The sequence below is a fragment of the Pseudoalteromonas sp. NFXS53 genome, from assembly GCF_056629255.1.
On sequence record NZ_JBWVBR010000001.1, the window covers coordinates 230,685 to 288,355 of the forward strand.

Here is a 57,671-nt window from a genome sequence, read left to right on the forward strand (position 1 = left end):
TACATCAACATCAGCCATCATTAATGCTTCAAGCACCACTTCATCATCGTCGCCATCAAAGCCTAAAATAGCTAAGTGATCGAACATGTGAGCTACACAACCCGGGCTGCCGATTTTCGAATCTGTTTTTGTGAATGGCAGGCGTACATCTTTGATAGTACGATTCGGGTTATCTGTTAAACAGTCAACGATAACCATACAGTTACCAGGACCGTAACCTTCGTAACGTGCTGGAGAATAGTCTTCACCTGCACCACCCGCTGCTTTCTCAACGGCTTTGTCGATAACGTGTGCTGGTACTTGGTCTTTCTTCGCTTTTTCGATTAGACGACGTAAAGATAGGTTTGTTTCAGGATCTGCACCGCCGTTTTTAGCTACAACGTAGATTTCCTTACCGTATTTAGAGTTAACTTTGGTTTTTGCCGCCGCCGTTTTTGCCATGGCGTTTTTGCGGACTTCAAATGCTCTGCCCATCTTAATTCTCGTGTTATGAATTTAAAAAATTGCCCAGATTCTAGCAAGACTGAAGGCTTTGAGCTAGAGGGCTGCGAGAATAGCGGCATATTTTTAAAAACCAAACGTTACGGAAGGACTAATTTAGTCAATTGCGAAAAGTGCTCGATTGTATGCGTCGCTGCATCTGCGTAGTCAGGGCGCGCATCAAGAATATATAAACAACTGTCCATTTGCGCATTGTCTGCAGCCTGAATATCAAACAAAAAATCGCCAACGTAGATACACTGCGAAGGGGTTACTTGCCAATTATCAGCAACTTGCAGTAGCGCGGTTGGATCAGGTTTAGCGGGGGCATCGTCTCGGGTGAGTACAATATCGAACTCAAGACCGGTTTTCTCCAGCTTCAGTTGTGCTGCGTGTTGGCAGTTACGCGTTACTACCGCCATCTTGATATTTTGCTCTGCCAGCGCTGCAAGACACTCTACAACACCTGGCATTAACACAGCTGATTCAGCATCTTGGTATTCATGACTTAAGACAATATCCATGGCAGCTTGAGCTTCAACCTCTGGTAACTGTTCAATATAGGTCAATAAATCTATGTGTTCAGTACATCCGATTTCGGCGCGAATATGTTTAAAGTTTAAAGAAGAACTTACTAGCGTGTTGTCTAAATCAAAGATAACACCTTGGTACTTTGCATTTGCTGCAGTTTGAGTCATAAAGGAGAGTGGTCTTATTGAGCGTAATTGAAGTATATACGAAAAGATTAAAAGGTTGGATTAGGGCTGAAAGATAAGGGGCTGAAAAAAAAGCAGAGCGTGGGCTCTGCTTCTGATAAAAGTAAAAGCGGTTACTTATCAAAATGCACGGTGAGCCAGTTGTCTTCACCATCAAAATGTAAGGTTTTTACTTTGCCTTTACCTTCGAAGTTGACCATGTTGACTTGATCTGCCCAAACGTCTCTTAGTGCACCATGTTGCATTCGTAACGCTTTGAAATCTTCAGGGATCTGCGTTTCTTGATAAACCCAAAAAAACTTTCCATCAACTTCCTGACCGACCAATGAAAGCTTGAGAGGTGTCTTGTCTGCTAACTGTAAAGCCACTTTACGATTTACATATTGTGCAAATTCGGCTCTATCATCAGCGTGCTTAAACAGATCGGCGTGACCGCCTATCAAGGTCTCTACAGCGTGCTCAGTATCGTGCAGATAAAAGCGATGCATGAGCTCAAGATTACCCGTACGCTCATTGATCAATACGGTTGTCATTGCAGCTTTTAACTGGTGAGCGGCGACTTGACCGCTCAACAGTAAAAGTAAGCTGGCAGCAAGCCAAGCTCTCATGGATTAATCCTTCTTCTCTTTTTCGTCATTGTCATCTTTTTTCAACTCAGTTTTGATGTCATGCATGATATCACGACGTACTTTGGCTGAGCTCTTCTTACGCTTATACACTTCTAAGCGTGAAGGAATGATCTGACGCGGGTAATGGTTGTTCTCAATGTCGACATCGGCAGTTTCCCAGCGAGGGTCAACCACAATAGACTTTAACGGCTTGTCTTTGTCAGTGATGATTAACTTGCTCACTTTATTCGGGCTACGACGCCAAATCTCAGCCGGTAGCATACGCTCTTCAGTCGAACCGTCTTGATATGTTAGCTCTAGAATGATTGGCATCACCAAGCCACCTAGGTTGCTAAACTCCATGACATAATAGTTTTTGTCTTCTTCAACCGCTCTATCTAGGGCTTTACGCTCCCAAGGTTTAAGCTTTTTCAAGAAGCTCTGATACGCATTTCGCTCTTTGTTGGTCACCGTAAAGCGGTCATTTTCATCGTAGAAGTCTGACACGTCTTTGTTTTTATCAATCCAAAGCTCGCGGCCTTCTTCTTGGTTACGCTTGTTGAACAGTGACATAGGCTTGCTCTGTTCGAATTCACGTAAACGTGCATAGTCAATGTCTGGGTTCTTAGTATCAATACGTAATTGATAAACCTTGTCTAGCGAGATATCAACATGGTCAGTAGTATAGAACCAGCCACGCCAAAACCAGTCTAAATCGACACCTGATGCTTCTTCCATGGTTCTAAAGAAATCAGCAGGGGTTGGACGTTTGTATTTCCAACGCTGCGCATATTCTTTAAACGCAAAGTCGAACAGTTCACGGCCTAGAATCACCTCACGCAGAATATTCAGTGCCGCTGCTGGTTTAGTATATGCATTCGGACCTAGATTCAATACGCTGTCTGACTGCGTCATAATCGGCACTTGGTTTTGAGACTTCATGTAAGGCACGATGTCACGCGGCTCTACGCCCCAAGGAATGTTTGGATCCCATTCACGGCCAGCGACGCCATCTAAGAAGCTGTTAAGGCCTTCATCCATCCAAGTCCATTGACGCTCATCTGAGTTAACGATCATTGGGAAGTAAATATGACCAATTTCGTGGATAACAACGCCAATCAAGAAACGCTTTTCGGCTTGTGAGTAAGTGCGTGAGCCATCATCTCTTAGTTCTGTACGCGGACCATTGAAGGTGATCATTGGGTATTCCATACCGCCTACAGGACCGTTCACTGACTGAGCAACTGGATATGGGTAATCAAATGAGAAGCGAGAGTACACTTCCATGGTGTGGATCACAGACTCTGTTGAGTATTTTTTCCAAAGGTCGCCACCCTCTTTCGGGAAGAAAGACATCGCCATTACTAGCGGTTGCTCTTTACCGCCTTGTTGATAGCCTTTGGCATCCCACATAAACTTACGAGAGGATGCCCAAGCAAAATCGCGTACATTTTCTGCTTCGAAATGCCAAGTTTTGGTTTTGTCTGTGCCAGCTTTTTCGTTCTCAATCGCTTCTGCTTCAGTCACAACAAACACGGGACGTTTTGCAGTTTCTGCTTCTTTCAAACGCTTTAGTTGTGTTTTTGTCAGTACCTTTTTAGCGTTTTTCAGCTCACCTGTCGATGAAACAATGTGGTCTGCAGGTACGGTGATCTCTACATCATAATCACCAAACTCCAGTGTAAATTCTCCACGACCTAAAAACGCTTTGTTTGTCCAAGCTTCATAGTCAGTAAAAGCGGTAAGACGCGGGAACCACTGCGCCAGTAAGAAAATATCATTGCCATCTTCTTCGAAGTGTTCATAGCCTGAGCGCGCGCCAACGGCATCTTCTTCAACAATGTTAAAGGCAAAATCAAGGCTGAACTCTGTCGACTTGCCTGGCTTTAATGGCTCGTTTAAATCGATACGCATCATAGTATCGACAATCGTAACTTTTAGTGGTTTGCCGTCTTCGTCTTTGACATCACTGATCACAAAACCCAGCTCAGTGTCATCCATAAATTGTTGGCGACGAAGTTGGTTTAAGCTGATTTTTGCTGGTTTTGCTGCAGGATTGCTTTGCAGGCTATTTTTGAATGTAGCGCTTCGCTCAGCAAGTGAGTCTTGCTTAAAAATATTTTGGTCTAGTTGCATCCAAAGATATTTTAGCGTGTAAGGTGAGTTGTTTTTGTATTCGATACTTTGTTCAGCGGTTAAACGGCGTTGTTTTTCGTCTAATACAACGTCAATGTCGTAATCGACTTTTTGTTGCCAATAACGTTCGCCAGGCTCACCAGCTGCGTTACGGTAGACGTTTGGTGTTGGCAGTACTTCGTCTAATTGACGAAACTTATCTACAAAGTTGCCTTTGGTTTGCTCAACAGCACTGGCAACCGCTAAGCTTGATGCCATAAGCGGTATACACAGTGACAAGGCACTGGTTATTTTTTTCATTATGTTTTCCTACACTACCCAAGATGTGGTTGTTCAGCACTTATTCTATGTAAGTTTGTGAACGAGAGAATGTTTTGCATTTGCATAACAAATTGAGCGTCGCAAAAGCATAAAGAAAATGCAATTAAATTGAGATAAAGTAACACTTTATTGTCTTTTAGCTACTTTTTATGCGGTTTGTTCCACTAAAGTACAAGTTCGAAATTCTTCGATATCAACGAAAATATGAGCAGAAAACAACAGCAGCTAATTCATCTTACGTTTATTTTGGTGGTTTATGCTGAGTATTAACAAATTTGATCAAAAAACCTTAGTTTGACTGTTGATATTTACTGCGAATTGTCTTTAAATTCGCGCTCTTTGATTTTTGAGCAAATAGTTACGTTAAAAAGTTGGCGTTAGTTTTGCTCTGTATAGTGTACCCGTTTACAGTAAAATGTGGTGAGCAATATGGATTTCTACATCCTGAAAAAGCAAGACAAGCTGGTGGCTATTCCAGCTGATGAACAAAATTGCAAACAGTATTTAGAAGATGGCTACTTTTATGTTGATAAAGTTGCCGCTTGTAACGAAAAATCAGCACTAGAAGTGTTGCAAAGTAAACAAACAAAAGTGTTTAAAACACCGGTTTTGTTGTTTTTACTGGCTTTGCCTGTTATTGCCTTTATTTGGTGGCAAATTACCCGTTAAACAAATACTTAAAGCAGTGGTATAGTAGCGCTTCAATGCGAAAGGGAGCGCTACATGAAAGTATTACACACCTCTGATTGGCACTTAGGTCAACAGTTTTACGAACATCACCGAGTTCAAGAGCATCAGCATTTTCTTGATTGGTTGGTAACAACATTACAACAACAGGCGATTGACTTATTGCTTGTTGCCGGTGATATCTATCATACAGCAACCCCTCCCTCTTCTGCTGAGCAACAACTTTACCAATTTATAAAGCAAGCCAAACAGGCATGCCCTGAGTTACATATTGTTATTATTGCCGGTAACCATGATTCAGCGAATCGCATTGAGACCGCTAAACCTCTTTTAAAGCAATTTGACACCCATGTTATTGGCCGATACGACAAAGCAGACCCTGCAACTTGCTTAGTGAATATTGAAACTGAGAAGGGTCAGGCACAAGTGGTCGCAATGCCCTTTTTACGCCCTGCTGATGTCACGCTCGATACACAAAATGATAAGGCCTATCAGCAAGGTGTGGCGCAAGCTTACCAATCTGTTATTGAACTGTGTGAAGAAAACACAGCTCCAATTATTGTTATGGGACACCTGCACGCCAAAGGCGGCACCATTAGTGAAGATTCAGAGAGAAACATTAGTATCGGCGGTTTTGATGCGGTAACCGCAGAAGTGTTTACCGATAAGGCTGATTATGTTGCGCTCGGCCATCTTCACAAAGCCCAAGTGGTAGCAAAATGCGACGCAAAGCGATATTGCGGTACGCCTATGCCGATGTCATTTTCAGAAAAAAATTATCAACACCAAGTTTTGGTGTGCGAATTTAATGGCAAAACATGTGAAAGCGTAAACCCCCTTTACACACCAAGGCTTAGAGAGCTTATAGTACTTCCTGAAAAAGGCGGGGCGGATATTGATGCACTTTGCAATGAAATCGAACAGCTAGATTTAACATCGCATGCAGCAAGCCCTTATCTTCGCTTACGACTTAATGCCAGCGAGACCGATAGCCAGTTTAGGGAGAAGATTTCATTAAGCCTAAAAGATAAAGACATTTTATTTTGTGGCATTGAGCGTGTTCAAGATGTGCAAAAGCATGACGATGAAGTAATTTTCCAAGATTTAGGTCAAGTCGAAAAATTAAACCCACTCGATTTGCTAGACATGGTTTTTAAGCAGCAGGTCGATTCAGAGCAGGACTTACCCGCAAATTTAGCTGATTGTTTAGCTGAGGTATTAAATGACATGGAAGAGGAGCAAAACGCGTGAAATTACTAAAAATAACAATCACAAATTTGGCTTCTATTACTCACGCTGATATTGATTTTGAAAAAGCGCCCTTAGAGCAAGCTGGATTATTTGCCATTACTGGTGACACAGGCGCTGGTAAAAGCACCCTGTTAGATGCTATTTGTTTAGCCCTCTATGCAAAAACAGCCCGTTTAAAAAATGACTTAAAAAACACGGTGTCGTTTAATGGTGATGATATTAAATTAAACGACCCAAGAAACCTACTTCGTAGAGGTTGCGCTGAGGGCTCTGCTGAAGTGACTTTTTTAGGTCAAGATGGTGAGCGCTATTTAGCAAAATGGTCTGTTGCCCGAGCGCGTAAAAAAGTCTCTGGTAAACTCAAGACACCAGAGCACGAGATTATCCGCCTTAGTGACGAAACCTTGTTGGCCCATAAAAGCGCAGCGGTTAAAACGGTCGAGCAATTAATCGGTCTTAGCTTTGATCAATTTACCCGTACTGTATTACTTGCTCAGCATGAGTTTGCCGCATTTTTAAAAGCCAGTAGCGATGAGCGCGCACAACTTTTAGAGTGTTTGACTGCGACCGATAAATTCAGTCGTATTGGTCAGCTGATCTTTGAAAAACATAAAGAAAAAAAAGCAGAGCTAGAACGGTTAAAAGATAGCTTAAGTGCCTATGTGCTATTAACCGATGAGCAACTTGAGCAATTAACCCTTGAGGCGCAAAATCACCAACAGCAGTTAGATGAATTAAGAGCGCAGCAAGCTCAGCACAAGTCGTCATTGCAATGGCTAGCAGAGTCAGCCCAATTGCGAACTCAATTAGCGCAAACAGAGCTGGCTATTCAAGAAACAGAAGCGAAACTGACAGAAAAAGCACACATATTTAATGAAGCAGAGCAAGCACAAGCCGCTTTTGAGATTGCCGATAATCGCCAACAATGGACGACAACAAAAAACAACTTAAGTGCACTAGAATTAAAGCAAAACGAGCTCAAAGAAAAAGATTTTGCTGCGCAAATCCAGCAAGCACAAGACGCGTCGAACAAGGCGTCTGATACGCTAAAACAGACCGAGATCTATGTATCAGAGCAGCAGCAAGTACTTGTAGAGGTTAGAGAGCTTGATACGAAAATCGCGAATTCGGATTCAGTATTACAACAGGTCTTAAAGCAACAGAGTGAGGTTGAGCAACAGCAGGCTAAGCTTTCAGTAGAACAGCAAAATACCAATACGCAATTACAACAAGTTCAGCAACAAAGTAACGAATTAGAGTCGTTATTAACTGCCAGTAGCAGCTTACAAGGTACAGTTGAAAACTGGTCTCACCTCAAAGGCTTGTTAGATAATATCGTAGATAAACAATCTCAGTCTCAGCGTACGCGCGTTGCATTACAAAATGCCCAAAAGCAGCATCAAGAAAACACCCAAAAAGCTGAGCCGCTCAAGTCTGGGTTATCACAATTACAATCACAATTGATTTCGGGGAAAACGTCAATTGATGTACTCCAGCAGCAAGTTGAACAGTTAAACATCGATGATTTGCAATCGGCAAATCATCGGCTGCAACACGTGATAGCTTTGATGCAGCACATTTCAGATATCAGTGCGGAGCAGTTACAACAACAATCTTCAATGGCAAGTAACTTCCAAAAGAAACAAGCCATTGAAGTGCAAATGGCTGATACAGAGCAACAAAAAGAGCTAAGTAAGCAACGGGTACAAGTGACTCGAGATAGCCTAACGCAAGTTCAACTCCGTGCAAGCGAGAGCATTAGCGCATTACGTGCAGAACTAAAGCCAGGTCATGAATGTATGGTGTGTGGCTCAAAAGAGCATCCCTATGCGGTTGATCATATTGATAGCCATTGGGCAAACTTACTAAATGACTTTGCTACTCAACATAAACAGGCTGAGCAAGCTTACGAACAAGCGATGCAACGTAGCCAAGTTCATTTTACTGAATTTGAAAAAGTGAACGCAAGATATCAAGAAAGCAAACTGCAACATCAGCGTTTAATGAGCAAAGCATCTGACCTGCAAGGGCAACTTGAAGAATTTAGTGAATACCAAGGTTGGTCGCTGCAGCAATGTTTAGATCACCAACAAACGCTTCTACAGCAGCAACAGCACTTCACAGGTCTTCAGTCGCAATTGCAAAAAGCGTGGCACACTCAACAAGAACAGCAAAAGTTGTTTGAGCAACAACAAGCGCAGTTAAATGCCATCACACAGCAAGCCACTGACCTTTCTCATCAGATTGAACAACAGCAAAATACACTTACTCAACTTTCGCAAGAAATAAATCGTGCGCAGCAACAAGCGTGTGATTATTATGCCGATGAAACATGGTGGACGCAGTTTGAAAATGCCCCACAAGATGCTTTGGCTTCTTTAACAAAAGCGGTTGATGAGTTTAAAAATAATAAAGAGAAACTCGCTCAGCTTCAGCAGTCTCAACAAGCATTAACGCTGCAGCTGAATCATTTACAAGAATCAGCTGTGAATGTTTCAGAGCAGTTAAACGGCATTAACAGCACAGTTGAAAATGCGCGCTCAGAGAAGTTGAGCTTTGAGCAAGCAAGGTTTGAGCGTTTACCACAAGAGGTCAGCGCTGATGAATGGCAAGAAAAGTGTCAGGCACAATTAAAAACAAGGCAACATGATTTAAATGCTTGCTCTGAACAATTGAAGCAGATCTTGCAAGCTGAAAAAGATAAAGAAAAAGATCTGACCAATATAGCTGAGCAGATCGAGATTTTACTAACTCAAAAAGCCGCACTTGAGTCGCGCTTTGAACAATGGCTTAATGAAAAGTCACAGATCTATGCTGACTTGAATGAAGAGCGGGTTTCATACTTACTCACGCTTCCAAAAGCGGACATTCAACAAACCTTGTCTGAGTTTAAACAGTTGTCGCACAGTAAAGTAGAGCTATCAGGCAAGTTAAGTCATTTAAAAGAGAGCTTGCATACGAATTTAGCGAAAGCGCTGACAGAGCTAACTGAGCAACAAATTAATGAGCAGTTAGTAATTTTAGAGTCTCAGTTTCAACAAATGCAACAACACTGGCTGAGTGTGAACACGCAACTTGAACAGCATCACAAAAATGTCGAAAAACTGGCAACTGAGCAGCAAAAGCTCAATACGCTTCAGGCTAAGTATGAATATTGGCACTTGCTTGATAAATTACTCGGTGATGCCACGGGTAAAAAGCTGCGTAATATTGCGCAAACTCAAACATTAAAAATCTTACTGCAATATGCTAACCAGCACTTAGCGAGTCTATCGAAGCGCTATCGCCTGACTGTGATAGGTCACTCTTTGAATATTGCTATCATTGATAAAGATATGGCCGATGAGCAGCGCTCTGTGAATACGCTTTCTGGTGGTGAGTCTTTCTTAGTTTCTCTTGCTTTGGCGTTAGGATTAGCTTCACTTTCATCAAACAAAGTAAATATTGGTTCGCTATTCATTGATGAGGGCTTTGGCACGTTAGATCCTGAAACCTTGAGTGTGGCGCTAGATGCTTTAGATGCTCTGCAAGCACAAGGTAGAAAAGTGGGCGTGATCTCACATGTAAGCGAAATGTCAGAACGTGTTGCCACGCAAGTGCAAGTTAAAAAGCAGCCCGGCGGTTATTCGAATGTATTAATAAAAGGTGCTTAATATGCCTGACTTTAAAGGTGAGCAAGCCACACATTATGACGAAAGGATCACCCGGCTCGTGCCCGGCTACGAGCTACTACATGGCTTGACGGCCGCGCAATTAAACGTACTTTTTCCTGATGAAGCGACAATCCTAATTGTGGGAGCAGGCACGGGTAAAGAGGTTGTAGAATTAGCTAAGCTTAATTCTACATGGTCTTTTATTGTGCAAGATGTTTCTGCTGACATGCTCGCTATCGCAGATCAAAATTTTACTAACTTAGGCCTAAGTCATAGGGTAAAAATACAATGTGGTGAGTTAACGTCTCTCACTGAGCGTGTTGATTGTGCCCTATGTTTGCTAGTTCTACACTTCTTAGAAGATAACAGTGCAAAGAAAACGCTTTTAAATCATATTAATAGTGTTTTAAAACCAAGAGCGCCTTTATTTCTTGTTGACCTTATGAAGCCAGAAACTCCGTTTGAACGAGAGGCGCAGTTAGTATTTTGTCGTACTCTTGGTTTAACAGAAATTGGGCAAACACGAATGCGCCATAATCTAGAGCATGAGTTTTATCCACTTGATCGAATGCGTTTAAGCGAACTGCTCGATGAATGTGGCTTTAACGCCCCCCACCCTTTCTTTAAGGCGCTTGGTTTTACTGGGGTAAGCTGTCATAAGCGCACTTAGTTTTAAGTACTCGTGCGCTCTAATTCAGCTAAGAGTCCTACGAGCCGAGTTATCTTAATATTACTCAATTGCCTGTAGTCTAAATACGGGCAGATCACTAAATTACTAACTTTGTCGATTGCGAACTCCTCATCTAACCACACTAAAGAGTTAGTAAAAATGTGATCTCGGAGTAATTTTTTGGCATATGTTCTGCCAGCAATAACATGAAATTTATAATTTTTTTCAGAAAAATTTGGCGGGCTAAAGAGCAATGCTTCTTGGCTATGCCCTTGTAGCAGTACTTTATCTCGGTAGTCTTGCCAACGTTTAAAGTTAGTAAAATTGTGATCTGGATGCTGCCACTCAGCTAAGATTTTTGCATAAACGTTGAAAACTTTGCGCCATCCATTACCACATGCTTGGTTTATAACATCGATCTCACCTGTACTAAGTGGTTGTACTGATTGAAGATTATGGTATTCAGACATGCTGGGCGGGTTTTCAACATAGATTGCGATTAAGCCCTCTTTTGCCCCTAATCCCTGAGTTGATAATTTCATGATCTGTGGTGTGCTAGCAGGCTATCAAGGGCGTTGGCGAATGTTTGTTTATCGGTGCTGTTTAATTTGGCAGGTCCCCCTGACATTTCCACACCACTGCTGCGCATAGTATCCATAAAATCCCGCATATTAAGGATTTGTTTAATGTTGTTCTCAGTAAACTTTTCGCCTCTTGGACTCAATGCAAAAGCGCCCTCCTCTAGTACTTCTGCAGCAAGAGGGATGTCTGAAGTGATAACTAAATCGTCCTTTTTAACTCTTTTTACAATCTCATTATCAGCAATATCAAAGCCTTTGCTCACTTGGAGTAAGTTCACATATTGTGTTACAGGGACGCGCATACTATGATTTGCGACCAGTGTTGTGTGTGTTTTAGTGCGCTCAGCTGCGCGGAAAAGTATTTCTTTGATAACTGCTGGACACGCGTCCGCATCGACCCAAATATGCATAAATAAACTCTGAGTTAGTAAAAATTTGGTGTGAGTGAAGATGATACCAATAAAACCTAAATCAGCAAGTGTAAACCCCCTTTACACTTAGATTGAATATAGCTTATGAGGCTCAGTGTCATTGTATTTTCATAGAAGCTCTTAAAATAGCGAAGTATTTTTATGTCCATGAAAGGTATTGAGATCATATTTTTACTAACTAAAAAGACGTTAAGCTTAATGACACTTTATAAAGATCAGTTTTTTACTAACTGGCTTTGTGACAGATCACGATTTTACTTACTGAACTCTCTTAATTAGTTCCAAGATCATATTTTTACTAACTAAAGGTGTTTTTAATTGTTTATTTAAGACTTCAAGATCATGTTTTTACTAACTTGATAACCTATTCGTTCTCGAAAGATCATAATTTTACTAACTAGCTTAGTAAAATTATGATCCAAAAATAGTTATCAATGCCTAAATGTTAATAACTTTTTCATATAGAAGATGTTTTTTCAGAAAGTGGTAGGCGTTGTCGTATAGCTAACGCTTGAGTTGATAAAATCGTGATCTGTATGGCCCAATAAAATCGCGGATTATTATAAATGGATTAAAGTAACTTGATTGGTAAGGGAAAGAGTTGAAGGTATTTAGCAAATATCCCTTTAAAGTATATGTTTATTACTGCCATTTCATGGATCTGCGTTTTTAAAAAATTTATAGTCCTCAATTCAGATTAACTTAGTAAAATAACGATCTGAACATGAACTACTAGTATAATAATATGAATTTAATTGACCAAATTACGACGTGTCGACTTTGCGACGAAGCTCTTCCCTGTGGTGCTCGACCTGTCATTCAAGCTTCACCGGTTGCTAAAATTCTGATCTCAGGGCAAGCCCCAAGTCTGAGAGTTCATCAAACGGGTAAGTTGTTTAATGATCAAAGTGGCGAAACACTTAGAGATTGGCTGGGAGTAACCGAAGCACAGTTTTATGAGCCTGACTTATTTGCCATTGTGCCGATGGCTTTTTGTTATCCGGGTAAAGGAAAAAGTGGTGATTTACCCCCTCCGAAAATATGTGCACAAACTTGGCGACAGCCACTAAAAGATTACTTTAAACAAATACAATTACACATATTAGTTGGTCAGTATTCACAGCGCTATTATTGTAGTCATTTTAAGTCAGTGACCCAGCAGGTTCAGCAATGGCGGTCTATGCTACCAAAGCGAATTGCTTTGCCTCACCCCAGCCCAAGGAATCAGCCATGGCGAGCTAAAAATCCTTGGTTCGAACAAGCCTTAGTACCTGAGTTAAAAGCACAAATAAGAAAGTTAATCGCTGGTTAAAGTTATTTTAACGAAAAGGCGTTGTTTTTTTAGATAAGTCAATACATACTTACTTGGCATTACACATGATTACAAATATTAACAAGTACATTCTCAAGGATAGAATATGCTCAACAAGGTTACTGGCTGGTGTGCTGTTTTATTATCACTGATGGCCTTTTACCCTAGCAATATGACAGGTGGTTTGTCGTGTATTGGCTTCTATATAAGTTTGTTCGCAATGTTTATAGGGGCTTATGCAAGTAGTTCAGGCAAATATGTCTACTTCAATTTAGTATTTCTTTTTTCACTGATCAATATTTTCGTTATCAATGATGGTACGAACGTATTTTTGTTCTCACAGCAAAATGACTGGGTTTATGTGTTATCTATGTACGGTATTTTTGCAGTCGTGAGTGTTGTTTGTTTTGGTCTACTCAGAAAAGAAACACTGCTAGCGCAATTAGACGCAGTTAATTAGCCTACTTTATTAAGTTGGCTATTCAATTGGTCAACTTACTTCCCTCCCCTTTTATATATCTCTTGCCTTCTGTGCTTGGCGTTTTAGTGACTTCATGGTAATTTTTGGCAAATTTATTTTCAAAGAGATAAAAGTCATGCCTAAGGCAAGTGAAATAAAAAAACATAATGCCATTGATTACAACGGTCGCGTAATGATTGTACGTGATATCGAACGTTCAGTACCTCAAGGTCGCGCTGGCGGTAGTTTATACCGTATGCGTATGTACGATGTTGTAACAGGCGGCAAAGTTGACGAAACGTTCAAAGCTGAAGAAATGTTAAATCTGGCTGATTTAGTTCGTCGCCCGGTTATGCTGTCTTATATCGACGGTGAAGAACACGTGTTTATGGACGAAGAAGATTACACACCATATAACATCAATACGTCTTCAATTGCTGAGCAAGTACTATTTATTAACGAAGAAACAAAAGGCTTACAGGCTGTTTTAGTTGAAGGCTCGCCAGTTTCTATTGACCTACCATCAAGCGTTGAGCTAGTAATTGAAGACACATCACCTTCAATTAAAGGTGCTTCAGCAAGTGCACGTACAAAGCCTGCAACGCTAACAACAGGTTTAATTGTTCAAGTACCAGAGCATATTTCTACAGGTGATAAAATCAAAATTAACACTGATGAGAAAAAGTTCATGGGGCGTGCAGACAGCTAAGCTCTTCGGTTGCGGCTTTTATTAACCGCAACCAATAACCACTCCTTTTTGTTTTAACAAAACTTTAACCTTTGTTTCTTTCCTGATAAACTCCGTACCTATTTTGTTTTTTGTCTTTTTTAGTGACATAAAATAAATATCTTTATTCTATTTTTTGCTACGGATTAGCAAGGGTTTTTAATGAGTTATATTCCAGATACCAGTGCACAGGACTCACAAGTCGTCACGCCTAAACAAACTAAAAAGTGGGTTATTTATACCGCTTCATTATTTGCATTTTTAACGTTTTGTTATGCTTTTATTCTTCCCCTAGTTGAAGGCTGGGTTGGTGGTAAATCAGCGATTTCTCTCGATAAACTTAAGCTGGCACAAGTCACACAAGGCGATTTTATCCGAGACTTTTCAGTACAAGGTAAAGTGATAGCAGCTCGCCGCCCTGTTTTATACAGCCCCGCACAAGGTACCGTTACTTATTTAGTGGATGCGGGCGATCGTGTAGAGATGGGTCAAGTACTAGCGCAAGTAGAAAGCCCGGAGCTTCAGAGCCTGTTTGAGCAAGAAAATACTCAACTCTCAAGGCTGAGAACGCAACTAGCAAGAGAAAAAATCCAGGCTAAACATATCCAGTTGCAGCAAGAAAACCGCATTGGCCAAGCAAGAGTTGCACTTAACGCAGCGAAAAGAGAAATGCGCCGTTCGGAAGAAGCCAAAGAAAATCAAATTATCAGTGATATCGACTTTCAAAAGGCCAAAGACGATCTTGAAAATGCACTGCGCGAGTTTGAACATGTGAATAAAGAAGTCGCGCTACTAAAAGAAAGTCAGCAATTTGAAATTCAAACCTATGAATTTGAATTCAACGCACAAAAGGTAAAAGTAGCTGAATTACAAAGGCAAGTGTTAGGCCTTGAAGTACGTTCTCCGGTTGCTGGTTTGGTAGGCAATTTAAATCTAGAACAAAAAAATACAGTCAGTAAAAACCAGCCATTAATGAGTGTCGTTGACCTCAGTGAATATGAAGTCGAAGTGTTAATTCCAGAAACTTATGCCGATGATTTAGCCTTAGGCATAGAAGCCGAAATCAATTTTAACGAGCAAAGCTTCATGGGGAATCTAGTTGCCATGTCTCCTGAAATAACCAAGGGGAGTGTTCAGGGGAAAGTGAGATTCACGGGCACTGCGCCCGATAATTTAAGACAGAATCAGCGGCTCACTACACGCTTGATATTAGAGCAAAGATCACAAGTAAATTATCTGCCAAGAGGGCGATTTTTACAAAACTATGATGGTATGCACATCTATGTACTACGCGATAACGAAGCGGTAAAAGTACCAGCAAAGCTCGGTACGAAAAGTTTGTCTAAAGTCGAGGTGATTTCAGGTCTCGCACTCGGTGATACCGTGATTATTTCTGACTATCGAATTTTTGAAAAGGCTGCAAGCGTTAGAATCCTTCAATAAAATATATTTATTAAGTTTGCTTAACGGGGTAGCAACTTATCTCATCGTTTTGGAAGAATGAAAAATAAGGAAAGGAAATGTTGAAAATGACAGGGCTTGCAAAAGCCTACATAACTTCTGATATTAAAACACAGGCGCTTCAGCCATTTGATTTAACCATAGGGCAGGGAGAGTTTATTTCAGTCATCGGCCCTTCTGGTTCGGGTAAAACCACTTTTTTGAATATTGCTGGTTTACTCGAAAACCATAGCGGTGGCGTATACGAACTCGATGAGCAAGATGTTTCAAAGATGTCTGATAAGCAAAAGTCGGCTTATAGAAATGAAAAAATTGGCTTTGTTTTCCAGAGCTTTAATCTGATCCCAGAACTTAATTTATACGACAATATTGATATGCCTCTGCGCTATCGAAAATTTAATGCAAAAGAGCGTGATGAGCGCATCATGAAAGCATTAGAACAAGTAGGCCTTGCTGGTCGCAAAAACCATTATCCAACACAATTATCGGGTGGTCAGCAGCAGCGTGTTGCAATTGCCCGTGCGATTGCAGGTTCGCCAAGTGTTATTTTTGCCGATGAACCTACCGGTAATTTAGACTCAAAAATGGCGCAAGGTATTATGACATTGCTGCAAGATATTAATGCGTCAGGCACGACGATTATTATGGTGACCCATGATAATGAACAAGCACAGCTTGCGCAGCGAATTGTGCAAATAAAAGATGGTTTGCTCAGTGAAGAGTCGCCTGTTTTGACTCAAGCTATCGCTTAAGGGGTCATGATGTTTTCATATTATGTGAAATTAGCGCTGATTAGCTTTAAGCGAACGCCATTACTCAGTTTTTTAATGGTAATGCTCATAGCTATGGGTATTGGCGCAACAATGACGACCTACACCGTCAATTATATGATGAGCCAAGACCCGATACCATCAAAAAGCGATAACTTATACTCAGTGCAAATTGATAGTAGAGGTAATGGCGTAGATTATAGTTACCTCGATACTATCCCACCAGAAATGACCTATCAGGATGCAATGAACATCCTCAAGTCTGATATTCCCAAATATCAAGCTGTGATTAGTGCAATCCGTACGACCGTAAAAAATCCAGCAAAGCATGGCACTGCAGTAACAAGAGAAGTACGTACAACCAGTGCTGACTTTTTTCCTATGCTTGAAGTGCCATTCTTATATGGCAGAGGCTGGGATGAAACGGCGGATAACAATGCAGAGCAAATCGTTGTGTTAACTAAACAGGCGAATATGCGTTTTTTTGGTGGAGAAAACTCAGTTGGCCAAACACTGCAGTTAGGTGAGGATCTATATCAAGTAGTGGGCGTGCTTGATGATTGGTTAATAGTTCCTAAATTCTATGGCCAAAATAATGCTATGTACTCACAACCTTTCGATATTTTCATGCCATTTAGTACACAAGTTAGCAAAGAAATTTTTACTACCTCACTTATTAATATCGCTTGTTGGAAGCCTGCTGAAGATGAAAGTACAGCTGCTTTTCTTGCTTCTGAATGTACTTGGATCAAAATTTGGGCTGAGCTAGAAAATGATGAAAAAAAGCAGCAATTCCAACTGTTTTTAGATAACTATGCGCAACAGCAGCAAGCACAAGGGCGCTTTGCTAACCGCATTTTGAATAAACTTGTATCTGTTAAACAATATCTTAGCGAAGAAAAGATTGTCCCTGAAGATAGCAAAATAGCAGTGTGGCTTGCCGCACTCTTTTTAATTGTTTGCTTACTTAATTGCATGGGGCTGATGATGGCTAAATTCCATGGTAAAGCCGGAGAAGCAGGATTGCGCCGAGCTGTCGGGGCGAGTCGACAACATTTAATTGCACAATTTTCAGTGGAGCTAGCGGTTGTAGGCTTTATTGGGGGCGTTTTAGGTCTGCTTTTAGCACAACTAGGCTTAGTTGCTATGACGAATTTATACAGTCACTTACATAGTTCGCTGATGCAGATGAATGCCTTAATTGTGGTTATTACTTTGGCTTTAGCTGTAGTGATCAGCTGCATTTTTGGTTTGATACCGATTCTAAAAGCCAGCCGAATTCAACTTTCAAGTCAGCTAAAAAGCTTATAGGAGTTAATTATGAGAGATTTAGCCCCGATAATTAAAGCTTTATTTAGAGAGAAATTGGTACCTTTTCTTCTTATTTTGCAAATATCAGTCACTTTTATGGTGATGGTAAATGCTGTGAATATGATCAGTGAGCGTGAGAAGTTGATGTCTAGACCCACTGGTGTTGACGAAGAAAACGCTTTTTATGTTTTGACGAATTTGCAGGGACCTGCTGAGAATTATATCGCAAACTTGAGCCATGATTTGGCAAGCTTACGCGCAATAGAGGGGGTTGAAGCGGTCTCTCCTTTAAACGGTGTACCTCTAGGGTTGTGGGGTAATTATACTTCTGTTTATCCTAACTTAGATACAGAGTACCCAATTGATGTGGCAGGATATTATGGCTCTGATGAGCATATTGTTAAAAACTTAGGCCTTACATTAATTGCTGGAGACAACCTGACTTTAAGCGATACTACGATTACCGCAAATGGTGGTCATAATATTTCTTCTAATATTTTAATTACCAAAGCCTTTGCTGAGTTAGTGAGCCCCGAAGATTGGCGCCAAGCTGTAGGGCAGACTGTTTATACATCTAACACACCTCAGCGCATTAAAGGGATAGTAGAGGCTATGCAAGGTGCTTGGCCACGGTGGTATGGTGTAAATGGTTCAATTATTTATCCCGTTATCGAAGTAAATAATACAATTCGTTATTTTGTACGGGCAGAGTCAGGGCAGCTTGATAATGTAATGGAAGAAGTTAACAAAGTACTGCTAAACACACCCGGACGCGTCATTGAAAAAATGCAGACGATGGAAGAGGTGAGACTAAGGGCGTATAAAGATGATAATGCAAGTAGCAAGCTACTTATATCAGTCTGTATTGGATTGTTACTTGCGACAAGCTTAGGCATTTACGGGCAAGCACGTTTTTCGGTTAACCGTCGTAAAAGGCAGATAGGCACGCGTAGAGCATTAGGTGCAAGTAAAGGTCAGGTTATGCGATTCTTTATGCTTGAAAATGCTGTGGTCAGCCTTACAGGACTTGTTATTGGCTTTATTGCAGCATTATCTCTGAGCGAGCAATTTTCTCAACATTTTGGTTTAACACCTGTACCGTTGCCGTATTTATTATCGGGTATGGCCGCACTGTTTGTGCTAGGCCAGCTATCAGTGAGTTATCCTGCACTGCAAGCGTCAAGAGTGGAACCTGCTATCGCAACGCGAAGTGCTTAAACACTTTAGCTTAATTGAAAAAGCCAGATCATATTTTTACTAGGTAAGATTTTGATCTGGCTTTTTGTATCTGAGTAATTATTTTTTTATCAACTGCTTAATCTCTTTCACTAAGGCAATACTGGCTTCGTTATCTCCATGCACACATAAGGTATCTGCTCTTAGTGCGAGCGTGCTTCCTGAGCCCGTGGTGACTGTGCCTTGAGTCAATAACTGCTCGACTTGTGCCATCAAAGCAGGCTTGTTATGCACTGCATTCGGCTCAGTTCTTGGGGTTAAACGTCCTTCGTTGGTATATAAGCGATCCGCAAAAGCTTCAAACAACAATGGTAGGTTATATTTTTCAGCCATAGCTAAGTGCGACGCTTGCTCGTTGGTCGCCAGTAGCATTAACTTTAGCGGTTTGGCATAGCTACTCACTGCCTGCATGACAGTTTCTAAAATGCCGTTATCGGCCATCATATCGTTATACAGTGCACCATGCGGTTTTACATAACTAATTGATAAACCATGCACTTGTGCCATACCGTCAAGGGCTGCAATTTGATAGTGCAAACAATTTACTAACTCATCATGACTGAGCTTCATAGAGCGGCGACCAAAACCTTGTTTGTCGGGATAGCTTGGGTGAGCACCAATTTGCACATTATGCTGTTTAGCAAGCGTGAGGGTTTGAGCCATCACATCCGGGTCACCAGCGTGAAAACCACAAGCAATATTTGCCAAATCAATCACTTGCATAGCGTGGCTATCTAACCCCATTTGCCACGCACCAAAGCTTTCACCTAAATCGCAATTTAATAACATGTTTGCTTCCTTTAAATACTGACAGGGAGTTGGCCTTCAGGCTTTTCGAGGCCCAAAATCACTTTAGCGAGCGCAGTAAACGCAGGGCCAGAGATCACATTTTTACTAACTACATCGACATTGTAGGCATAACTTGCCAAAACCGCTTGTGCGTAAGGCACATAAGTTGGGATCTCATAGGGGGCGCGCAGGCTAATAAATAGCGTTGGCTTTTCAGCAAGTTTTGCCTGCTTAAGCAGTGCTAACAGGGCTTTGGGTTGCTCATTACGTTTGAGCTTAAAGCTGTCAAGGGCCTTTACATCATCCATGCCACCAATCTCAACTGCACTTTGTTGCGGGCTGGCATGGGCGGCTATGATCAGGTCTGAGTTAGTAATATTTTGATCTGCCTGTTTTGGATCGAACCCTTGCAAGCTACTACACGTGATATGTAACTCTTGCTTGCTTAAAGAAAGTAAGGCTTGCTCAAGAGCATGGCATTTTTGCGTATCAGGCATGACTAAATGAATGCGCTTATGTTTAGCTTGAATAGGCAATAGACCTTGGTTTTTCACTTGAGTGATGGCCGCAACAGCGAGTTCACTTTCAAGTTGTCGGTGACTTGGGTTCCCTAATGTCGCTTTAGCAATGGCGGCAGAGCGGGGCGCTTGGCTTGCTAAAAACTGTTGCTTGAGAGAAATAATACGCTGTGCTGATTGTGCTATTTCTGATTTCTTTAACTCACCCAAAGCGACCGCCGCATTCAGCGTACTCACTAGTTCATCGAGCTTTTTAATATCGTCAGGAGTTCGAATGGTAATCGGCATCAGAGCAATATCAACCCCAGCTTTAAAGGTTTCAATCACCGCGGATGTAGGGGTAAAGAAGTGGCTGATCCCCGCCATATCGAGTGCATCGGTCACCGTCACACCTTGGTAGTTCAGCTTTTCTCGTAGTAAATCGTGCATAATTTTACGCGACAATGTAGCCGGTTTAATCATGGCTTCACCTTGCTTGTTCACAAAGGTACTGTTATCGAGCACAGGGTATTGAATATGCGCCGTCATGATCATACCCGGCGCATGCTTATCAATAATGTATTTAAAAGGCGCCAGCTCAACTTGTTCAATACGTTTTAAATCGTGTTTAACAAGCGGCAAACCTGTGTGGCTATCGACCGAGGTATCACCATGGCCCGGAAAGTGTTTAAGTGCTGAAATAACATTTTGCGTTTCAAATGCTTCAACTTGTGCGGCACCCATTTTGGCAACTTCGAGTGGGTTCTCTGAGAAAGCGCGAACGTTGATCACCGGATTACCAGCGTTGTTATTCACATCAACAGTTGGCGCAAAGTTTACGTTAATGCCTAAGCTGTTAAGCTCTTTACCAATGGCGGTGGCCACTAAACTGGCATAGTGCGTCCCGTGTTTATGATAAGTGGCTCCTATGCTCATATTACCCGTGAAAGAAGTCGCCTCAGCACGGTTGATTCGAGCTACACGGCCACCTTCTTGGTCAATCGATATAAACAAGGGTTGTGGATGTTTAGCTTGCTGAGCAGCCGTTTGTAAGTCATTGGTGAGCTTTACGACTTGCGCAGTATCTGGCACGTTTTCGGCGAATAAGATCACGCCACCAATGTGGTGTTTAGCAATCAAATCTGCAAGAGCTTTAGGCAACTCGGTCATACCTTGTCTACAGGCTTTTGATTCGCCGCTATCGCAGTAATAACGAAAATCTAGCATCAACTTTTGACCAAGTTGTGCTTCTAAAGGTAGTTCAGAGGCATGATTGAGCGATTTCGCTGCACCGCTGGCACTGATTGTCATGGCGATCACCATCCCGATATTTTTTAAAAATTGCGTCACAGGCTACCTAAATTATCTGGCCTTAAACTGAATGGGCTAATTTAGCATTTGCAGCAATAGATTGATAACCCGAACGACTAAACATACAGTTTTTAACAATTTAATGTTGAGTAATTTATAAATTCTCAAGTCTATAGGAGAACATTTATACAAGGAAATAAGGATTATGTTTTGATTAGACTCACCCCTTTCTCAGCGTTTAAGCTGGCTAATATTGCTTTAATAAGTTTTACACTCACAGGTTGTGGGTCCGACGTGGCGCCAGAGGTCCCACCAATTGATAAAACCAAACTTTCAGAGCAGGTCGGTATAGGCCAAGACGGCGAGCTACAGCTGCATTTAGAGAATATAAGGTTGGCTTATAACTTGCCGGCGATCACAGCCTTAACAGTAAAAGACGGACTTGTGTTTGAAATAGCCAGTACAGGCTATCGCGATATACATACCCAAACTTTAGTAACTGATAATGATCGTTGGGCTATTGGTTCACTAACAAAGTCTATGACGGCAATGGTCGCTGCGCGATTAGTAGAGCAAGAGGTAATTTCTTTTGACAGCACTATTGCCGATATTTTTCCCGAACTTAAAGGCCAAATTAGGGCTGAGCATGAATCAATCTCGTTAAAGCAGTTATTAAATATGACATCGGGGTTAAAAACAGATATCGATATAAAAGATAGGCGCTGGTTCGATATCTCGAAGACAACACTTATGTTGCGAAGTATGTTGACAAAAGAGGTGCTTAATACCGCACCTGTGCAAAAGCGGGGGCAATATGAATATAGTAATGTAGGCTATACTATTGCCGGACATATGCTTGAGCGGGTGACAAACCAAACTTGGGAGCAACTGATAAGTGAGGAATTATTTTCACAATTAGGCATTACAAACTTTGGTTTTGGTGAGCCGAGCTTTGAACAAAGTGATCAACCCAAAGGGCATACTTATAAAAATGGAAAATGGCAAGCTATCACTGCTGGCAAAGAGATCATTCCAAAAGTATATGGCCCTGCGGGTACTGTTAATATCAGTTTGTCAGAGCTCGCCTTATATTTATCTAAGGTATTAGAGGGTATGAAAGGTGGTGACAATATACTTAGTAAAGAGAGTTATAAAACCTTACATACGATTTATAGTGAAGCTCAAGAGCCAGGAGTAGGCTATGCGATGGGTTGGTTTGCAAAGCTAGATAATACGGCATTTCGACATGATGGTTTCACAGGGTCTTTTTCTGTTAGTAGCTTTTTATATCCAAATGAAAACAGTGCTTACTTTATTGCTGTCAATGGTGATACGGAGAATGCGGCAAAAGCCCTTTTCGCAGCGTTAGAACTATTAAGAGAAAGAAACTTTAGCAACTAAACCATGAACTTTAAATTTTGTTAAAGTTAAAGCCAGCTAACAGCGCTGTAGGCTCATAGAGTTAACTTTTGTGGGTTTCGGCAATTATTTGTCGAAGCTCAAAACTGTTTGCTTGCTCCTCCTTTATGACACTTGTCATATCTATCAATGACAAACCTCACTGAAAACGTTTCACGCCTTTAGGCATACTAAACCTATCAAAGTTAATCTCGCACTGAGGAATTGGTTATGGAAAGCATCATGTGGGCAGTTTTAGGTATGGCATATAGTTTAATCGCATTCGCATTAAGCACTTATAAATACAATCGCGGTAAGCCGTTTTATAGTAAATCAAGAAACACTGAGGTGAACTATGACTAATTCAGCAGTGGTTTCGGTTAACAACTTACACCATAGCTATGGTGACAAATCCGTCCTTAAAGGTTTAGATTTCTCATTAAAAGCAGGCCGAGTTTACGGATTTTTAGGTGCCAATGGCGCAGGTAAAACAACGTTGATTAATTTGTTACTCGGGCGTTTAAAAGCGTCACAAGGTAGCGTTGAAGTACTGGGTAATAAAGCGGGTTCTGGTGCTGCGAAAGCTAAAGTAGGCGCTATGCTACAAATCGGCAGTTTACCTGCGAATTTGACTGTACTTGAACAACTCAATCTATTCGCGAGCTACTATCAGTCCCCAATGCCTGTCTCTAAAGCACTGCGTTTGAGTGACTTAAATGCCCATGAAAATACACCATTTAGCAAATTATCAGGTGGCTTGAAGCAACGTTTGCTGTTTGCCATTGCCATTATTGGCGACCCACAACTGGTATTTTTAGATGAGCCTAGCTTGGCAATGGACGTAAATGCCCGTCAACAAATGTGGCAAACCATTCGACAATTAAAAGCACAGGGCAAAACGGTGGTTTTAACCACGCATTATATGGAAGAAGCTGAAGCCCTAAGCGATGAGTTATTCATTTTAAATGAGGGAAAGATCATCGCACAGGGCTCGCCAAGTGACTTAAGTCACAATATGCAGCTAAGTGAAGTGAGCTTTGCTTGTGAACTGAATGAGTCTGAACTCTCGGCTTTATTACCTGAGTGGTCGTGGCTGGTAAATGAGGGTAAGGCTGCAACTCGATGTAAATCACCAAACATACTGTTAAAGCAAGCATTTGCAAATGGGCTTAGCTGCGACTTACTCAGCGTTAAACCTTCATCGTTAGAGCAAACCTTTATTTCACTCACAGAATCCGCTGAACATGAAAATAAAACACCAGTAAATTCAGCATCAGACAAATCAGCCAAGGAGCAAGCAGCATGAGTAGCATAAGTTTATATAGCCTCAAACAAGAAGCGTGGTGCGACTCTAAAAGTGTATTTAGAAACTTAGGCTTTGTGATCCCGACCTTAGCGTTTCCATGCGCCTTTTACTTGTTTTTTGGTGTCGCTATGGGAGATGAAAAAACCAGTAGCTATTTGCTGATAAATTACATAATTTTTGGGGTGATGGGCCCCGCTTTATTTAATTTTGGGGTCAATGTCGCAACGGATAGAGAGCAAGGCTTATTGGCGTTGAAACAACTATCGCCTATGCCAGCTAGTCAGTACTTAATGGGTAAAACTTTTACGGCTTTGTTGTTTTCGACCTTGATATTTATTCTTCTTTCTAGTTTTGCCGTTTTATTCGCAGGCGTGAGTATGTCGCTACTTAAGTGGGGTCAAGTATATGCATTAGCGCTGGTAGGCACTTTACCATTTTGCATGCTTGGCTTAGTGATGGGCTTAAGTTTTTCAGCCAAATCGGCTCCCGCGCTTGTTAATCTGATTTACTTACCCATTTCGATGCTTTCTGGTTTATGGCTACCTATTACTATGTTTCCTGAAGCACTACAGTGGTTCGCATGGGCATTGCCAAGCTATCACTTATCTCAATTAGGGCTGAGCATTTTAGAGATGCACCAAGGCTTTAATTTAGCGTGGCATTTATTGGGCGTTGCATTATTTACATCGCCGTGTGGATATCTAGCTACAAAAAAGTACAACTCCATGAAATAAAATCATATTGTAACGCCCCTTTACAGAGAGGGGCTTTACCTCAGCGCTTCATTCCTTTACTCTTAACCTGTTGTTAATTATTTCTTAAAAAACATGAAGTTTAGTTTTCAGATTTTCCAGTTCGATTGTGAACACAAAATCCTTACCCGCCACGGAAAGGTTATTAAGCTAAAAGACAGAGCTGCGAATATGCTCAAGTTCTTTATTTTGAATAACGATAGAATTCTGTCTAAAGCAGAGCTCTTAGAAACGGTTTGGCCTGATAAAACCGTGTCTGAACAAGTCGTCTTTCAGAACATCAGTCACTTACGTGCCATTTTTGGTAACGATGCCATTAAAACCTTTTCAAAAAGAGGCTATCAGTGGCAATTAGAGCTTACCGAAGTCACAGAGCAAGCAGAAGAAGTTGGAGCGGCCCCAGCGTCAGAAGCGCCTGCAAGCACAGCGCCTGTTGCAGAAGAAAGCAAAGCTGAGAGTGAGTTAAAAAATAATGAAAGCTCAGACAGTCCTCAGCAAAATGATGCGCCAGCTTCTGACAGTTCACCTGAGCAGCCTGCAAAAGAGAGCAAGTCGACAGCTTGGCTCGGCATTTTGGGCGCTGCAGCCTTAGTTGTAGCAACAGCGATTTGGATGGCCGTTAAGTCTTAATTTATTTCTCTCTTTCTTTTAATAAAGCGATGGCAAACATCGCTTTATTGCCCTCTATTTTTTATAAAAATCAAAATCTTTAAAAATCCTTTTGAACTTTTCTGTACGCATCTTGGTCAATTATTCTCATAACTACCAAGGAAGCATAATAATGAAATTATTAACAGTATTTGCAGCAAGCGTATTAATTAGCTGCTCTTTTTTTAGCCATTTTAGTTACGCCGAAGGGCGCAGTATTGAATATGGAAAAATGAATCAATATCGTGATATGGCGACTAATCAAGCAAAGTCACAATACTTTAGCTCTCTATTTAAGCTTAAAATTAACAACCCAGATATTCAACAGAGTGATGTGAAAGTTTGGTTAGAGCAAGAAGGTAAAGTGCTAGCTGAAGCGACCTTTGATGAAGAAGGAAATATTGGCCTACCAATTTTGTCACAGACGGATGCAGATAAAACTTTACTCCATTCAAATTACAGTAAAGACGATGTTGGTATAGCCATCACGATGAGCTTAAAGCCGATAGAAAGCAAAGAGCTGAAATACTCAGAAGTGTTTTTGCTACTTGATGACGTAAATAACTTTGCTGAACAAATGGCAGGCGGATTCTCTATGTTCGTCCCGAGCATGGACGAAATCAAATTCACCTTTGATGCCCCTTCGACCATCTCTGTAAAAGACAGCAAAGGCAAAACCAAAACATACAAAACAGACGATGAGTTTGTAATTGAAATTCCAAAAAAGAAACGCTGGATGAAAAGCGACACTTGGCTGCAATTTAGTGCTCTACCGACTAGATACGAGCCGATTAATTAACTTTTTATATCAGGTATAAAGAGCGTAAAGGGGCTTTACGCTCTATTTAAATAGTATTTCTATCTATTCTTCATAACCATTAGCAAAGGTTCTTACTAACGCTTCTATTTCAGTAAATGTTTGTTCACTGTTTTCGTTAAAAGCATCGGCGTTGGTCAATAAAACAAAGCCGTTTTTACGTTTTAGGTCGGCAAATATTTTATTTCGAACACCAAAGTCGGTGCCGCCATGAGAAATAAACTGCTGGTCGATATTCCAAAAGTATCCATGGTGGAGCACGGTTTGTGCAGGATCATATTGTATCGATAGCATGTTTTTAACGGCGTTTTGGTCAAGTATTTGTTCATCACCGATTTTGCCTTCATGGATACTGGCAAGCAAAAACTGACTCAAGTCTTTCACGCTAGAGACTGCATTACCATCGCTGTATGTGACAGAGCCGTAATCGGGCAGAGTGAATAATTCACCGGTTTGTGGGCTAAATCCAGCTCGCTGAACAATGGGCTTTTGAGGTTTGTCGATGGCCCATTCTGTGTTGTGCATATCGAGCGGATCAAACACCGTTTTTTGGCTCAAGCTAGGTAGGCTTTGCTGACTATCTTGTTCAAGTACAAAGCCCGCCAGTGCTGCGCCAACATTTGAATAAATAGAGGCATCACCCGGTGTGAGTCCATATTGGCTGCTAAAGTTTTTATTAAAATAATAGTCACCTTGTGCTGACAAATAATTTTCGAAAAAGCGAGGCATATCTGGGTCAATTTCTTGCGGGCAGTTGTTATTCTGTGCCAATAAGTTCATTAAACTGCTATGGTTGTCACGTAAATAGTAGCTACACAAATAGACGGCGTTATTGTCGAGAATACCACTGCTGTGGGTGATCAAATGTCTAAGGGTAATGGGCTTATCAGATATCGGGTTATCAATTGAAAACGGCAGTAGTGGCGCGATGTTTTTATCTAATTTAATCTGCCCTTGACCTTCTGCATGAGCCAGTGTGGCACCCAGCAGAGTTTTACTGACTGAAGCAAGGTAAAAGCGACTATCTGCTGTCACTGGGGTACCGCTTTCATCTGCGATCCCAAAACCATTTTGATAAACCACTTTGCCGTCATGAATTACGCCCACTGCGATGCTAGGAATATTGCCTTTGGTTTGTAATTGCTCAAGTGCGGTTTCGAATTCGTCTACTGCAAGTGGTGGGTGAGTGTGTTTGTTCAGTTGCTCAAGCGCAAAGTCATAACTTGAAAAGCGTGCTTCGTCGAATGAATGAACTGAGAAGGCGCTCTGTGCATGCTTAGGCTCAATACCTGTTAATTCAAATGCTTTGCCTTGAGCGTTGCGATACACCTCGTTTGAAAGGCCGATCTCCCAGCCATTTGGCAGCGTAAACGTTAATATGTCAGACAGTGCGCCTGAGGTTGGTTCGCCAACAGTATGAACATGGTCGAACTGTTCTAAAGTCATAGCCAGCACTTCACCTGCACTGACAGTCATTTGACTGGTTAGTAAGTAAACTGGGTTCGTATAAGCGCTGTCATTTTTAAGCACTTGATATCTAACTGGTACGCCCATGCCAGCAGGTGTCACTGCTTGTTTATTAACTGCGAGTACGGTTTTATCTGCAAAATAGTTGGCAACTTCTAGGGCGATGGCGTCGTGTCCACCTTGATTATTACGTATATCTAAAATGAGGCCATCAGTGTCTTTTAATTGCGCCATTACTTTATCGAGTAATGTTTCTGCAGCTGTCAGTTGCACTTCGGCGGTGGCATCTTCGGTTTCGCTAAAGCTCTCTAAGTTATTGAGTACAATAACCCCGACGTTGTCAGCGGTTTTGCCCCAAAGTAAGGTCGGAAAATCACTCTGCGCAGGAAATTGCGACATGCTGTCAGGTTGTAAGTAAGCTTTGCTAATTTCAGTATAATGACTAAGCATGGTATTAAATACGTCATCTAAACTGGTTTGCTCGCCTGCTCTTAAAAAGTTTCCTTGAATACCGACTGCCGCTTTCATAAAAGGGCTATCTTTACCGACATAAAAGTTGGCATCTTTGGCCCAGATATTCACGTGTCCGTCTTTTAATGGGGCAACCATCGCCGTGAGTGTGCTAAATAGTGCTTCGTCAGTCATGTCGTCACTAATTTGGGGTTTAAATTTTACATATTGTTGTGACCAATCAACGCCTCTTAACTCAAAGAAGGCATAGTAGTCGTTAAAGGCATGCCAAAAATACTCAAAAACTTGGTTTGGACTTGCGTTTTCAGTGACATTAATCGGTGTATTACACAGTGCTGGTAGGGTTTTATTTGTGGTATAGGTTTGGGCATGAATTTCGCCTTTCTCTCGCAAACTTAATGCAGTATCGGTCGATTTAAGTTCAGCGATGAATTCTTTATTGGCTTGTTCATGACTTAATTGATTCACTTTAATACAAGCAAATGTATTGTATTCATACGCACTTACCTTGTTATCTTGAATGTCTAAAACGGCGCCGTAAGCGGTTTTATTCCAAACGCCTTCGGCTTTTTGCAGTTCGGTGCGCGTATCTTTGTCAATAGAGCACCCGCTTAGAACTAGGGTGGCGAAAAGTGCGGTTGCAATGGGTGTACGAGAAAACAATTTGACTGACATTTTTTATATCCCTTGATGAAATGAGCGTTTAGCTTAGAGGGATGAGGGGTAATAAACTGTTGTTAAGTTGCGCGAAAATGTATGCTTAAAGGTACGGATTTAAACACTTTTCAACATTCTTTTTGAATATTTCGGCTAGCGGTGCAAAGTCTAACTAAAGCACTATGCTTACAGTAATATTGGGCTGTCGGTTGCGATTAGGTGTGAAAATTCAACGAAAGGCCGCAAAACAAATGTTTCTTCTATGACGTTTGAATCTTGAATGCGGTCAATTCGAAAAGTGCGATAATCTTGCCTTAGATGATCCCACGCAAATACATACCATACCGGGTAGTTAAAGTATAAATAGTGGGGTTCTATTAGTCGCTCGGTGACCGTCTTTTTTTCATCTATATAGCTGATGTTGATTGGTTGCTGATATAAAAATGCAGCACTTAACGCATGGCATTCAGGAAACTGTGATTGTTCATAAGAGGCATGAACTTGCGGTGAGGCTGAACTACCAATGAGCACGCGATTTCTCAGTGCTTTAATATTGGCTTTTTGATCTGGAGACAACAAAGCCAATAATTTGTAGCGAATAGAGTGTAAGCTTTTCATAAACAAAGGCGAGTTCATCTTTTCGCAAATGGCGATACTGATCAGTAAATCTATCGTTTCACTTGTGGTGAGATTAATTTTGCCAAGTCCCCATTGCCGATGAAGCCTCACACCACCGCCTCTGCCTTTGTCAGTATCAATTGGCATACCACGCGCTTTGAGAATATTGAGATCGCGAAATAGCGTACGTGTCGATACATTCAAAGCGTCTGATAAATCTTTCGTGGTCAGAAAGTCTTCGGACTTTAGCATGCTTGCTAATTTGTCTAGCCTTTCAAGGTGGCTTTGGGTCTTTGCTCTTTTCATATATTAAATATGACACAAAATGTCACTTAATTTAATAAGCTACTCATTATTGGTGCTTTTATCAGTTTTCAAAGTGCCAACTTGCAATTTAATTATTTGATGGAGCAACAAATGACAGAGCAACAAGCGAGTAAAAATGGTTCAGTTTCGCAAGCCTGTGTATCAGGGGCGCAGGATTTTGATTTTGTCATAGGCAACTGGCGTGTGCATCATAAGCGCCTAGACAATATGTTTAGCGAAGACAAGCGTTGGGTTGAATTTGAAGGGCTTTCTTCAACTTCACACATTTTAGGTGGAGCAGGGAACGTTGAAGATAACCTTTTGTACTTTCCTGATGGTGCTTTTCGTGCTGTGGCAATGAGAGCATTTAATGCTCAAACTGGACGTTGGTCTATTTGGTGGTTAGATGGTCGCTTCCCAGATAAGGTGGATACGCCTGTGGTCGGTTCGTTTAAAAATAACATTGGCCTTTTCTATGCCGATGAAGTTATCAAGGGTAGAAAAACCAAAGTAAGATTTCAGTGGGACGCTAGCACGCCAAATAACCCTAAATGGGCGCAAGCATTTTCATTTGATGAGGGGAAAAGTTGGGAAACAAATTGGACTATGAGTTTTATTCCTCAATAGTCAGAATAGATTTCAACTATCACTGCCTTTTAGAAAGTGGACTCACACGAAAACGCTTTGCTTGAGTCCACCGTTGAACTTAGGGCTAAATCATCGCTTTAAAAAGCGTATTTTAACTTTAAGCTTATGTTTCTCGGTTCACCAACAAAGTAGCGGTGATTGCCAAAGGCAAAATCGGCACGCTCTGCGTAGCGCTCGTCTGTGAGGTTCATCATCGCAAATGACGCGCTTAACTGAGGTTTGATCTGCCAATCTGCTCGAAGGTTATAAATTTTATGGCCAGCATAGCTTTGTGTATTGGCTGCATCTAAAAAGTAGTCATCTATTTGCTGGCGTTCTAACTGAGCCATGATAGTCGGTGTAACTTGCCAATTGATCTGCAGGTTAAGTAATAGTTTTGGCGCGGTATCTATGTCGTTGCCCTTGATTTGAGCACCATTAGTTGGGTTATTTAAATAAGTGTGCTCGCTATAGCTAAAGGCCAGCTTAGTACTAATGGTATGCGTTACTTGGCGGTTAAGTGTAAACTCGATGCCCTGGTGTTCGGTATCTAGGCCATTTAAATATTGGCGGTCGGCGTCTTGGTAAATGCCGTCTTTTTTCTTTAAATGATAAACCGAGAGCTCAGCAAATAGATCTTTATCTACATATCGAACACCGGCTTCAGTTTGTCTGGCTTTGACACTTTTTACATCGCTGGTGAGCTGACCGTTCTGAAGGCGATATAATTCGCTAGTATGGGGAGCTCTAAAGCTTTGATCATGTTTGGCGAATAGCCGTGTTTTTTTATCAATTTTATAACTGTAGCCAAGTGCATAACTGATATCGTCAAATTGATTACTTTGACTTGCAGGGCGAGTATAACGACATCCCCCGAAGCCACAGGCTGTGCCATCGTCTTTTAAATTACCTGTGCTTAGATTGTTTTGATAATCGTAGTCGGTGTTATCGTAACGCAGTGCTGCAAAGGCATTGTGCTCGTCTGTGATTTTGGCGTCGAGCTGAGCGTAAGTGGCAAAACTTAGCGCATTAACGTCATAATCATAGTGCTTTCCTTGCGGTAATACGCCACGTAAAAACGCAGAGTTTGATTCGGTGTCGTTGGCTTGGTTTTGTTTTAAAAAGCCGCGAGTGATGTCGATGTCAGAGCCAAGCGTTAAACTTAACATATCAGATAGCTTACTTGCGCGACGTACTTGTAAACCTATACTCGAATGGCCGTTTTCTTCGACAGGCGTGCCCGGTAAAAAGTGCATTAAAAAGTCCATATCTGTATGGCGTAAATATGGATTAACCTGCCAGACCGCATTTGCCGTATTTAAGGTGTTAAACATGGCGTAGCGCATCGACAGACTGTTTCGATATGCATCTGGAAAGTCATTAATGCGAAGTAATGATTTATCTTGATAGGCGTTTTCGCCACGCTGCAAATAGCCCGCTGTATCTTGCTCTAAATTGGTCAGCGTCACTCTGTGGGTAGTTTGCCAATCACCTAAACTGTGTGAAGCCGCCAATGAGAGTTTTTGTTGTTCGTAGCCAGAACTATCTTGAAAGCCGCCATCTGAGGAAAGTGTTAAGCCCACTAGGGTATCGAGGGCTTCAGTTTGTTGGCTGTAATGGCCATTTACACGATAAAAGCTATCTTCACCTAATTCTACGCTCACCATAGGCGTTGCATATAAACTTGGGCTAAATACGTTGATGGTGCCATGAATGGCATTTGAGCCGTAGCGAGATGAATTCGCGCCTTTCACCACTTCGATGTTATCTGCAAGCTCAAAGTGGGTGTCGAATAATTGGTTTACGTTACAAAAGCCTGGCGCGCGTAAGTTAATACCGTTTTCAAGCGTTAAAAACTCAGCACACGAGCCTGCGCCGGTTAAAATAGGTGAACGCACCGATAATAATGATTCTTGGCCATTACCACGGCTTAACCAAGTGCTCGAAGCTTGGCTCAGTAATTGGTTTAAATGCTCTGCGTTGCTTTGCTCAATGCTTTGTTTGGTAATTTTATTGGTGTTACCAATCAAGTCTAAATGTTGGGTTTGTGTGCGGTTGGCGGTGGTGACTAGGGTTTCGATGTCTTTATCATTAGCGCTTGATAAGGCTTGAAAACTGATGCTCGCGCAACTTAAAAGAGCCAAAGACAAAATAGAAAATTTAAACGTTTCTCGCACAGACATGTTCCTTTATCGCAACTTGACGATAATTATAAAAGTGCCTCATTATACTGAATAAATTCAAAACACGATCTACCGTCGAGCAAAATTATGTATCAAAAAGTGTTTAAAACCACGCTGTTAAGTGCAGCTTGTATGTTGAGCGTGGCCTCGCATGCTAATAACCAGAACGTTGAACAGCTATTTAAAACAACCTGTGCGTCGTGCCACGGTCAAGAGTTAACTGGTGGTATGGCTGGTTCTTTAATTGATAGCCAGTGGATGACTGAAGGCACAGATACTGCGCTGGCGAATGCCATTAAAAACGGTATTGTTTCGGCAGGTATGCCTGCATTTGGCGCGACGTTAAATGAAGAACAAATTCGTACTCTGGTTGTATACATTCGTGAAGCAGGAGCAAAAGCAAAGCAAGCGAAACAGCCAGAATCGCAAATGGGCAAGTCGTTTAATACGGATTACCACAAGGTGACAACCAAAGAAGTGACCAACAGTGATGGCATCATCTGGGCTATGGATTTTTTACCTGACGGCAGTTTGCTTTATACCTTACGCGAAGGCGAGCTTTGGCACATGACGAAGGGCGGTAAAAAAACGCATATTAAGGGCACGCCTAAAGTATGGCATAAACGTCAAGGTGGGCTGTTAGATGTGTATCCTGATCCAGATTACAAAAACAATGGCTGGATTTATTTGTCGTATAGTAAAGATGCAGGTAAAAACAGCCAAGGCCAAGAGGTGGCGTTTACAGCCATTGTGCGCGGAAAGATTAAAAATGGTGAGTGGGTAGATCAGCAAACCTTATTTGAAGCCAAACCAGAAAATCATCAAAATCGCGGTTGGCACTTTGGATCTCGTTTTGCTATTAAAGGCGATTACTTATTCTTTACCAATGGTGACGAAGGGCTACAAGATGGTGCGCAAGACATCACCACGCAAAACGGTAAAGTACACCGAATCTTTAAAGATGGTCGTGTGCCAAAAGATAACCCGTTTTATAACGAAAAAGGTGCGCAACAAACCATCTGGACCTACGGCAACCGTAACCCGCAAGGCTTAACGTTACACCCTAAAACTGGAGCACTGTGGTCTACAGAGCATGGTCCGCGTGGTGGTGACGAGCTTAATTTGATCACCAAAGGCACTAACTATGGCTGGCCAAAAGTGACGTATGGCATGAACTATAATGGTACGCCTATCACGCCACATACTGATTTACCTGGTATGCAACTACCTGTGCATCAATGGACGCCATCTATTGCTGTTGCGGGTATGAATTTTTATACGGGAAACAAGTTTAAGCACTGGCAGGGCGACTTATTTGTCGGCAGTTTGGCGAAGAAGCAATTGCACCGTTTGCGAATTGAAAACGGCAAAGTGGTTGAAGATGAAATTATCTTAAAAGGCCTAGGTCGAATTCGTGATGTAGTTACGGCGCCAAATGGTGAGATTTATTTAACCATTAATGACCGCAATGCCAATCAAAGTAAGATCATTGCAATCGCGCCTAAATAAGTCTTCATAAGACGCGAAATAAATTCGCTGCTACCGTTGTTTTACTCGGTAGCACCGACTTTATGTCGGGTTAAACCTTCACAAAGAAGACGAGAAATGAATTCGCTGTTATTGGTATTTTTGCTCGGTAGCACCGACTTTACGTCGGGTAAAAGCCTTAACAAATAAGACGCGAAATAAATTCGCTGCTACCGGTATTTTAGCTCGGTAGCACCGGCTTTACGTCGGGTTAAACCTTCACATATTAGACGCGAAATAAATTCGCTGTTATTGGTATTTTTGCCCGGTAGCACCGACTTTACGTCGGGTTAAGCCTTCACAAATAAGACGCGAAATGAATTCGCTGCTACCGGTGTTTTTGCTCGGTAGCACCGACTTTACGTCGGGTTAAACCTTCACAAAGAAGACGAGGAGTGAATTCGCTGTTATTGGTATTTTTGCTCGGTAGCACCGGCTTTACGTCGGGTTAAACCTTCACATATAAGACGCGAAATAAATTCGCTGCTACCGGTATTTTACTCGGTAGCACCGACTTTATGTCGGGTTGCTCTCAACACGAACATCACCGTAAAGCCCCTTTACATACACTTTGATTCAGATTCAAACCTCACGACATCATCTTTAATTTCTTGCTTTGATTTAAAACATTGAACATACAGCAATTTCGGTCAAGTAAAGCGTTTGCTGTATGATTAAGCTTGTCTGCAGTTTTACTAACACATAGGCGCTTTATGCAAAGCAATCTATTACAGCAACGTATTTCGCTGGTTTGCGATTACATCAATCAACACTTAGATGATGAATTAACGGTGAGTGTGCTTAGCGATGTTGCTGCTTTATCTAAATTTCATTTTCATCGCGTATTTATGGTTTTTATGGGTGTAAATGTAGGCAAGTATATTTTGCTGGCGCGATTAAAGCGGGCATCTTTTCGCTTAGCGTTTGAGCGCGATATTAAAATTATTGATATTGCACTAGAAGCGAAGTTTGACAGTGCTGAAGCGTTTTCTCGCGCCTTTAAGCGTACGTTTGAGCAAAGTCCTTCAAAGTTTAGACAAGCTGCAAATTGGCCTAGTTGGTATGACGTATTTGATTTTTCACCGCAACCAATAGAGCAACAAATCATGCAAGTAGACATTATCAACTTTGAGCAAACTAACATCGCGTTTTTAGAGCATAAAGGCGCTGCAAATCGCATCTTCGAAACAGCTGGGCAATTCATTGCGTGGCGAAAAAATAGCGGGCTTTCACCACTCAATACGAGCCGAACATTTGGCATGCCAAATGGCGACCCTGAAGCCATGGCTGAAGACGCATTTCGCTTCAAATTGTGTGGCTCTGTAAACGCTGAAGTAGCTGATAACGCATTTGGTGTCGAAAATGGGATTATTCCGCAAATGCGCTGCGCGAAAGTCAGGCATTTAGGCAGTCACGATAATATGGAGCAAACTATACGCTGGCTTTACCAGCAGTGGCTTCCTCAAAGTGGTGAACTACCGAGCGATCATTGCTGTTTTTTCGAATATCATAATTTTGTGCATCAAGTCGATGAGTGTGACCTCATCACTGATATCTATTTGCCGCTTCAAGGGTAAAAGATGACTTTATTTGAGTTACAGCTATGGATAGCTGATGTTTCAGGCAGTTTAACCTTGAGCTTTGGGTATTTAATATTATCGTCATGCCTACTTTTTTATCTGAGTTATGCATTGATAAAACATGCATGGATGAGCAACAACACGCCTTAATGTGTTGTTGCTAATTTTGCATTAATAATTAATGGTTATAGATTCGCGAACCTAGCAATTAGGCTCTACACTTTGATTATGTTCATGGTTTTAAGAGTCAATCAATGCGCTATTGTTTACTCGCCTTTTTCTTTGCGATGAGCTTTTTTCTAAGGGCTAATGTGCCCAGCGCTGAGGACGTTAAAGCTGCAAAAGGACATGAGCAATTAGTGCTTTTAAATCAATATATGCGCTCACAAGCTTTTGTTGACGCAAGAACGGCACTTTCACTCGCTGAGTCACTTAAGCCTAACTTACCCCTTAATCAATTTCCGAAAGAGAAGCTATACCTGCATTTATGGCAGGGTGTTGCGCTTAACTTTATTGGTAATCGTCGAGATGCTTTAATCTTGCTGGATACTGTGATCAATGAATCGACCAGCGCAGGTTTATCGGATGTGACTATTGAAGCTTTGTTGCAACGTGCAACCATCTATGAAGAGCAGTCAAATAGCGATTTGGCTTTAACCGATCGCTTTAATGTTTTGTCTATGATTGAACATAAAGGCGATTACAAGTTGCTGGCAGATACACAAAGCGCCATAGGCATGACCTATTTCTCTCAGGCAAAATTTACTCGCGCCTTTGAATGGTTATTGAATGCCAAAGAAAACTATAAAGCGATCGATCTCGAAAGGGGGGTTGTTCACACCTTAGGTCGAATTGGCTCAATTTATCGGTCGATAGGGGATTTAGATAACGCGTTAAGTTATCAATTACAAACGATTGAAGGGCAAAGAAAAGTAGGTAATAAGAAAAGCCTAGCCATCGCTTTTAATAACACCGCCATTGTTTATAAAGACCTCGGGAAATACCAAGAAGCCATTGAGATGCATACTAAATCACTCGAATTCAAGCGTGAGATTGGCTATGAGCGCGGTATGGTGTATTCATTTAATAATTTGGGTGAAACCCACCGATTAGCTGGAGATTTAGCAACTGCAAAATCGTACTTAGCAAAAGCAGAGGAGTTGGCGAACAAATTAAACAATCGCATGCTACTTGGCTCAACCAATTTGTACTTAGGACGGATAGCGATCACCGAGAAGCGTTATGAAGATGCTGAACGCATTTTAGCGATGGCCATGGAAACCTACCGAAAACGAAACTCTGCATCTCGCATAGCTGAAGGATTAGTGGAGCAAGCTAACCTAGCGATGCAAACTCAACAGTATCAGTCGGCGGTATCTTTGTTAAAAGAAGCGATTGAGTACGCGCAAAAAGCGCAAAAAAATGTGGTGTTGTTTAAAGCCTATGAGTTGTTATCTCAAGTGTATGCCAATATTGGGGACTTTCGCTCAGCGTATGATATGCAAGTTACCTTTAGACAGAGCAAAGACAAGCTATTTGATTTAAATAGTCAGCAACGAGTCGAAATGCTAGTTGTAAAGAATCAAATAGAAGAAACCAAGCGCAACTTAGAATTCGTTAAGCAAAAAGCAAAATTAACAGAATCAGAGCTCAATCATGAAATTGCCAATAGAAATTTACTGATGCTGGGAGGGTTGAGTTTTGTGCTTTTACTCTGGTACTTATACCGTCAAAGGGTAAATAAAAGAGAGTTGAAATTAGTTAAACAAAGCCAATCAGAAATAGCCGAAAAAGAGCAAAAGTTAAGCTTAGCACTGTGGGCGAGTGGTGATGTGTTATGGAGCTGGGACTTAAAAGCTCAAACCGTATCGAGAGAGAATGCTGACGACTTGAGTGCATTACCCGATGGAAAAGTAGATCCAACCTGGCAAAACTTAAGGGCTCACGTGCATCAAGATGATTTTCACCGCCTGACAGGGCATTTGGAGTCAATAAAAAATCAGCAAGAGGAGGCTTTCGAAGTTGCATATCGTGTAAAAAATAAAGCTGGTGAGTGGGCGTGGGTACAAGATAAAGGCAAAGTCGTAGAGACTGACTCCGAAGGACGACCTTTAAGAGTGGCTGGGATCCAGCATGATATCACCATTTTGAAGCAGCAAGAGGCTGACTTAGTTGTGTTAAATACGGAGTTAGAGCAAAGAGTACAGCAACGAACCAAAGACTTGGTGGCTGCACTGAATGACTTAAAAGCAACGCAACAAAGCTTGGTCGAAGCTGAAAAAATGGCTGCTTTGGGCTCTTTAGTTGCGGGGCTTGCACATGAGCTCAATACACCGCTTGGTACCGCAATGATGGCAGTGACTCATTTACATGCTGAATTACAGCAACTTGATGCCAAGGTTCAAGAAAATAAGATTACTAAAGCAGAACTAACCGAAGGCTTTAAGGTTCTGGCTGAAAGTGGGGACCTAATTTTTAGCGGGGTTAATCGCACCTCCGCTTTGGTTGAACAATTTAAGCGAGTCTCTGTCTCAGAGCGAGGTGAAGGACGGGCAAGCGAAAGCTTTGCGGCTTTGGTTAATGCTGCCTTTAAAACTGCTTGGCAAGCATCTGGAGCCCCCAAGCATGTCGAGCTTCTAGATGTATCTGGCGGGAACATTACTACTTATAGTGACCCGTTAATGCAAGTCTTGGAGTTGTTGATCAGTAACGCCATCAATCATGCTGAACCGAATGGTCAGTTGAGTATTAAAGTGTCTTGTTATGAACGTAACAATTTTTATGAGGTGCTGGTTGAAGATAACGGTATTGGTGTGGCTGAAAACGAATTAACTAAGATATTCAACCCATTCTACACATTAGCGCGTCACAGAGGTCATGTTGGTCTTGGGCTTAATATTGTGTTTAACCTTGTATCACAGGTTTTGGGTGGTGAAATCAATTGTGAGCGCTCTGAACTTGGTGGGGCAAAGTTTAGATTCACAGTAGAAAAAGTGCATGAGAAATTACTTGTGTAAATGTTTAAATAGGATGCTATTTGGCTTTGACTATTTCATTGTACCTCAGCTATTACTTACCTTGTGCTAAATCAATATTCACAAAAAGAAACTTGCTAATCTAAGTGCTCTAGTTCTTAACTGGACAAGTCATGAAAAACTTTATTTCAGCATTACCAAGCACACGGCCACCTTTTTTGATCTTAGCACCGCTGTGTGTGCTGTTAGGCAATGCGATTGCTCAATATCATGGTGCAGAGTTTCATGGCTGGCATTTTCTTTTAGCCTGTATAGGGTCTGTGTTGTCTGCGGTCGCAGTAAATACATTAAACGAGTATCAAGACTTTCATAGCGGCTTAGATTTAATAACTGAGCAAACGCCATTTAGTGGCGGTAGTGGCTTACTTAAGCAAAATAGCGCATTGGAAAAGTCAGTTTTAAGTCTTTTTCAACTGGCATTAGGCAGTCTGTTATTTATTGGTATTTATTTTGTGTATCGCTTTGGTTTGCCTATGTTGATGATAGGCTTACTGGGGCTTGCGGTTATTATTACTTATACAAACACCTTAAATCGACACCCTTGGTTATGTTTAATTTCTCCGGGCTTAGGGTTTGCATTATTGATGGTATTGGGCAGCTACATTACACAAGGACTAACACTGAACTGGCAAGTGTTGCTGATAGCGCTTATCCCTTTCTTCACCATTAATAACCTGCTGCTAGTGAATCAATTACCTGATATTAAAGCTGACCAACAAGTAGGTCGTAAGCATTTTGCAATTTCTTACTCAGTGAATGCGGCTATCATTTGTTTTTCGGTATCAGCAGTTTTGGCATTGCTTCTTATGGCCTTAGCATTGTATTTGTCAGTCTTGCCCTTTAATGCCATCTGGCTGACGCCTATTTTACTATTAAACTTTTTGGCTATTCCTAAATTAGCAAAGTTGAAACATGATATTGCAAAGCATCCCCAAAGTATGGCGTTAAATGTTGTTGCAGCGAACTTATTGCCTCTTGTTTTGTCGATCATACTCCTTTTAAACGGGCCTATCTGATTTGTATATTCGAGTACTTGTTGTTTTATTGAGCGTTTCATTTTCTTTATGGGCCGAGCCTGAAAAGCAGGTAGATTTACCTACATCTTTAACCTACTACGCTGAAGATTATCCGCCATCGGTATTTTATGAAGGCGAGGTTTTGCGAGGGATCTCTGTGAGGATGCTACGGGTAATATGGCAAGAATTAGGAATGAAATCTCACCCCATAGAAGTAGTGCCGTGGGCACGAGGTTATAAAGAAATTATCAGTAAGCCAAAAACCGTCTTGTTTGCCATGTCGAAAACAGCTCAAAGAGCCGATAAATTTAAGTGGGTCGGCCCCATCTACTCTGTTGATTACATATTAATTGCAAAAAAAGGCAAAATACTCAAAGCTAAGCAGCTATCTGAGCTATATAGTCATTCAGTTGCGGTGATACGCCATGATGCCACAGAGCAAATCGTATTAGATGCTAATTTTGCCGAACAGCAAATTGTAGAAACAAACAATATGTATCAAGCACTGGCAATGTTTAAGGCTGATCGTGTTGAGTTAATGGCAATCTCTCGTTCAGGGTTACGTAAAGCCATCAGTGAAAAAATGTTACAAGTCGACGATTTTGAAGAGGTGTTTCTACTAGACACAGTCGAAGACTATTTTGCATTTAGTAAAGACGTTCCCGATGTGGTCATCAACGCATTTCAGCGGGCTTTCGACAAACATAAACGATTAAATTTAGCCCTGATCGACGAATTTAAACTTTAAGTGTTAAGATTTTGCGATTAATCACAAAGGCTTTTAAAATGGCTATGTGAACCTCATCTAAAAGCCAAGTCCATACTATGATCGTACCCGTTGTTATTGCTGGTGGCTCAGGCACCCGTTTGTGGCCTTTGTCTCGCACTCATTATCCAAAGCAATTTCTTGCACTGACTGGCAAGCAGTCTTTGTTGCAACAAACTTTGCAGCGATTAAAAGGCCTAGCTCATGATCCCGCGATTATTATTTGTAATGAAGCGCATAGATTTTTAACCGCTGAGCAAGTGCGATTAAGTGAGATACCACATTTTCCTATTATCTTAGAGCCAGAGGGCCGCAATACAGCGCCAGCGATTGCATTGGCTGCGTTTAAAGCATTAGAAACTAATCCTGATGCGACTTTGTTAGTGATGCCTGCCGATCATGATATTGGCGATGTTGAACTGTTTTTAAATGCGATAACACTGGCCACAGAGAGTGCGGGAGAGGGGAAGTTAGTCACCTTTGGTATCGAACCTACCTCTGCGCATACTGGCTATGGTTACATCCAGAAAGGCCAGCCTTTGGAAAGGGGCTTTACAGTTAACCAATTTACGGAAAAGCCCGATGAAGTAACCGCAAAGGGGTATGTTGAATCAGGCCAGTTTGTATGGAATAGCGGTATTTTCATGTTTAAAGCCCAAGTATATTTAAACATGCTAAAGCGTTTTAACCATGACATATTTGAAGCTTGTTTTAACGCCATGCAAAAGCAACAAGATGATTTAGATTTTACGCGTGTTGATGCCTCAGCCTTTCTAGCTTGCCCAAGTGATTCAATAGATTATGCGATCATGGAGCCTTTAACAGCACAACAAAATGATGCTGTGGTGATGATACCCATGGCAGCTAAATGGAGCGATGTAGGCAGTTTCGATGCGCTTTGGCAGCTACTTGATAAAGATGATGAGCAAAATGCAATTGGTGGTGATGTGATCGCAATCGACACGCAAGATAGCCTGTTGCTTAGTGAAAATAAACTATTAGCCACGGTTGGTGTAAAAGACGTGGTGGTAGTACAAACCAAAGATGCAGTGTTAATAGCAGATAAGAATAATACTCAAGCGATAAAACAAGTGGTTGCTCAGCTAGAACAAAAATCTCGAGCTGAGATTCATCAACACCGTGAAGTCTTCCGTCCTTGGGGAAAATTTGATGCCATTGACGAAGGCGAGCGTTTTTTGGTGAAGCGGATCACAGTAAATCCTGGTGCACGTTTATCAATGCAAATGCATCACCACAGAGCGGAGCATTGGGTGGTGGTAAGTGGCACAGCTAAAGTCACAATAAATAACAAAGTTCAGTATGTGACCGAAAACCAGTCTGTATATATACCTATTACAGCTGTTCATAGCCTTGAAAACCCAGGTAAAACAGCTTTAGAGCTGATAGAAGTTCAGTCGGGTAGCTATTTAGATGAGAGTGATATTGTTCGTTTTGAAGATGATTATGGGCGTGAATAAAACGCCATTTCTCAATAGAAAAATTATTAATAGGCACCATAAAAAGTGAATGTCTCAAAGCTAATTCAAAATACTTCCATTAAGTTTGGCACCAGTGGGGCACGTGGTTTAGTTGAAGATTTTTCGCAAAATGTGTGTGTTGCGTTCGCAATGGCTTTTATTGAACATGGTAAACGTTGCGGTAAATTAAGCGATGACAACCTGTGTATCGCTATTGGTATTGATAATCGTCCGAGTAGCTACGCGATGGCCCAAGGTGTTGCTGCGGGTCTAATAGCATTGGGTCTAGATTATAAATTTCATGGGGTCTTACCTACACCTGCTTTGGCCTATGCCGCAATGCAGAGAGGGGAGGCGTGTATCATGGTAACAGGCAGTCATATTCCATTTGACCGAAATGGTTTGAAGTTTTATTACCCAGAAGGCGAGATCAGCAAGTTTGATGAGCAAGGTATTTTAAGTCAATACATCGAGCTTCCTGATGAACTTAGTGTGCCAGAGTTAATTGAGTGTGAGTCAGCTACAAATACCTATATTAATCGTTATTTAAATTACTTTTCTGAGCTGAATTTAACAGATAAGCGAATAGGCGTTTATACCCATTCAAGTGCAGGTCGAGATCTATACCTCAGATTACTCCAGCAATTGGGTGCAACCGTTGTTGAGCTTGGCAGAAGCGATATCTTTGTGCCAATCGACACCGAAGCGGTAAGTAAAGAAGATCAGCAAATGGCCCAAATCTGGGCTAGTGAACTCAATCTAGATGCCATTATTTCTACTGATGGTGATGGCGACAGACCTCTTGTGGCGGATGAGTGTGGTAATTGGCTTAGAGGCGATGTACTCGGTTTAATTGTTAGTCAATTTTTAAAGATAGAAGCTCTAAGCGTGCCCATTAATTGCAATTCAGCGATTGAGTTGAGTGGCTGTTTTCAGCAAGTGGCGAGAACAAAAATAGGCTCTCCGTTTGTTATTGAGGCATTTGTACAATTACAAAAGCTGCACGAAACAGTTGCAGGGTTTGAAGCTAACGGCGGGTATTTACTTGCAAGTGATATTGATGAAGACGGTAATTTATTATCTGCGCTGCCAACCCGAGATGCCTTATTACCTATTTTAGTTGTTTTAGCTCAATTAGCTAAGCAGCCAATATCTAAAATGATGTCGGGTTTACCAAAACGCTTTACAGCCAGTGGCAAAGTAGAACATGTGCCTTCTCATATTGGGCTTGCTTTCTTAAACGCGCTAAAAAGCGATAAAGAACGTTTACTTGCCGAATTGGATATTTCACATCGTGTTATGGAATTCGATAATACTGACGGTACTCGATTTATGCTGAGTAACAAAGACATAGTACATTTTCGCTGTTCAGGCAATGCACCTGAAATGCGCTGTTATATTGAGTCTGACTCTGAAAAAAGAGCCGAAACATTAATGAATTGCTTAAAAAACAAATTGAGTTATTTAACTGAACAGGCAGCAACAACGAAGTGACATTCACTTTGCTACACTGTCTACAAAAAGTGCTAAACCGTACTGATAAGTTGAAATACAACTGGGGTTTGAGCTGCTAAAACCAGTACCGAAGAATAAAATATAGCTTTAATCGCATTTTTTAGGCCACGATATTCAATTAATAATTGCGAGATAATTAAACTTGCTAATGGTAGTGCAAGGGTACTGCCGATCACAAATGCGAGCTTTTCATTTGCTTGTAGGTTAAATCTATCAAAGTCAGCCATAAACAACGATGTAATGTAAGCGGTTAATGCCATACAAATAATAGATATAACAACCATTAAGATTTGCTTTATTGACACTGATTTTTGGCGTACTTCAATGATAACTTCCATGCTTGCTCCTTGTATCGCTGATATATTTAATTGTTTGTTATTGGCCATCAGTCAATGTGACGGATGGCCAGACTATTCATATCAATCCTCAAAACAGCTCACTTAATTAAGAGGGTTGGTATAAGAGAGTTGGTGCTAAGTTTATTGGTTACTCGTCAATCTCAACTTTGCCCTTGATGTTCTTTATTTGCAAACCGCCTGAACCTGAGTCTTCAATGACTAAAGCACCAGCACCATTTACACTGATACTGCCTGAGCCGTCGTCAATGGTGACTGTGCCTAACACTTCATTAGCATAAATATCGCCGCTGCCATCATCAACTTTCAGGTCGCCCTGCGTGTTGTTTACGGTAATGCTGCCTGAGCCATCTTCAATCTCGATATGCTTACCACCTGAGATTTCTATGCTGCCAGAACCATCGTCGATTTCAATGTCACCACTCACTTGTTTGATATCAATACTGCCAGAACCGTCGTCAATGATCAGACCCAAGCTACTCGGTACTGTAATAGTTAGATTAATTTTAGGTCCTGGGCTATTTACTTGCCAATTATTTGAATTACTTGCTCTTGCAACCAGCTCGGCTTTGCTGCCTTTGTTTTCTAGTGTGAGTGTGAAGTCATCAGCGCTGTAAGCAAAAATCTCTGCATCTACGGTAATGTCAGTGGCGCTGTCACTACCAACAATTGATAAATTACCTGCGCCAGCTTCTGTTTCTAATAGTTTTAGGTTTGCGGCACTTAGAGTGAGTTGTTGATTATCAAAATACTTAGGTGCGCTGCCCGGGCCATTTTTAACATGAACAATACAACCACTTAATAAAATTGCTGCGCTTAAAGGTAAAAGGGTTTTTAGCATCTTAATTCCTACATGTGCTTTTTTGTTATTATAGTTAAAGCAATATAGTGACCAATTTGCAAGTGTTTGATTTGTAATGAATTGTAAGTTTTCGTGTAAAGCGTGATTTTCAATTTAGCGAAAAGTTAGCTTTTTTCCTCACTATATTAGTCAGTTAGCTAAACTGAATAATCAACTAGGGCTTAAGTTAACTCGTTTAAGGAGATAGCATGATCGAAGAAACACTCTGGCAAATTTATCAGCACAGTTACTTCCAAAGCACTTGTCGAGTTATGCCTTGTCAGACAATAACAAGTTATAGAGCTGGCGCGATCATCAGCGTATGGAACCCTCATGGGCAGAATTTAACTTTGGCGCATAATAAACGACTCGAAAGATCGGCGATGCGTTACCTCCGCGACCAAAACGTTGCTTACAAAAGGTTGTGGGGCGGTAATAAGGATATGAGCTATCGCGAGTTAAGCATATTTGTTCCTTGCTCGTTGCAGCAGGCGCAGCATTTATCTGTCCATTTTAAGCAATTAGCATTTTATTATGTCAGCGCTCGAGGGCGAGTGAGTTTGCATTGCTCGAAGCAAACTAAGCCTATGTGTTTTGTAAGCAAACACCTAAAAAAGCGCTGGATTGCTAGTCATGCTTGAATATCTCAATTCTAAATGATCATCTAAACCAACTTACTTTACTAACGTGTTAGTTGCTGAATAATTTTTTGTGGTGACTTTGTTGGTTTTTTGTTATTTTTTTTATTGTGATATAAGGATATATTAATGAAATTACCAATCTACTTTCTAGTCTTACTTTTTTGCTTTTTTGATAAAGCACATGCCCGTATTAACTATGAATCAGTTATTTGTGATGACTGTAGCTACACTGAAGCAAAGTCAATTGCAAGGCGTTATAAATATCAGCCAGAGCTTGAGTGTTTTGTTGAGTCTGTAGGTACATCGGATGAGCAGCAGTGCCGATCATCAACAACTAAGTTAGTGGTTTATGATCTCCATCAAGAACAGTTTTATGGCTTCCACATTGGTTATACCAATCAAGGTCGGCCTTTTCATGAGATGTCTGTTGAAATCAGAGAAATGCAGCAAATCCCAGCTCAAATAAAGTGGATGCTGAGTAACACCGGAAATGGCTATAAGATTATGACTAATGTCACTCGTGATCTTAGAGCTAACTTTGACCTTAATTCTCTTATAAAAAAGCAATCTCGTAACTCATTTTCGATGTTTAATCAGCAAAGAGTCGAAAATGATATATTGCTTATGGCTACAGACTGTTCTGATAGTCCAGAAAGTCAGGCTATGGAACTAGCTCATAACCTTATCGCGATGAGTAATATAATGATGCATGCGAATGATAAAGCCAGTAATGATGGTAATTTTAAAAATTCGTACCAAGGTACTCGTATAATAGGTGCAAACTTTCAAGTTGCTTTAGATGGTTTTGGGGTAGATGGAACGGTCGAGTATTTTGATGAAACTAAGAATGTGATCACTGACTTTACGATAGGTCATTCATGGCACCTTGGAGGTGCAGCCAGAAATAATGTGGTGTTTAAGCTTGTAATGGTTGAGGGCTCAATAGATGTAAGCACTGACGAGAGACGTTCTCATATAGGTGGGATTCCATTGCATCTAATTAAACACAGTGGCTCCTCCATTGGAGCATTCAAAGCAAGTGACATCTCACCTTGTTTAGCTGATGCTATAGATAGACAGTTCCAAAAGACGGTATCATCTGGCAGTAACCCAGGAAGTGGCGCTGCGCCAAGTTGGCGTAATATACCTCTCAACTCTAGAGGTGGAGGGAGCTTGCAAAGGGAAAAATGTAAACACACATATTACGACTTAAACGGAAATCTATTGTTTTCTTTTGAGGGCCCCTGTCCTTAAAAAATGTGACTAGCAAAGTAGTAAAGTCACTTTTACTGCTTTGCTTTTTCCTACGTTATCTGTTTTTTCAAATTCAAATTATCTATCTACAGTTATTTATATTACAAAATCACATTGGCTATCTATCAACTTACTTTTCTTGCAACAAAAACGACAAATGTGTTCATTTACCCAAGTTTGTAGCGCTTCTATCGGCAGCGGCTTAGCGTAAAAATAACCTTGTACGTATTGCCCGCCTAAGTCGTTAAGGCTCTTCAATTGCACCTTGTTTTCGACACCTTCAGCAATGACTTTAAGGTTTAAACTGTCAGCCATTGAGACAATCGCTTTAACCAGAACTGCGGAGTCTTCACTGGCAGTCAGATCTGAAATGAAACTGCGGTCGATTTTGATGGTGTTTATCGGGAAGCGGCGAAGATAGCTAAGCGATGAATAACCAGTGCCAAAGTCGTCAATAGCAAGCTGTGCTCCTGTAGCTCTTAAGTCTTGTAGCCAATTCATCACGGCTTGATCGTTATCGAGTAAGATACTTTCGGTTATTTCTAAATTTAATAAGTTAGCATTAAATTGCGTATCTTTGAGAATCGTTGAGAGTATTTCAGCATTAAACCCTAAGCGATATTGTTGACTCGAGACATTCACTGACAGCATACACTGGCAGTTACAATTTAAATTCAGTGACTGAATATCTGAGCAAGCTTGTTTTATGAGCCACTCGCCCATTTCACTGATGAGCCCGCTTTCTTCAGCTACAGGAATAAATTCTGCCGGAGAAATAAAGCTACCATCACTAAGCTGCCAGCGCATCAACGCTTCAACACCATACAAAGATGCACTTTGGGTGTCGACAATTGGTTGATAGAAAAGGCTTAACTCTTGATTCTTAATGGCATTACGGAGTTTGTGCTCTAATTCAACACGGCGATTAACTTGCTGCTGCATGCTTTTTGCGAAAAAGTGGAACTGGTTACGGCCGTTTTCTTTGGCTTTGTACATGGCTAAATCAGCCAGCCTGAGTAACTCTTTGGCATTGTCTGCGTCTTCAGGCAGCAAAGTGATCCCTATGCTCGCCCCTGAGAATATTTCAAAGCCATGGATCATAAAGGGTTTAGATAGCTCACTGATAATCTTTTGCGCCACGGTCGTGCAGTGCTCTATTGATGCGATGTTATTGAGTAAGATGACAAACTCGTCGCCACCAAATCGTGACACCGTATCGCTTTTGCGTACGATTTGAGTTAATCGTGCTGAGACCTCAATTAACAGCGCATCGCCTGCCTCATGGCCCATGGTATCGTTGATGCGCTTGAAGCGGTCCAAATCAATAAATAATAGTGCGCTCAGTTGTTTATAACGTTCGCTGTACAGCAAACTTTGTGAAATACGCTCTAGTAGTAAACTGCGATTAGGCAGGCCTGTTAAGGCATCGTAGTAGGCTTGATACTGGATCTTTTCTTCTTGTGTTTTACGTTCAGTAATATCAGAAATCACCGCAATGTATTGTTGAACATTACCTGCTTCATCTCGCACCACACTAATTGATAGCCATTCAGGATAAAGAGAACCATCTTTGCGTTTATTCCAAATCTCAGAAGCCCATTGGTCTTGCTCTTTGAGAGTCTGCCACATTTTCTCGTAAAAAGTTTTACCGTGTTTACCAGAGCTGAGTATTGACGGTTTTTTGCCTAATACATCGGCTGCACTGTAACCCGTGATGCGTGTGAAAGCTGGGTTAATGGCTGTGATTTCGAGCTCGCTATTGGTGGTCATTATCCCTTCTTGGGTGGCATTAAACACAGCAGCTGCTGTTTTTAATTTGGCATGGGCGTGCTTTTGCTCGGTGATGTCTTCTTTCACAGCAATATAGTGTGTGACCTCGCCTTGCTGGTCTTTTATCGCTGAGATCCTTGCTTGCTCCCAATAGTGTTCGCCATTTTTTTTCTGGTTATGGAATTCACCGCGCCATTGCCCTTTTTCTTTTAACTCTAACCAAAGCGCTCTATAGTCAGTTGTGGTCACTTGTGATCTTAAGATCCTTGGGGTTTTGCCTTGCACTTCTTCTAATTGATAACCCGTAATACGCTCAAATTTTGGGTTCACATATTCAATTTTGCCACGGGTGTCGGTAATAACGATAGATACTGGGCTTTGCTCTATGGCATGGCCCCACTTTTTTAAGGTCGCTTCAGCGTGTTTAAATGAGGTGACATCGACACTTACGCAAGCCATTGCGCCATCATGTGCTTGGTTTAGTGTGGTTCTGATCCACTTGCCAGCCAAGCTGCAATGTAGAGTTTGATTATGTGATTCAATTTGATTAATTAGTTGATTGCTTTGTAATGTTTGCCATTGCTTAAGTGTTTTTGGGGCATTATCTGGGTCTATTTCATGATGATTAAACCAACTAGTGTTCGAAAGCACCAACTGGTTATTTTTATCAAACAGCGCAAATCCTTCTTCAATGGACGTGAGCGCCTCTTTGAGTAACTTGCCAGATCTAAAAGCACTAAATCGAGCATGGTTTAAACGCCTGTAAATAATGATCAGGGCGAGCAACAGCGCTGCACTGAGTATTAAAGTCAGTTGACGATTTTCTTTGCTGTTTTGAAGTTTCTCTAAGTGATACTGATTGTAGCTACTATTGAGTGCGTTAAAAGCGGGTTTACTGGGGGTTGCGACAAAGGCGTTGTACAGGTTTTTTAAATCGTGTTGTTGTACTAGCTGAACCTGTAAGTGTTGTTTTAAGTTTTTAATTAATGGGCTTTGCTCTCTATCGCCAATAACTTCTAGTTTGCTTTGTATTTCGGCCAGTTTTACTTCATCAGCATAAAAGTTATACGACAACACATCGCTATATAATTGCTGGGCAATCACTGCGTCTTTGCTGCCTTGGAGTTGTAACTCTTTATTCAACTGAGGTAAGTAAAGTAAGGTGTTGCGCATCAAAGAGGCAGCCGTTTTTATGCGCTCTAGTTGCAGCATTTTGTCATCAATGAGTGCAAAGTAATGCGATATTTTTTGCTGCAAGTCTGAGGTTGTCGTTGCAAAAGGCGAGTGCTGAGAGTTAACAAGAGACTTAAGGCTATCAAGTTTTTTCGCCAGCGTGACAAGCTCATCATATTCTGGCATATCTGCGGCAATGATTTTTAACGCAAACTGATTGAGCTGTGCATCAACGGCATTACTTGAGAATAAAAACTGAACTCTGTTTTGATGCGCTTTATTGTCATCCTGCGCACTACTGATTAGTGCATAAGCGACCCAAATCAGCATAAAAAATATGGCTAAGTTAATTATTTTACTCAGAAAATTACTCTGCTTCATAAGGACTCGTTAATTCCGGATGCTGACCGACTAGGCTAGTTAAAAAAGCACGAATTGATTGAATATCTTGCTCAGGAATAGCACGGCCCAATTGATACTTAGCCATTACCCGAATGGCATCACTGAGATCATTTTGACTGCCGTCGTGGAAAAAGTGTGTTTGTAAACTGCTCAGTCTGAGGCTGGGCACTTTAAAAACATGTTTATCATAAGGGTTCTTTGTCACCATATAGCGACCTAAGTCTGTTTCGGTGATTTCTCCGCCACGGTCTTGAAAGTAATCGCCAAAATGGCCAATTTTTGAAAACATGTTGCCACCGACATTTCTACCTTGATGGCAGCTAATGCAGCCATAGCGCTTAAATAGTTGATAACCTTGCTTCGTTTTACTATCAATGGCGTTCTGATCGCCTTGTAACCAACGATCAAAAGGTGCATTAGTTGTCACTAAAGATTGTTCAAACTCAGCAATGGCATGTTGAATGTTTTGTTGACTGATGGGGGAGTGATAAATTCGCTTGAACTTTGCCGCGAGCTCTTTATCTGCCGACAGCTTTGCGATGACCTTAGCCCAAGTCGTGCCATGCTCCTTCGGATTCGTAATTGGTGCATCGACTTGATCAAATAAATCAATTCGCGCGCCACTCCAAGTCTGTCGAATGTTAAAGGCTGCATTATACACAGTAGGCGTTTTAGCTGTGGTTTTCTGGCCATCTACGCCATCAGAAAACGCCTTGTTGTCAGCGCCATTGGTTGTCAGCTGGTGGCAGCTTGCACAGCTAACTTCATTATTTTTAGAGAGGCGTTCGTCAAAAAACAGGGCTCTACCCAAAGCTATTTTTTCTTTATTTAAATGGGAAGGCGTCACAATAGGTGTAATTGGCTCTTTGGCAAATGACAGGTTAAAAAATAAAACAGACATTAAAACTACAAACGACCGAGTTAAAGTCATAACGAGCTACTTCTCACAAATAATCTAAGTGAAAATTAGCACTGGTTGGGTTGCGGGTTTTTGATGTGGGTTAATAAAAATGAAAAATGATGAGGCACAACGCTCAAGTTGGATTAAATTAATGATTTAGCATTGATTCTGGGCGTTTTCATACCGAGTGAACCTGAATGTGGGTTTTTAAGCTGTTGCACTGAGCAGGAAATAGGAGGCTAAATTTATGCTATTTCATTGTGCAACAGCTAATATACCAACCCTCAAAATTGATCGCTTATTTAAGAGGGTTGTAATATTTGGCTATTTACCAAGCCAAGTATTTAATTCACGATACATAAAATTACGAATAATCGGCTGTGCCTCGGCATTCGGGTGAAGGTTATCCTGCATCATCAATGACTTATCTGTTGCGATTTCAACCATAAAATACGGCATTAGATAGCTGTCTGTTGCGTCAGTGACCTTTTTGTAGGTGTCTGCAAACATCTTGGTGTATCTAGGCCCTAAATTAGGTGGAATTTGAATGGCCATCACTGCGACTTTGGCACCCGCCGCTTGGCTTTTCTCAACAAGAGTGGTGAGGTTTTTACGAAGAATTTTCACTGGAAAGCCGCGAATACCATCGTTACCGCCTAGTTCAACTAATACATGAGTCGGCTTGTGGGCCTGTAACCATGCATCTATTTTCAAAATCGCATTATCGGTTGTTTGGCCGCTAATGGCGGTGTTGATGATTTCGATATCACTTTGTTCTTCTTTATATTTATTTTGTAACAAATAAACCCATGCTTGCTCTTGTTCAAGCCCATAACCAGCGCTTAAGCTATCACCAATGATCATGATCTTGTCTTTTGCAAAACTCGTAGAAGAAATAACAAAAAATGCAAAAAATACAGCTAACTTAAGGAATTCTCGTAACATGTCGGTACTTTCTCAGTTGAATATTATAAATGTCGAGGGACTCAGCAAACGCGTAAACACCCTTGAAGGTGAGCTTACTATCCTTAGTGATATCAATTTTGCTGTCAAGCCCGGTGAGTCAGTTGCGATTGTTGGCGCGTCGGGTTCAGGTAAGTCTACCTTACTTAGTTTGTTGGCCGGTCTTGATGTTGCCAGTAGCGGTGATGTGCATTTGGACGGTGAAGCATTAAGTAAGCTAGACGAGGAGCAAAGAGCAAGAATTCGTGCCGAAAAAGTCGGCTTTGTCTTTCAATCTTTCATGTTAGTACAGAGCTTAACGGCGCTTGAGAATGTGATGTTACCCGCTGAGCTTGCAGGCGATCACAGTGCCAATGAGCAAGCCGTCGAATTACTCAAAAAAGTAGGATTAGAGCACCGTCTAGGCCATTATCCATCGCAGTTGTCTGGTGGTGAGCAGCAGCGTGTCGCCATCGCAAGAGCTTTTATTGGCACCCCGAAAATTCTCTTTGCAGATGAGCCATCGGCTAATTTAGATACTAAGAACGGTCATATTATTGAAAACCTCTTGTTCGATTTAAATAAACAAAATGGTACAACGCTTATTCTTGTCACCCATGATGAGCAATTGGCTCAGCAGTGTGATCGTATCATTCATATCGAAGGCGGTATGTTGGAGCAAATTCGAGAAGGAGTGACTGCGAATGTGGGTTAAATTAGCGTTTAAGTTATTCTCTCGAGAATTTCGACGCGGTGAACTGAGCATTATTTTTGCGGCGATTGCGCTTGCAGTGCTGACAGTATTTAGTTTGGCATCGGTGACGGAGCGTATCGGTTTAAACATAGAGCAAAAAACCGCAGATTTTATTGCTGCTGATCGCCGTCTTTCAAGCAACCATGAATTTGAACCAATCGTACAAAAAACAGCAGAAGAGTTTGGCTTAGAAACAGCAGAAATGCTGTTTTTCGATTCTATGTTGTTTGCTAATGACGAGCTGGTGCTTGGCTCTGTAAAAGCGGTTTCAAGTGCTTATCCGCTCAAAGGCCAAGTCGAGTTAAAAGGTAATTTAGAAGGGCAAAGCTACCCTATTCGTGGCGCGCCAGAGCCGGGTACTCTATGGTTAAGTGAAGGCTTGTTTTACAGCATGGGCTTAAAAGTGGGTGATACCGTTGAGCTTGGTGCAGGTGAATTTACTGTGGCTAAAGTGCTCATGAGTGAACCAGATGCGCCTTTGTTTTCTTTGGCGGGTAACAAGCGCGTCTTGCTGAACTATGTTGATATCGAAAGAACACAAGCGGTACAGCCGGGAAGCCGTGTATTCCACCGTTTATTATTTTCAGGTTCAGAACAAGCTTTAACTGATTACTATGCTTGGTTAAAACCGCAACTAAAACCGAATCAAAGTTGGCAGGGTATCAAAGATAGGCAATCGCCACTTGGCGAGAATTTAGCCCGTGCAGAACGTTTCTTATTATTGGCTGGTTTATTTGGGATTATGCTAGCAGCAGTGGCTATGGCTGTTTCAGCCAAGCGTTATTGTGAGCGCCAATACGACCCGGTAGCTATGATGAAAACCTTAGGTGGTAGCCGTGCAACAGTGCGCAAAATCTTTCTTACTCACTTAACTTTGGTGACGTTATTCTCAATTGTGATAGGTCTGGTTATTGGCTCTGTGCTGCAAAGTGTTGCTGCAGATTATCTGGCCAATTTTATGGACACCACATTGCCAGAAGCAGGGGCTAAGCCTTGGTTATTAGCGGTATTTATAGGTCTTGTATGTGCTTTGATGTTCTCGCTTAAGCCGCTATTAGATTTGTTCGATATTCCGCCACTGCGTGTTTTACGTCGTAATTTAGGCGATAGCCTTGCGTTGAGTAAAGTGCATATTGGTGTGTCGATTTTGACGATTTTCGTCTTAATGTGGCTGTTCAGCGGTCAAATTATCACAACACTTGTGCTGTTTGCATCTACTCTACTGGTGATTGGCGTGTTGTTTGGTATTTCTCGCTTAATCTTTGCTGCAGGTCGTAAGCTCGGTCTTCGCCCAGGTTCTAGCTGGTCGCTTGCAATTGCAACACTGCAGAAACGTGCCAACACCAATGCGGTGCAGTTGATCACCTTTGCACTTGCTATCAAGCTGATGCTGTTTTTAGTGGTGCTGAAAAACGACATGATCTCAGATTGGCAAATGCAGGTGCCAGAAGATGCGCCAAATATGTTCTTAATCAATATTGCCGAAGACGAGATCTCGCCGATTAAGCAATACTTCGACGAAAATCAAATCTCGCATGAAGCGTTTTTCCCAGTATTTAATGCGCGTGTAAACGCGGTAAATGGTGAAGAGTTTGCACGTCGTGTGTCTAAGCAAGAAGGTGAAGAGCAAGACGAGAATGCCCGTCAAGGGGTTAACCGTGAGCCTAACTTAACGTGGTTAGACGAAGTGCCTGAAGGTAATGAAATCGTAGAGGGTGAGTGGTTTAGCGACTCAGAGCGCCTAGAAGTCTCTGTATTCGATGGCTGGAAAGAGCGTCTTCATTTAAAACTGGGTGATGAAATTGAGTTTTTAATTAATGAACAAAAATTCACAGCAACAGTTACTAGTTTTAGAACCGTAGATTGGGGCACGCTCAAGCCAAACTTTGTGATGATTTTAAGCCCTAATTTTGCGGGTAAAATTCCAGTCACTTACTTCAGTGCAGCTAAACTTGAAGCGCAACATACCAAAGGTATTAGTAAGCTTTTACAGCAGTACCCAACAATCAGCATGATTGATATTAAAAATCGTATTCAACAGGCACAATCGATGATATCTCAAGTGTCATTAGCGATTGGCTTTGTGCTTATGATTGTGTTGTTTAGTGGGGCACTTGTGCTTATCTCTCAAGTCCAAGCAAGTCTTGCTGAGCGTATGCAAGAAGTCGTGATATTAAGAACTCTCGGTGCTAAAGGCAGTTTAATTAAACTAGCGACACTGTATGAGTTTTTATTGCTTGGTGCGATAGCTGGCGTGGTTGCTGCACTGGTAAGCGATGTTGCTTTGCTTGTTATTCAGCAGCAGCTATTTGGTGTTGATGGCCGTTTACACCCTTATATTTGGATTTTAGGACCGTTAGCAGGTGCGAGCTTTGTGGCATTCATCGGTTATTTTATGGTGGCAAAAACCATGCGTCAGAATACCCAAAAACTGCTACGTTCATTGGCTTAAGTTGTAAGTTACTTGATTTATTAAAGGAATTGAAAGATGGAACATCATGCTATTAATTACGTTGAGTTTGCGGCAAAGGATTTAGGTAGTACCGAGGCGTTTTTCCATCGTGTCTTTGGTTGGGATTTTACCCCTTATGGCCCTGAATATGTTGCTTTTAGTGGTTCAGGTTTAGAGGGCGGTTTCTATCAAGCTGACAAGATGGCGAATGTTAATTCTGGTAGTGCACTGGTGGTGATATACAGTGAAGACCTAGAGCGCAGCTTGGAGGAAGTGCAAAAGGCGGGCGGGACAATTTGCCAAGACATTTTTACTTTTCCCGGTGGGCGACGCTTTCACTTTTTAGAGCCCAGTGGTAATGAGCTGGCAATTTGGTCTGATAAGTAACTAAACCATTCATTCACGATTCTATTAATTGTTTTAATTAAAAAACCCAAACGTGATGTTTGGGTTTTTTTCTTTAAAGTGTTGTATGACTGAGCTTCTAAGAAGCGATACCTACGTCTAATTTAGCAAACCACTCCAAAAACTCTTGTACAGCTTCACCCTTAAAAATGCGACCATGCTGCGGTGCCATCATTTCGATATCGAGTTCTTTTACTCGCGCAATCCAATTGTTTTTGGCGCTATTAGATGGCATCCAACGACGATGGAAGTATTCCATATGTTTTACATGTGCAGCAAAGTCCTCGACAAACATAGGGACTTCACCATGCTCTAAAGAGGCGCCAATATCACCACTCATCAGTATTTTTGCTTGCGGGTCATAAACGTTAAAGTTACCTGATGAATGCAAGTAGTGAGCGGGCACAAATTTTAAGGTTGCAGAACCAACTCTGACTTCACCACCTTCATCTTTAATTGGTACGTATTCAATGTTTTCCATTCCAAAGTGGCGTATAAAGCCCTCCCATAACCAAGGGGCATGAAGCTTGGCATTGGGAATGGTTTTATCCCAAAGTCCCAATGACGAGATAATGTCAGGGTCTTGGTGAGAGGCAAACAAGGTAGTAACGTGTTCAAGGTCAACATGCTTGAGTATACTTGCCAGCATAGGGGAGAATAGCTCTACGCCGCCGGGATCAAGAATGATGGCTTCTTGTGCGCTTTTTATTAGGTATTGGTTGGTATCGATGATTTTTTCAGGTTTGCTTTCATCTCGCCCCATGACTATCCATGTATGACTCGCACTTGAGTATAGTTCGGTTGATTTCAACGCATCACTCCTCTTAATTTTGAAATTTCACTGAGGTTGTCAGTCACAGCTGCTTTAATTCTTTTTGCAGCACTGGCTATAAAGTCAGAAACCCCTTGCAGGCTTTCGCTGAAATCCCCTGCATTTGAGGCTTCTACACGGCTCGTAACTGCAATGTATTCGGCACTTCGCATTTGTTTTTGTATGTCTTCAAAGTAGCTTTCTAGATTAAAAATTGCGTGCTCTAAGGCTTTAGATTTCACTATTAGGTCATCACACCCTGTTGAGAGCAGTGAGTCTAAGGTTTTATCGCTAGAGGCGCTCTTTGCTTTTTGAATATGGTTTATGAAGTTACTGCATCGAACCACGGCAAGTGCCAAGGTAAAAAGCTGATTAGATAGGGTCGAGATCTCGGCTGTCGTTTTGATGGTTTGATCTGAAAACTCATCAATAAAATTGGTAATGGGCTTAAAACCAAACGCCGAATCGCCAGCACGTAGCGCAACAACACGTGCATTCTTAGCGGTGAGTGATAGGTTTTTTGCCTCGGTCAAGATGATATCTAAGTTGGCAATGATATTGGCAACCCGGATAAAATTTCCAACAGCATCAGTTGATTGAGCAGCTTTAAGCATTATTTCGCTCTGATGAATATTTTTATTGAGCATAGATAATAAATTCAGAAGTTGCTAGGGCGTGTTGAACTTTGATGTATGTTTTTGCAGCAGTGAGTTGGGTATTTAGGCAAGGCAGAGGCTGCGTAGCATAGTACTCTATGTAAGTCAGCTGATAACGCCGAATTAATGCCCAACTCGTGCTGCTCAAAGAGTTCAACCAAAGGTTTCCACTACTTTGTCATTCGCCACTTACATAACCCGTTATGCTACGTAGCTCATTTCGCGTATTGAAAGCCTTTGATTTGAACAAAATCCTTACCACAAAGTTAAACACGCCCTAAGTTGGTTTAAGCTTTTATTATAGTTGCTAAGTTACCTTGATTATTTGAGCTTCATCATAAACACTTAAAGTTGGTCAATGTTGATTTGGGAAGAATGGATGCATCGCAACAACATGGTATTAACAGTTCTTATTGTGTTTATTGCTTACTTTAGTTCAGCTTTACTGGGTGAAACCTTTGCTCTAGCTGATCCTATCTCTCCAAGCTTAATCATCTTGGCAGATGTTGTCTGCTTGTTAATTGCTCATCGTTTTTGGCAAGGCTTAAACCGTTTTATTTTTCCAGCATTAGCGACTTTGCTTAGCGGTAGCATGTGGCTATTGTCTCTGCCTCAATCACTCATTATCAATGTGGTATTTCATCTTTTGATCGTGGGACAGGTTTATTTCCTGGCTGGAAAAATTCGCCACTATAAAATAAAGAGTGTCGGATTGAAGCGACTTGCGCTCGCATACTT

Annotated in this window: 48 protein-coding genes (2 of these 48 cut by a window edge); 30 read left to right on the forward strand and 18 right to left on the reverse strand. The window is 41.4% G+C overall.

Annotation, left to right across the window (positions count from 1 at the left end; all coding sequences use genetic code 11):
* From AC1HJP_RS00920 to AC1HJP_RS00935, 4 genes are all read right to left on the reverse strand, one after another.
* Positions 1-474, reverse strand: the 5' portion of a protein-coding gene (locus tag AC1HJP_RS00920; protein WP_421963982.1) for a YebC/PmpR family DNA-binding transcriptional regulator. The gene continues 252 nt to the left of window position 1, outside the view; the window shows 474 of its 726 coding nt (coding positions 1-474); it begins with the start codon at positions 472-474; its stop codon lies off the left edge, out of view.
* 107 nt (positions 475-581) lie between these two features.
* Positions 582-1,178, reverse strand: coding sequence for an HAD family hydrolase (locus AC1HJP_RS00925; protein WP_480359743.1), 597 nt, complete (start codon positions 1,176-1,178; stop codon positions 582-584).
* Positions 1,179-1,309: 131 nt separating this feature from the next.
* Positions 1,310-1,804 (reverse strand): DUF6702 family protein, encoded by a 495-nt coding sequence (locus AC1HJP_RS00930; RefSeq protein ID WP_480359744.1) that lies wholly within the window; start codon positions 1,802-1,804, stop codon positions 1,310-1,312.
* Positions 1,805-1,807: 3 nt separating this feature from the next.
* A complete protein-coding gene (locus tag AC1HJP_RS00935) occupies positions 1,808-4,240 on the reverse strand; it encodes a M1 family metallopeptidase (RefSeq protein ID WP_480359745.1) in 2,433 nt (810 codons plus the stop codon).
* A 450-nt stretch (positions 4,241-4,690) separates the two neighbouring features.
* On the opposite strand from AC1HJP_RS00935, the gene AC1HJP_RS00940 reads away from it, so the two are divergent.
* Genes AC1HJP_RS00940 through AC1HJP_RS00955 form a run of 4 tightly spaced genes read left to right on the forward strand, consistent with a single transcriptional unit; the run spans position 4,691 to position 10,522 of the window.
* Entirely contained in the window at positions 4,691-4,930 is a 240-nt protein-coding gene (locus AC1HJP_RS00940) for a hypothetical protein (protein ID WP_138479289.1), read from the forward strand.
* 54 nt (positions 4,931-4,984) lie between these two features.
* Positions 4,985-6,199 (forward strand): exonuclease subunit SbcD, encoded by a 1,215-nt coding sequence (gene sbcD, locus AC1HJP_RS00945; RefSeq protein ID WP_480359746.1) that lies wholly within the window; start codon positions 4,985-4,987, stop codon positions 6,197-6,199.
* Complete coding sequence (locus AC1HJP_RS00950; protein ID WP_480359747.1) at positions 6,196-9,852, forward strand: AAA family ATPase; 3,657 nt, start codon at positions 6,196-6,198, stop codon at positions 9,850-9,852. The genes sbcD and AC1HJP_RS00950 overlap by 4 nt, the downstream gene beginning before the upstream one ends.
* Before the next feature lies 1 nt (position 9,853).
* Positions 9,854-10,522 (forward strand): class I SAM-dependent methyltransferase, encoded by a 669-nt coding sequence (locus tag AC1HJP_RS00955; RefSeq protein WP_480359748.1) that lies wholly within the window; start codon positions 9,854-9,856, stop codon positions 10,520-10,522.
* Positions 10,523-10,524: 2 nt separating this feature from the next.
* On the opposite strand, the gene AC1HJP_RS00960 is transcribed toward AC1HJP_RS00955, so the two are convergent.
* Both AC1HJP_RS00960 and AC1HJP_RS00965 read right to left on the reverse strand, forming a co-directional pair.
* Complete coding sequence (locus tag AC1HJP_RS00960) at positions 10,525-11,064, reverse strand: DUF6942 family protein (protein ID WP_480359749.1); 540 nt, start codon at positions 11,062-11,064, stop codon at positions 10,525-10,527.
* Entirely contained in the window at positions 11,061-11,513 is a 453-nt protein-coding gene (locus AC1HJP_RS00965) for a YaiI/YqxD family protein (protein WP_480359750.1), read from the reverse strand. Before AC1HJP_RS00965 ends, AC1HJP_RS00960 begins: the two co-directional genes overlap by 4 nt.
* Positions 11,514-12,279: 766 nt before the next feature.
* On the opposite strand from AC1HJP_RS00965, the gene AC1HJP_RS00970 reads away from it, so the two are divergent.
* From AC1HJP_RS00970 to AC1HJP_RS01000, 7 genes are all read left to right on the forward strand, one after another.
* A complete protein-coding gene (locus tag AC1HJP_RS00970) occupies positions 12,280-12,846 on the forward strand; it encodes a uracil-DNA glycosylase family protein (RefSeq protein WP_480359751.1) in 567 nt (188 codons plus the stop codon).
* A 106-nt stretch (positions 12,847-12,952) separates the two neighbouring features.
* On the forward strand, positions 12,953-13,306 hold the full coding sequence (locus AC1HJP_RS00975) for a hypothetical protein (RefSeq protein WP_475166334.1): 354 nt from the start codon (positions 12,953-12,955) through the stop codon (positions 13,304-13,306).
* A 136-nt stretch (positions 13,307-13,442) separates the two neighbouring features.
* Positions 13,443-14,015: an elongation factor P-like protein EfpL gene (gene efpL / locus AC1HJP_RS00980; RefSeq protein ID WP_058031736.1), complete on the forward strand. Its 573-nt coding sequence runs from the start codon at positions 13,443-13,445 to the stop codon at positions 14,013-14,015.
* A 180-nt stretch (positions 14,016-14,195) separates the two neighbouring features.
* A complete protein-coding gene (locus tag AC1HJP_RS00985) occupies positions 14,196-15,476 on the forward strand; it encodes an efflux RND transporter periplasmic adaptor subunit (RefSeq protein ID WP_480359752.1) in 1,281 nt (426 codons plus the stop codon).
* 77 nt (positions 15,477-15,553) lie between these two features.
* On the forward strand, positions 15,554-16,246 hold the full coding sequence (locus AC1HJP_RS00990; RefSeq protein WP_480359753.1) for an ABC transporter ATP-binding protein: 693 nt from the start codon (positions 15,554-15,556) through the stop codon (positions 16,244-16,246).
* Between the two features lie 6 nt (positions 16,247-16,252).
* Complete coding sequence (locus AC1HJP_RS00995; RefSeq protein ID WP_480359754.1) at positions 16,253-17,575, forward strand: ABC transporter permease; 1,323 nt, start codon at positions 16,253-16,255, stop codon at positions 17,573-17,575.
* Positions 17,576-17,584: 9 nt separating this feature from the next.
* Positions 17,585-18,793 carry an ABC transporter permease gene (locus AC1HJP_RS01000; protein WP_480359755.1) on the forward strand — a complete coding sequence of 403 codons (1,209 nt, stop codon included), beginning with the start codon at positions 17,585-17,587 and terminating at the stop codon, positions 18,791-18,793.
* 78 nt (positions 18,794-18,871) lie between these two features.
* Here the strand turns inward: AC1HJP_RS01000 and AC1HJP_RS01005 are convergent, their stop codons facing one another.
* Both AC1HJP_RS01005 and AC1HJP_RS01010 read right to left on the reverse strand, forming a co-directional pair.
* Complete coding sequence (locus tag AC1HJP_RS01005) at positions 18,872-19,600, reverse strand: 5-oxoprolinase subunit PxpA (RefSeq protein ID WP_480359756.1); 729 nt, start codon at positions 19,598-19,600, stop codon at positions 18,872-18,874.
* 11 nt (positions 19,601-19,611) lie between these two features.
* Complete coding sequence (locus tag AC1HJP_RS01010) at positions 19,612-21,408, reverse strand: glycoside hydrolase family 3 protein (protein WP_480360249.1); 1,797 nt, start codon at positions 21,406-21,408, stop codon at positions 19,612-19,614.
* Between the two features lie 210 nt (positions 21,409-21,618).
* On the opposite strand from AC1HJP_RS01010, the gene AC1HJP_RS01015 reads away from it, so the two are divergent.
* The 5 genes from AC1HJP_RS01015 to AC1HJP_RS01035 all read left to right on the forward strand — a co-directional run bounded on the left by AC1HJP_RS01015 (position 21,619) and on the right by AC1HJP_RS01035 (position 26,311).
* Positions 21,619-22,809, forward strand: coding sequence for a serine hydrolase domain-containing protein (locus tag AC1HJP_RS01015; protein WP_480359757.1), 1,191 nt, complete (start codon positions 21,619-21,621; stop codon positions 22,807-22,809).
* Positions 22,810-23,161: 352 nt separating this feature from the next.
* Positions 23,162-24,112 (forward strand): ABC transporter ATP-binding protein, encoded by a 951-nt coding sequence (locus AC1HJP_RS01020; RefSeq protein ID WP_480359758.1) that lies wholly within the window; start codon positions 23,162-23,164, stop codon positions 24,110-24,112.
* Positions 24,109-24,846, forward strand: a complete 738-nt coding sequence (locus tag AC1HJP_RS01025; protein WP_480359759.1) for an ABC transporter permease — start codon at positions 24,109-24,111, stop codon at positions 24,844-24,846. The genes AC1HJP_RS01020 and AC1HJP_RS01025 overlap by 4 nt, the downstream gene beginning before the upstream one ends.
* Positions 24,847-25,035: 189 nt before the next feature.
* Entirely contained in the window at positions 25,036-25,494 is a 459-nt protein-coding gene (locus AC1HJP_RS01030; protein ID WP_480359760.1) for a winged helix-turn-helix domain-containing protein, read from the forward strand.
* A 151-nt stretch (positions 25,495-25,645) separates the two neighbouring features.
* Positions 25,646-26,311: a DUF2987 domain-containing protein gene (locus AC1HJP_RS01035; RefSeq protein WP_480359761.1), complete on the forward strand. Its 666-nt coding sequence runs from the start codon at positions 25,646-25,648 to the stop codon at positions 26,309-26,311.
* A 63-nt stretch (positions 26,312-26,374) separates the two neighbouring features.
* Here AC1HJP_RS01035 and AC1HJP_RS01040 read toward each other — a convergent pair whose 3' ends face one another.
* On the reverse strand, positions 26,375-28,942 hold the full coding sequence (locus AC1HJP_RS01040; RefSeq protein WP_480359762.1) for a serine hydrolase: 2,568 nt from the start codon (positions 28,940-28,942) through the stop codon (positions 26,375-26,377).
* A gap of 168 nt (positions 28,943-29,110) precedes the next feature.
* On the reverse strand, positions 29,111-29,848 hold the full coding sequence (locus tag AC1HJP_RS01045) for a helix-turn-helix transcriptional regulator (protein WP_480359763.1): 738 nt from the start codon (positions 29,846-29,848) through the stop codon (positions 29,111-29,113).
* 111 nt (positions 29,849-29,959) lie between these two features.
* On the opposite strand from AC1HJP_RS01045, the gene AC1HJP_RS01050 reads away from it, so the two are divergent.
* Complete coding sequence (locus AC1HJP_RS01050; RefSeq protein ID WP_480359764.1) at positions 29,960-30,475, forward strand: DUF1579 domain-containing protein; 516 nt, start codon at positions 29,960-29,962, stop codon at positions 30,473-30,475.
* 98 nt (positions 30,476-30,573) lie between these two features.
* Here the strand turns inward: AC1HJP_RS01050 and AC1HJP_RS01055 are convergent, their stop codons facing one another.
* Positions 30,574-32,652 (reverse strand): TonB-dependent receptor, encoded by a 2,079-nt coding sequence (locus AC1HJP_RS01055; RefSeq protein WP_480359765.1) that lies wholly within the window; start codon positions 32,650-32,652, stop codon positions 30,574-30,576.
* A gap of 93 nt (positions 32,653-32,745) precedes the next feature.
* Between AC1HJP_RS01055 and AC1HJP_RS01060 the strand changes: the two genes are divergently transcribed.
* The 7 genes from AC1HJP_RS01060 (at position 32,746) to AC1HJP_RS01090 (ending at position 43,554) form a co-directional block, all read left to right on the forward strand.
* The gene (locus AC1HJP_RS01060; protein WP_480359766.1) at positions 32,746-34,167 is read left to right on the forward strand and encodes a PQQ-dependent sugar dehydrogenase; all 1,422 of its coding nucleotides are present in this window, start codon (positions 32,746-32,748) and stop codon (positions 34,165-34,167) included.
* 731 nt (positions 34,168-34,898) lie between these two features.
* Complete coding sequence (locus AC1HJP_RS01065; protein WP_480359768.1) at positions 34,899-35,762, forward strand: AraC family transcriptional regulator; 864 nt, start codon at positions 34,899-34,901, stop codon at positions 35,760-35,762.
* A gap of 314 nt (positions 35,763-36,076) precedes the next feature.
* Positions 36,077-38,782, forward strand: a complete 2,706-nt coding sequence (locus AC1HJP_RS01070) for a tetratricopeptide repeat protein (protein ID WP_480359769.1) — start codon at positions 36,077-36,079, stop codon at positions 38,780-38,782.
* A gap of 131 nt (positions 38,783-38,913) precedes the next feature.
* Complete coding sequence (locus AC1HJP_RS01075) at positions 38,914-39,816, forward strand: prenyltransferase (RefSeq protein ID WP_480359770.1); 903 nt, start codon at positions 38,914-38,916, stop codon at positions 39,814-39,816.
* Positions 39,817-39,844: 28 nt separating this feature from the next.
* Positions 39,845-40,564, forward strand: a complete 720-nt coding sequence (locus AC1HJP_RS01080; protein ID WP_480359771.1) for a substrate-binding periplasmic protein — start codon at positions 39,845-39,847, stop codon at positions 40,562-40,564.
* A 77-nt stretch (positions 40,565-40,641) separates the two neighbouring features.
* A complete protein-coding gene (locus AC1HJP_RS01085) occupies positions 40,642-42,060 on the forward strand; it encodes a mannose-1-phosphate guanylyltransferase/mannose-6-phosphate isomerase (RefSeq protein ID WP_480359772.1) in 1,419 nt (472 codons plus the stop codon).
* A 45-nt stretch (positions 42,061-42,105) separates the two neighbouring features.
* The gene (locus tag AC1HJP_RS01090; RefSeq protein WP_480359773.1) at positions 42,106-43,554 is read left to right on the forward strand and encodes a phosphomannomutase; all 1,449 of its coding nucleotides are present in this window, start codon (positions 42,106-42,108) and stop codon (positions 43,552-43,554) included.
* A gap of 32 nt (positions 43,555-43,586) precedes the next feature.
* Here the strand turns inward: AC1HJP_RS01090 and AC1HJP_RS01095 are convergent, their stop codons facing one another.
* Together AC1HJP_RS01095 and AC1HJP_RS01100 are read right to left on the reverse strand one after the other, a co-directional pair.
* Positions 43,587-43,913 (reverse strand): hypothetical protein, encoded by a 327-nt coding sequence (locus AC1HJP_RS01095; protein WP_480359774.1) that lies wholly within the window; start codon positions 43,911-43,913, stop codon positions 43,587-43,589.
* Between the two features lie 148 nt (positions 43,914-44,061).
* Positions 44,062-44,772 (reverse strand): DUF4097 family beta strand repeat-containing protein, encoded by a 711-nt coding sequence (locus tag AC1HJP_RS01100; RefSeq protein WP_480359775.1) that lies wholly within the window; start codon positions 44,770-44,772, stop codon positions 44,062-44,064.
* 209 nt (positions 44,773-44,981) lie between these two features.
* Here AC1HJP_RS01100 and AC1HJP_RS01105 point away from each other — a divergent pair, with 209 nt between their 5' ends.
* On the forward strand, positions 44,982-45,413 hold the full coding sequence (locus tag AC1HJP_RS01105) for a DUF3293 domain-containing protein (protein ID WP_421963953.1): 432 nt from the start codon (positions 44,982-44,984) through the stop codon (positions 45,411-45,413).
* 126 nt (positions 45,414-45,539) lie between these two features.
* On the forward strand, positions 45,540-46,667 hold the full coding sequence (locus tag AC1HJP_RS01110) for a hypothetical protein (RefSeq protein ID WP_480359777.1): 1,128 nt from the start codon (positions 45,540-45,542) through the stop codon (positions 46,665-46,667).
* 96 nt (positions 46,668-46,763) lie between these two features.
* Here AC1HJP_RS01110 and AC1HJP_RS01115 read toward each other — a convergent pair whose 3' ends face one another.
* The 3 genes from AC1HJP_RS01115 to AC1HJP_RS01125 all read right to left on the reverse strand — a co-directional run bounded on the left by AC1HJP_RS01115 (position 46,764) and on the right by AC1HJP_RS01125 (position 51,858).
* The gene (locus tag AC1HJP_RS01115; protein ID WP_480359778.1) at positions 46,764-49,991 is read right to left on the reverse strand and encodes an EAL domain-containing protein; all 3,228 of its coding nucleotides are present in this window, start codon (positions 49,989-49,991) and stop codon (positions 46,764-46,766) included.
* Positions 49,978-50,913 carry a cytochrome-c peroxidase gene (locus AC1HJP_RS01120; protein ID WP_480359779.1) on the reverse strand — a complete coding sequence of 312 codons (936 nt, stop codon included), beginning with the start codon at positions 50,911-50,913 and terminating at the stop codon, positions 49,978-49,980. Before AC1HJP_RS01120 ends, AC1HJP_RS01115 begins: the two co-directional genes overlap by 14 nt.
* Positions 50,914-51,237: 324 nt before the next feature.
* Positions 51,238-51,858 (reverse strand): arylesterase, encoded by a 621-nt coding sequence (locus tag AC1HJP_RS01125; protein ID WP_480359780.1) that lies wholly within the window; start codon positions 51,856-51,858, stop codon positions 51,238-51,240.
* Here AC1HJP_RS01125 and AC1HJP_RS01130 point away from each other — a divergent pair.
* The 3 genes from AC1HJP_RS01130 to AC1HJP_RS01140 are packed head-to-tail and all read left to right on the forward strand — an operon-like array spanning position 51,857 to position 55,448.
* Positions 51,857-52,570, forward strand: a complete 714-nt coding sequence (locus AC1HJP_RS01130) for an ABC transporter ATP-binding protein (protein WP_480359781.1) — start codon at positions 51,857-51,859, stop codon at positions 52,568-52,570. The two genes, AC1HJP_RS01125 and AC1HJP_RS01130, sit on opposite strands and share 2 nt — an antisense overlap.
* Complete coding sequence (locus AC1HJP_RS01135) at positions 52,560-55,061, forward strand: ABC transporter permease (protein WP_480359782.1); 2,502 nt, start codon at positions 52,560-52,562, stop codon at positions 55,059-55,061. The genes AC1HJP_RS01130 and AC1HJP_RS01135 overlap by 11 nt, the downstream gene beginning before the upstream one ends.
* A gap of 36 nt (positions 55,062-55,097) precedes the next feature.
* Positions 55,098-55,448, forward strand: a complete 351-nt coding sequence (locus AC1HJP_RS01140; protein ID WP_480359783.1) for a VOC family protein — start codon at positions 55,098-55,100, stop codon at positions 55,446-55,448.
* Between the two features lie 97 nt (positions 55,449-55,545).
* On the opposite strand, the gene AC1HJP_RS01145 is transcribed toward AC1HJP_RS01140, so the two are convergent.
* Together AC1HJP_RS01145 and AC1HJP_RS01150 are read right to left on the reverse strand one after the other, a co-directional pair.
* Positions 55,546-56,277, reverse strand: coding sequence for an oxygen-binding di-iron domain-containing protein (locus AC1HJP_RS01145; protein WP_480359784.1), 732 nt, complete (start codon positions 56,275-56,277; stop codon positions 55,546-55,548).
* Positions 56,274-56,891: a chemotaxis protein gene (locus AC1HJP_RS01150; RefSeq protein WP_480359785.1), complete on the reverse strand. Its 618-nt coding sequence runs from the start codon at positions 56,889-56,891 to the stop codon at positions 56,274-56,276. The genes AC1HJP_RS01145 and AC1HJP_RS01150 overlap by 4 nt, the downstream gene beginning before the upstream one ends.
* 400 nt (positions 56,892-57,291) lie before the next feature.
* Between AC1HJP_RS01150 and AC1HJP_RS01155 the strand changes: the two genes are divergently transcribed.
* Positions 57,292-57,671, forward strand: partial view of a sensor domain-containing protein gene (locus AC1HJP_RS01155; RefSeq protein ID WP_480359786.1) — the 5' end (the start) only. 2,524 nt of this gene lie beyond the right edge of the window; only the first 380 of its 2,904 coding nucleotides appear in the window; the start codon lies at positions 57,292-57,294; the stop codon falls past the right edge of the window.

Coding starts and splice junctions, on each gene's coding strand:
- AC1HJP_RS00925 (WP_480359743.1), bottom strand. CDS start 1,178: ATGACTCAAACTGCAGCAAATGCAAAGTACCAAGGTGTTATCTTTGAT.
- AC1HJP_RS00930 (WP_480359744.1), bottom strand. CDS start 1,804: ATGAGAGCTTGGCTTGCTGCCAGCTTACTTTTACTGTTGAGCGGTCAA.
- AC1HJP_RS00935 (WP_480359745.1), bottom strand. CDS start 4,240: ATGAAAAAAATAACCAGTGCCTTGTCACTGTGTATACCGCTTATGGCA.
- AC1HJP_RS00940 (WP_138479289.1), top strand. CDS start 4,691: ATGGATTTCTACATCCTGAAAAAGCAAGACAAGCTGGTGGCTATTCCA.
- sbcD (WP_480359746.1), top strand. CDS start 4,985: ATGAAAGTATTACACACCTCTGATTGGCACTTAGGTCAACAGTTTTAC.
- AC1HJP_RS00955 (WP_480359748.1), top strand. CDS start 9,854: ATGCCTGACTTTAAAGGTGAGCAAGCCACACATTATGACGAAAGGATC.
- AC1HJP_RS00960 (WP_480359749.1), bottom strand. CDS start 11,064: ATGAAATTATCAACTCAGGGATTAGGGGCAAAAGAGGGCTTAATCGCA.
- AC1HJP_RS00965 (WP_480359750.1), bottom strand. CDS start 11,513: ATGCATATTTGGGTCGATGCGGACGCGTGTCCAGCAGTTATCAAAGAA.
- AC1HJP_RS00970 (WP_480359751.1), top strand. CDS start 12,280: ATGAATTTAATTGACCAAATTACGACGTGTCGACTTTGCGACGAAGCT.
- AC1HJP_RS00975 (WP_475166334.1), top strand. CDS start 12,953: ATGCTCAACAAGGTTACTGGCTGGTGTGCTGTTTTATTATCACTGATG.
- efpL (WP_058031736.1), top strand. CDS start 13,443: ATGCCTAAGGCAAGTGAAATAAAAAAACATAATGCCATTGATTACAAC.
- AC1HJP_RS00985 (WP_480359752.1), top strand. CDS start 14,196: ATGAGTTATATTCCAGATACCAGTGCACAGGACTCACAAGTCGTCACG.
- AC1HJP_RS00990 (WP_480359753.1), top strand. CDS start 15,554: ATGTTGAAAATGACAGGGCTTGCAAAAGCCTACATAACTTCTGATATT.
- AC1HJP_RS00995 (WP_480359754.1), top strand. CDS start 16,253: ATGATGTTTTCATATTATGTGAAATTAGCGCTGATTAGCTTTAAGCGA.
- AC1HJP_RS01000 (WP_480359755.1), top strand. CDS start 17,585: ATGAGAGATTTAGCCCCGATAATTAAAGCTTTATTTAGAGAGAAATTG.
- AC1HJP_RS01005 (WP_480359756.1), bottom strand. CDS start 19,600: ATGTTATTAAATTGCGATTTAGGTGAAAGCTTTGGTGCGTGGCAAATG.
- AC1HJP_RS01010 (WP_480360249.1), bottom strand. CDS start 21,408: ATGACAATCAGTGCCAGCGGTGCAGCGAAATCGCTCAATCATGCCTCT.
- AC1HJP_RS01020 (WP_480359758.1), top strand. CDS start 23,162: ATGACTAATTCAGCAGTGGTTTCGGTTAACAACTTACACCATAGCTAT.
- AC1HJP_RS01025 (WP_480359759.1), top strand. CDS start 24,109: ATGAGTAGCATAAGTTTATATAGCCTCAAACAAGAAGCGTGGTGCGAC.
- AC1HJP_RS01030 (WP_480359760.1), top strand. CDS start 25,036: ATGCTCAAGTTCTTTATTTTGAATAACGATAGAATTCTGTCTAAAGCA.
- AC1HJP_RS01035 (WP_480359761.1), top strand. CDS start 25,646: ATGAAATTATTAACAGTATTTGCAGCAAGCGTATTAATTAGCTGCTCT.
- AC1HJP_RS01040 (WP_480359762.1), bottom strand. CDS start 28,942: ATGTCAGTCAAATTGTTTTCTCGTACACCCATTGCAACCGCACTTTTC.
- AC1HJP_RS01045 (WP_480359763.1), bottom strand. CDS start 29,848: ATGAAAAGAGCAAAGACCCAAAGCCACCTTGAAAGGCTAGACAAATTA.
- AC1HJP_RS01050 (WP_480359764.1), top strand. CDS start 29,960: ATGACAGAGCAACAAGCGAGTAAAAATGGTTCAGTTTCGCAAGCCTGT.
- AC1HJP_RS01060 (WP_480359766.1), top strand. CDS start 32,746: ATGTATCAAAAAGTGTTTAAAACCACGCTGTTAAGTGCAGCTTGTATG.
- AC1HJP_RS01065 (WP_480359768.1), top strand. CDS start 34,899: ATGCAAAGCAATCTATTACAGCAACGTATTTCGCTGGTTTGCGATTAC.
- AC1HJP_RS01075 (WP_480359770.1), top strand. CDS start 38,914: ATGAAAAACTTTATTTCAGCATTACCAAGCACACGGCCACCTTTTTTG.
- AC1HJP_RS01085 (WP_480359772.1), top strand. CDS start 40,642: ATGATCGTACCCGTTGTTATTGCTGGTGGCTCAGGCACCCGTTTGTGG.
- AC1HJP_RS01095 (WP_480359774.1), bottom strand. CDS start 43,913: ATGGAAGTTATCATTGAAGTACGCCAAAAATCAGTGTCAATAAAGCAA.
- AC1HJP_RS01100 (WP_480359775.1), bottom strand. CDS start 44,772: ATGCTAAAAACCCTTTTACCTTTAAGCGCAGCAATTTTATTAAGTGGT.
- AC1HJP_RS01105 (WP_421963953.1), top strand. CDS start 44,982: ATGATCGAAGAAACACTCTGGCAAATTTATCAGCACAGTTACTTCCAA.
- AC1HJP_RS01110 (WP_480359777.1), top strand. CDS start 45,540: ATGAAATTACCAATCTACTTTCTAGTCTTACTTTTTTGCTTTTTTGAT.
- AC1HJP_RS01115 (WP_480359778.1), bottom strand. CDS start 49,991: ATGAAGCAGAGTAATTTTCTGAGTAAAATAATTAACTTAGCCATATTT.
- AC1HJP_RS01120 (WP_480359779.1), bottom strand. CDS start 50,913: ATGTCTGTTTTATTTTTTAACCTGTCATTTGCCAAAGAGCCAATTACA.
- AC1HJP_RS01130 (WP_480359781.1), top strand. CDS start 51,857: ATGTCGGTACTTTCTCAGTTGAATATTATAAATGTCGAGGGACTCAGC.
- AC1HJP_RS01125 (WP_480359780.1), bottom strand. CDS start 51,858: ATGTTACGAGAATTCCTTAAGTTAGCTGTATTTTTTGCATTTTTTGTT.
- AC1HJP_RS01135 (WP_480359782.1), top strand. CDS start 52,560: ATGTGGGTTAAATTAGCGTTTAAGTTATTCTCTCGAGAATTTCGACGC.
- AC1HJP_RS01140 (WP_480359783.1), top strand. CDS start 55,098: ATGGAACATCATGCTATTAATTACGTTGAGTTTGCGGCAAAGGATTTA.
- AC1HJP_RS01150 (WP_480359785.1), bottom strand. CDS start 56,891: ATGCTTAAAGCTGCTCAATCAACTGATGCTGTTGGAAATTTTATCCGG.